We start from the raw sequence: 57,671 nt of genomic DNA on the forward strand, positions 1-57,671 counted from the left end.
ATGGTGACGGTGAAGGTAGCCGAGCATTGCACAGGGTTGGGGTGGCAGGAAAAGCTCGTTTGCCCTGCGCGTTCCGCGACCGAGGTCCACTCGATACCGATGCAGCTATCCACGTCGGCTTGATAGACGGGTATCTCGTGGTTGCGGACGCCGCTGCTGTCGGCGTGGCAGAGGGTCAGGGAAACGTCGTAGTTGATGTCCCACCATGTACTGGGCCATTCCAGCCCCGCAAGAGACCCAATACCCTCGGACCAGACCATCACTGTGGGGGAACCAGGGACATGGAAGTACAGAAAGCGAGGTCCGGCAACACTGGTTAGAACGCCGTTCGGTACATCCTGGGTAACACTGTCCAAGACCAACAATTCATAGTCCTGCCCACCGGCAAGGGACAAGCCCCAGACGGAAATGGTATCGCCGACCTGCACACTCCAATCGTACAGCAGGTACTCGGTTCCGTTGACGAGCTGAAAGACTTGCGCCGTGGCGGTGTCTTCTCTCCACAACTGGTTCCAAGTGTTGAAGCCGTAAGGCCAATCGCCGTATGACAACACTTTGTACGTCGTTCCGTTCACCGTTGAATCGCCGATCACCGAGTGTTTGTAGTCGTGACTGACGAAGATGTGCTGATACAGGTTCCAACTTGCGCCGTCAACCAACATCGGCCGATAGGCCTGTGCATGGGTTGCAACGGCGATGCACCATGCAGCAACCAAGTGAAGCAGGGGAAGTAGGCGACCGCGCATGGGTTTTCTATTGTTTGATGAACCGCGACGACCACGCTGAATCCTTGTCCTGGTAAAGCAGGACGTACATGCCGTTGGCAAGGTCCCGCACATCCAGGTCAATTTCCATTGCGCTGCTTTGCGGAGCGAAGGTGCGTACCACTGCACCGCTATTGTCCAAGATGCTGAACAGGCCCGTTGGCGCTGCCTTGGCCCTGAAGCTGATGAACAACCGGTCGTTCACAGGGTTGGGGTAGAGCAGCACATGAAAGGGCTCTTCCATTTCCGCTACGTTGTCCCACAACTGGCAACCCGGCACCAGGCAACCGAAGCTGTCCACGCGGATCACCCAAAGATCCTGTTCGCCATCGAACACAACCCCGCAAGCCACGAAGCCGCCGTCATCGGCCGGTATCACATCGCGCAGCTCGTGCCAATCGATGAAGAGGCTATCGGTGCTGGGGTGCGTGTACTCGCGCTGCCAAATGCTGTCGCCGTTGGCAGCTATGCGCAAGAGCGTGCCGTGGGGGTAGTTGAGGCCCATGATGGTACCACAGGCGATGAAGCCGCTATCGGGAAGCGCTTTGATACCTGCCAGTTGATTGATGAACCGGATGGGGCCGTACTTCCGGTCCCATAGCAACTGACCGTTGGCATCCAACCGCCTGATGCAGTGCCGCGTGTATTCCGATGCACCCAGCATGTACTCCGTGTAGGTGGTCGCGTACACCACGCCGTTGTCCAGTGTGGCTGCGACTTGCGCAGAGCCATCGTCGTTGGCGGATCCGCGCGCATCGGACCAGAGCACGTTGCCTTGCGGATCGGTTTTGATGACGTAGTCGTCCCGATCGGGGCCCGGCGAGCCGAAGGTCTCACCGCCCAAGTAGATGGATCCATCGGCTGCTACCGCAATGTTGCGGCAACGGTCGTGGGCTGCTCCGCCGTACTCCTGCGACCACAACACGTTACCAGCGGCATCGAGCTTGGCCAAAAAGAACTGGCTGAGTTGACCGGGAGGGACAACCTCACCGACAGCCAGGATGCTACCATCGTTCAGCGCGTGAGCGGCATACCCAATTGATTGCCAGGCCGAGTCCGTGTAAATCCTTGCGGTCCATAGGGAGTCGCGAGCAGCGCTAAACCGCCATACAACATCATGAATGGCCTGTGCGCTATCCAACGCGCCGCAGAACACATACCCACCACCGAGCGTCCGGTCGCTGCTGTTCATCCAGCCGTTGTTGTAGCTGGCACTGTCATTCCCGAAGGAGCGTTCCCCCAGCAACGCACCAGCGGTATCGAAGAGTGTCAGCCCTATCCTGAGCTTGATCGAAACACCGTTCGAGGCGAACTGGAACACCACAAACCCGGTATCTGCCCGCTCCAACGACCACCCTATCTCCGACTGCTCGTGCGCACCGAAATCATTGCGCACGTTGAAGTGTTGCGCAGCCAAGGGCTGCGCAACACTTGCAACACATGCAAGAAGCAGATTACGCATGACGGTTCAGCGCGAAATGGCTACCGTCGTGCTCTTGGCCTTGCCCTGGGCATCCCAAAGCACCACGCGGTAGGTACCCTGCGACCAGTCCTGCACCGATAGTTCGAAGAGCTGTAGACCTGGTTGCAACGGCCGCTCCACGACCACACGGCCTTGGGCATCGTAGATGACCAACCGGCCTGCGGCTTCCGGTGTTCCGCTCAAAGCCGTAATGCGCAGCAGGTCCGAAGCAGGATTGGGGAAGGCATCGAGCATTCCGTCCGCACTGGACCCTTCCTGGCCGTTTAACCTTCGCGGGCTGCGATTGCCGGGCAGGATGATGGGTTCCTCGAACATGCTGCCCAAGTATTGGCCCAAGAGCGAACGCGCCATCATGGCCGCCCGGCCGTTGCCCGCAGCTATCGTTTCCAGTGTACCGCTCTGCGCAGCAACTGTCTGGGCCGCATCCCCGGGGTTCTGCGCAACATCGCGTACCGCTTCCCATACGGTCACTTCATCTGCCGTAAGCTCGGGTTCCGGGTCTTGAAGCATGGCGTCGGCTGCTGCCCAATCCTTCTGGGCTAGCAGTATGGCCACCCTGCTGTTGGCATTGCCCGGCAAGTCGGGGGCCCCAACCACATGCCATACACTATCCAAGGGGTTGCCCACCGTGTCGCGTTCCAAGTAGAGCCGAATGGCGTCGTAGCGTGGGCCTTCCAACGCCAAGCGGTAGCCGCTCAGTTCAGCCTCCAGCATGCTCTTGTTGCTCAAACCACCATTCTGCTGGGCCAGTACCAGGTTCTGGTAATAGGCGCTCACATCGCTGCGCTCGAGGGCTATCTGTACATCAGGGGTTAGCGGATCATTGGCCAGCAACACCTGTGAAATGTGCAAGTCATTCATGGCGGGTTCGCGCTCAATGGCGGCTATCATCACATCATCCGACAAGGCAGGGGAGGCGGCTAAGAGTTGCGTGCGCAGGTCGAAGGAGGTCGTGGACGAATGGCTGATCAGGTCCAGTAGATACTGAGTATTGCCAGCGTTTACCTCACCATCGTAGAGCGCCTTCAGGGCGATGTACTGCTGTTTGATGAGCGCGAACTTCTGCGCCTGTGCCACAGGATCGTGCTCAATGCTCCGATCGGAGGGGCAAGTACTCGTTTCATCATCACCACTGATGAAGAACGAGTTGACCTCGAAAAGAGTGACGAACGTTGGGGTGGAACAAGCTGGCTCGCAGAAGTCATCCACATGGTGGATGTACGTGAAACCACTTGGGGCATCGTTCTCCACGTAGATGTCCGATTCATCTGCCGCTGTGCATTCCGGGTAGAACTGGTTACCCGCTGGCTGGCCTTGGAAAATGTCTCCCTGGAAAGGCGCCACCTCGCCCTGGTCCGTGACGGCTATGTCGAATTCGCACTCGGCATTGCCCCCGTACGTGTTGCACAGGAACTGCAAGCCGTTGAGGATGTTCTCGTCCCGGTTGTCGCGCTGGAGCAAGCTGCCCACCAGCACGCCATCGAAGGTGTTGCGGTAGAACTGGTTGGCACCGATATCGATGTTGCGCGTGGCAATGCCCACGTTGCCTTCGGGGTTCACACCCGAGAACGAGTTCTCCTCCACCTCGAAGCCTTCGCAGCCGAACAGGTAAAGACCGTAGGGTGTGGGGTACAACGGGTCAGTGAAAGGCCATACGCCCGGCCCATCCGTGACATTGAAGGTGTTGCCAGTGACCTCAGCGAAGTTGACGCCCATGAGCGCAATACCACGGTCAGTCTCCGAGAAGGTGTTGCCCCTGATGTAGCACGGATTGATGCCACTGGCATCGCTGGCACGGATGCCGCTCGCCACGTGGACGAAATCGGAGCTGGTCACGGTGAAGCGCGTATCGAACGCACGGATGGCCGTGGGCCCCGGCACGCCATGGTCCAGGTTCTCCTCGCACTGGAAGGTGCAGTTGTTGAACTGCACGCCGCTGACGTCCTCCAACATCACCATGATGTTGTAGGTAAGGTCGGTGGGCCTTTCCGGAGTTACCAGGAAGGTGGTGCTGGAGAAGTAGCTGCGGTTGCTGATCTCGTTGCCGTTCACGACGTTTTCGTACGGCTTCAGTGCCACCATACGGCCGCAGTCGATGAACTGGCTACCGTTCACCGAGCGGATGATGCCGCCTTCGGTGCCGGGTATGTAATTGCCCGAAGCGTCGGTGCGGTAAGCGCGTGCGCCCACTTCGGCATTGCGGATCAGCGCACCGTTGATCAGATCGAGCCTGCCCTGGTTGGTGCTCGGCACTTGGCTCAGGGCGGGGTCGCCCACCACATCCACCCCATGCCACGACTTTCCGCACATGTTGAGCAGCTTGCCGCCGTTGACGACCACCTTGCTGCCGGGTTCTATGGTGAGGCGTGTGCCTGGTGCGAAGTTGACGGTGTTGGTGACGGTAAGGACGGCGCCGTTGGTGACGCGGAGGTTGGTTGCCAAGTTCATGTGTTCGCCCCAGGTCGCAGACGCATCAACGACCAATTCTTTCGAGTTCGACATGGCCAGGTCGCTTTCCCACAGACCCCGTCCGTAGGTGCTTGCCCTGATCTTACCAACGCAGTAGTTGATATCCAGTTCCGTTACTCGCGCGTTGGGCAGGTCAGCGTAGAACGCATCCCATGGACCGCCAATGTCGTTGTAGATATCCTTGAAAAACACACCGGCGTCCATCGCGATGTACACCCCGCCGTCCGTGCCGTGCTGGAACGCGACATCGTTCACAGGCAAATTCGGTAATGAGTTCTGCGGGTCGAGGTTCGACCATTGGTCCCCGCCATCCAAGGACTCGAAAATCTTGAAGTTATCCTCGTAACCCGAAAAAGTCAGCACGATGTGTTTGGGGTCGTTGGGGTCAACATCGAGGCCGGTGATCACTGGCCGTTCGCCAAATCCGGGCTCCGGTAACCCTAGCACTTCTTCGAAGCGCGGGGCTGGGTTCGGATTACAACCCAAGCCATTGTACAGGGGAGGTAGTTCACCCGTGTTCGGATCGTTCTTGCTGCGCCAAAGTCTTGTCGGCGAGCCCAAGGGGCAATCAGGCGCACCCGGATCACCGGGAGCCCTCCAGTTCGTCACGAAATAGATGACTCGGGCGTCGGAGGGAGCAAACGCAGTCCTGACTTTCCCAATGGTTTGGCAGTCACCAATGTGAGATCTACGTCGTCGCACTGCACATGGGAGAGCCGTTCAAGTGGACCGGGATTCAATGTGTTGTTCTTCTCCAGCATGGCATACACCTCCTTTATGCCCACGTAGGATTTGCCGGTACCGGGTATCTCACCCATGGGCGGGATTTCCGAAGGCCCCCATCCCACCTGATAGTTCGTATGAACCGAGAAATCGGCCGTGTGCCGATTCATATGCGCTCGGTTCTGCAACTCAAAGGACCAGCCCACAGTTCCGTCCGGCGTGATGTAATTTGCCGTACCGTCGCCACCTTCAATCTGGCTCCATAAATAGTCGCCGCTGCCGTTTGGCTTCCTGACACTGGTGCCGTTGTCCTGCGTTCCCATCATTACCGTCCCAGCTTCTACTTGGGAGGAGGCATGATGGAATATAGTGCCCGTGACTAGCCCATTGTTCAGCGTGCTCCACTGGCTCGCACCGGTTGTGAGCGCCGTAATCGTCGTCGACTTACTGATACCGCCATCGTGCCCAATCCAAACGGCATCACCTTGTGGGGTGAAGGCGAGTCCGTGACTGTCGGCATGAACGTTGTCGCTATAATCATCCATCATTGCGATTGTTCGCGTGCCATTGTCCAATAGACTTCGATAGATTTTCGCACTACCATAGTAGGCAACTATTTCGCCGTTGTAACTGATGGGACCAACCGCGATCGGCAGCCACGCGTTGGAGCAGTCTTTGTTCGTGTTCTCAACGAGCAACAGGCTATTCCATTGTCCGGTTGTCGCATCGAACTCCGCCGCGAAACTCCGATTCCCGCCTGCGCCTTGTCGCACGAGGAGGGCGTACAGCATTGCCGGCGCGGCCGGCGTTGTGGCCAAGTTGATCCGCGTGGGCTTTGTTACACTGAACTCCGGGGCCGAATCAAAGTCAAGACCGAACCCTGGTCCTGTGATGGCGGACCAAGTACCCAAATCACCGAATGACGTCGATTGGTAAACGTCCTTTCCGGAACAGTATACCGTTGACGGGTCAGAAGGCTTGAACACCAACCCTTTCCAGTGATTCTCGGTTGGCACAGCCAGCACAGACTGCCATTGAACAGAGGCAGCGGGATCCAACGCATTCTGTGTTCTGTATATCCCGTTGGTGGTGGCTACAAGAAGTGTAGAAGGCAAACCAGGCGCCAGCTCAATCGCTGTAATGTTGTTAAGACCGGGATACTGGTTCAGCCAGCCGTTATTCAGGTGCTCCCAAGTAGCACCACCATCCATGGTGCGAAAAACACCGGTTGAAAAGCTCGTGCGCCCATCGGTGTCTCCTGTGCCAACGAAAATGACCTCACCATTCGACGAACTCACTGCAAAATCGGCCACTCCAGCCATAGGGAACGAGGAGTCGCTGAAGGGCTCCCATGTCGCACCAGCATTGGTGCTTCTGAACATACCTCCAAGGGAGGATGCACAATACATGGTTTGGTTCAATGATCCAAACCCAGGGTCGAACCCAATGGAATGCACCTGCCCAGTGCCAGGCGAGTAGCTGCCGTTTCCACCGAGACTGGGCGTGTTAAATGGTCCGAGGGAAGTCCAATTCGACCCCCAGGGGTTGCTTGACTTGGGATGCGCCGGATACCAGTTCAAGTAATCCGTTAACCCATCGGCGGCCTTTTGGAAATCGCCCGATGGATAAAGCCGGGCACCCCAGAACATCATAGCCTTCACATGCTGCGCGTACAAACTTCCTTCCTCCGTGGGGTCCAGCAAATTGTCCGCCTGGCTGATGAAATCCGTGTTCCAATCCCAAAGCGTAGCTCCAACATCCGGAACAGTAGATTGTGCTTGTGCGCACAGAGCTAGGTGTACGCTGCACAACACCGAGAGGCTGTTTCGGAGCAACACTGGAAGCCGAGTCCCGCAAATGTTTTCGTTGTTCGCCTTCATCTGAATCAGGGTTTTGCCTTGGGCTCCAGTTGGCCGGTGGCGCCCTTGCCGGATGAGTTGAGATTGACTAGGGTCGGGAACCCCATTTGATTGCCCTTCATCGTCTCGTGGCTGCACAGTATAAAACAGAGCCGCGGCTACGCCCCCCGGCCATAGCACAAATCGGCACGTTCACAGCGAACCGAGAAATGAGTTGACGCTGATTCGCTTTGCGCATGACTTTTTATTACGGCACAACAAACCAGCGCAAAGCGCCGACCATTTCCAAATCCCGCTTGTCATCATTTTGGAGGATAGGGCGTGATGGCCAACGGTTGGCGAGGTCGGCAAACCAACCTTAGCACCACCTCTTGTCTTTGTTAACAAGGACAACCCGTCGGGCGCATCCTTCTTCTTCCCTGCGTTAAGCCGGTGTGTCCTACATCCCGTCCACCGTGCAGGGCGCTCCGGTTCACTGGCAGGTTGTTGCCGTCGTACCGCCTAGCGGCCCTGTCTCACCAGGGCCCCCGACCGACAGAAGTGTGGGCACTTCCAACAGAAGTGAGATCCCAACCGACAGGAGTGCGGACACTTCCAACGGAAGTGAGTGCCAAGTTGGCGGGATTGAGTTTGGACGGGAATCGGTAGCTGGCTCTACAGGCCTCAGAACACCTCCTTCACAATGGCCCTCACCGCCTCGCTGCGGCCCATGGTGTAGAAGTGCAGGCCGGGCACACCAGCCTTCTTCAGCTCGCGGGCCTGTTGGATGCCCCACTCGATGCCGATGGCCTTCACCTCTTCGTCGTTCTTGCAGCGTTCGAGCGCGTCGGTGTATTCCACGGGCAGGTCGATGTGGAAGGTCTTGGGCAGGAACTTGGTCTGCTTGCGCGTGGTGATGGGCTTGAGGCCGGGCAGGATGGGGACGGTGATGCCGTTGGCGCGGCACTCTTCCACAAAGGCGAAGTACTTGCGGTTGTCGAAGAACATCTGCGTCACCAGGTACTCGGCACCGGCCTCCACCTTCTGCTTCAGGTAGGCCATGTCGGTGCTGCGGTTCAACGCTTCGGGATGCTTCTCGGGGTAGCATGCTGCCCCGATGCACAGGTCCGTGGGCGCGGCTTCTTCCTCCTCTTCATAGAGGTACTTGCCTTTGTTGAGCGCCGTGATCTGGTGGATGAGGTCAACGGCGTGCGCATGACCATCGCGCTCGGGGATGAAGTTCGGCTCGTTCTTCACGGCATCGCCGCGCAGGGCCAGCACATTGTCGATGCCCAGGAAGTTGAGCTCGATGAGCGCGTCTTCCGTGTCTTCCTTGCTGAAGCCGCCGCAGATGAGGTGCGGCACGCTGTCGATATTGTACTTGGCCTTGATCATGGCGCAGATGCCCACGGTGCCGGGGCGCTTGCGCAGGCGGATCTTCTGCAGCAGACCGTGGCCGCGCTCCTTGTAGAGCACCTCCTCGCGGTGGTAGGTGACGTTGATGAAGCTCGGCTTGAACTCCAGCAATGGGTCGATACCTTCGTAGATGCTGGTTATGTCGCGGCCCTTGAGCGGGGGGAGGATCTCGAAGCTGAGCAGGGTGCCTTTGGCGCCGCGCAGGTGGTCAATGACTTTCATCGTGCAACTGCGCACGCCGGGCGCAATGGCGGCGAAGATATCCGCGCTGCCCGCAGGGGATCAGCGGAGCAGCGTCACATGCCCGCTGTACTCGCGGCCATCGGCCAGGCGAAGCACGAAGAAGTAGGTGCCTTCGCTGACATCCTTGGCGTTCCACGTGTTGCGGTAGCTGGAGTTCTCGTACACTACGTTGCCCCAACGGCTGTACACGGTGAGGTTCGCCCCGTTGTAGAACTGGAGCCCGCTGAACTCCAAGTAGTCGTTCTGTCCGTCGCCGTTCGGACTGAAGACGTTGGGTACTTCGATCTCAACGGGCAGCACGGTGTAGATCAGTTCGTAGGTGTCCGTGCAACCATCAGCCGTGGTCACGGTCAGCGTCACGGTATAGTTCCCGGGCAGGTTGTACGTGTTGGTCGGGTTCTGCACACTGCTGTTCCCTCCGTTGCCGAAGTCCCAAGCCCACGACGTGATGTTGCCGCCATTGCCGAGGCTCGTGTCGTCGAAGAGCACGGATGTTCCCGGTGGCACGGGGCCTTGCGGGTCCGGGACGAACCCAGCCGTCGGTGCAGGAGCGCTCAACACGGTGACTGCCGCGCTAGTACCCGTGCAGCCGCTGGCGTCCGTCACCGCAACGGAATAGGTACCCGTGCCCACGGTGATTGTGGGGTCGGTGCTGCCGTTGCTCCAGGTGTAGTTGGTGTAGGGCTGCGTGGTGCTCAGCGTGGTAGGCTCGCCAGCGCAATTGAACAGCACCCCCGTGATGACCGGCTGCGGCGCGGGCGAAGCAACGATGGTAAAGGGCTGGCTGGTGAGCGGGCAACTGCCGACGATCCCGGTAACGGTATAAACACCCGCACCAGCTTGGATGGTCTGGCCTGTGGCTCCGTTGCTCCACAGATAGTCGGTGAAGCCCGGCCCCGCATCCAATGTGGAAACCTCGCCGGAGCAAATGGTGCTATCGCCCGTGATGGCGGGCGGGGCACCGGGGCTTTGCACCACTTCCACCACGATGCTCACGTTGGTGGTGAGGGGAGGGTTGCCGTTGTCGGTGCCGGCATAATCGATGTTGTGGAAGCCGATGTCGGCCACCGTTGGCGTGAAGCCACTGACGACGGTAGCCGTAATGCCGCTGGTGTTGCTCACTTCAGCGTAGCTCGGCAGTGAGATGCAGCTGCTTGTAGCGGTGACCGTCTGACCGGTCTCAGGAGCGATGAAGTCGAGCTGGATCTCCGTGTAGGAGCCTGTGCACACGGTGATGGTGTCGCACAGGAAAGCGCTGCTCGCGATGGGTGCGATGTTGCTGCCGGTGGTGCTGGTACTGAACACGAAATGCTTGAAGTCGAGCCAATCGCAGCCGTCGTTCGCCCCGAAGGGACCATCGTAGGCGGAACCCGGTTGATCGAACGTACCGAACTGGATGTAATCAACTCCATTGCCGAGGTTGGCGCCTACCACCGCAGGTGAGCCACCGAAACCGTTGGTGCCGCCGCTGGCGTCACCAGTGGTCCAATCGATCTCCTTATAGCAGAAGCTCACGTTGTTGCCGGGGCCGAGGATCGGATCCGTGCCGTCGGTGATGATCAACTGGATGAATACTTTCTTATCGGTGTACATGCTGAAGTACCCACAGTCGTCCCAGTTCACGTAGAGAGCGGTCGGTGTCACCTTGTACTTCACCGTTCCGCCGTTGAGGCCCATGCCGTCGTCGCCACGCGTATCAATGTCGGCCCAGTAAGGCGCCACCATGGTGAAGCTGGCCGTGGGGAACCCGGTAGCGGTGAACGTCGCCCAAGGCGCATCGAAGGAGATGTTGCCGTTGTTGTTGATGAAGAGGGTGCTGAAAAGCTGGCCGTACAGGTCGAACTGGAAAGGGATGGTGATCGCAGCGCTCGACCCGTCGTCGTTGGGGGTCATGGCCAGTGTGTATGCCGCATCGGGCTGTATCCAGCAATCGCAAGCCAAGTTCCCTCCGCCTTTCGCAGTGCCTGCGGCCTGCACGGCCGCTTGCTGAACCGGCTCCTTCATCATCGGGCGCGCGTTCGCGGGCAGCGTTCCGTTGCGTTTGCGCAGATCGTACTCTCCGACGGATAATTCAACGGTTTGGGCGATCCCAGGAACCGTGTTCGCCAACAAGGCCATCGCCACTACGCGGCGTATCAACTTCTTCATCGTTCGTTCTCTTTCGGTTCTATGACCGGCTCACTTGATCAACGTCACGTGGCCACGGTACTCCTTCTTTCCGCCTTCGCGTTCCGGCGCGGTCTTCAGCAGCCAAGTGTACAAACCTTGTTGCAGGACCTCCCCACCGTTGCGGTGCTTGCCGTCCCACGCCTGTTGCAGGTCGGTGCTCTGGAAGACGATGCTGCCCCAGCGGTCGAAGACCATCAGGGAGTACTGCTCGGGATCGCTGCCCAGGATACTGGGGAAGAAGAGGTCGTTCACGCCATCGCCGTCGGGTGTGAAGGTGTTCGGCACGAAAACCAGGAGCGGATTGCGGATCTCCACCACGCGGCACACGGTATCCACGCAACCATAGATGTCCTGCACGGCGAGGCACACATCGTAGAGACCACCAAGGTCGTTCGGGAATTCGAAGGCCAGGTCACGTTCATCGCTGGTGCCGAGCAGTTCGTTTGTGCCTTGCTCGGTGATGGTCCATGCCCAAACGACGGCTTGTGGATCATCGTTCTGAAGAGCCACTACGCTCTGTGAGATGGTGGCCGGGTTCGGGTAAGCGGTGAATTCGGCTGAGGGTGGCTGCTCCACCACGATCATGTCCACCAAGGTGAGGTTGCTCACGCAGCCACTGTCGGTGGTCACCGTCAGGCTCACGGTGTAGAGCCCCGGATTGGTGTACGTGTTGAACTCACTTGTGGTGCTGGTTCCCGTGCCGCCGTCGCCGAAGTCCCATGAACAGTTGTCGCTGAGCAGCGGGTCGGTGTTGTTGGTGAACTCCACATCGAGCGGTGCGCAGCCGGCCACGGGCACAGCAGCGAACTGCACATCGGGCAGGGGGTTGATGAGCACATCAACGATGCTCGTATCGCTGAGCGCATTGCACGCTCCAACACCGTAGGCCACGTAGCGATACAGACCTGATGCGTCCGTTGCAGGCAGCAACGTGCCGCTGTGCGCCGCCATGGACGGGGCATGCCATGCGCCGCCGCCGTCCGGTCCGCCGGTGAGCAGGTTGAAGAGCACTGTGTTCGAGCCGTCCTTGCAGATGTCGAACACGGCATCTTCGCCTGCATAGGGAACAGGATCGGCAGTGACGGTGATGACCGCCGACAACGTCGGGCACGGAGCAGTACCCGTCATGGTGTAGGTGTACGAACCCGGTGCGGCGAGCGCGGGATCGATCGGGTTGGTGAAGGCTGCGTTAGCGGGGTCGGTCCAGGCGCCGCCGGCATCGGGCGTACCACCGAGCACCGTGAAGAGATCGACCGCTGGATCGGCCCGACAGAGCGCAAAGGTGTTGTCCGTGCCGGGATCAACAGGCTGGTGGATCGTGATGGAGACGGTGCTGCTTGCACTGGGGCAAGGGTTGATGCCGGTGATCGTGTACGTGTAAGTGCCGGAAGGATCCGTTGAGGGGTCGAGCGTGCCGGTGTGCGCCAGGTTGTTCGGGTCGGTCCATGCGCCGCCTGCATCCGGAGTGCCGCCCAACAAGGTGAAAAGGTCTACAGTGGCGTTGTCCGCACAGTAGGTGCCACTACCGGGGGTGCCCGCATCCGGCAACGTCTGGATGGTCACCGTAACGGTTCCAACGGATGTGCAAGCCGCGCCACCGACATCATACACATAGGCACCACTGACGTCCGTCGCAGGGTCCAGTATCCCGGAGTGGGCATTGCCGTTCGGATCGATCCATGTGCCCCCAGCCGGAGTGCCCGGCGCGAAAAGGGTAAAGAGGTCGATGCCCGGTGATTGATCGCACGTGGTGTAGGAAGCCGGCGCGATCGGCACTGCGGGCGGCATCACCAGAACGTTCATGCTGAGCGTACTGGTCAGCACTGGCAGTCCATTGTCCGTGCCCTCGAAAACGATGACATGGTTCCCCACGTCCGCCATCGTGGGCGTGAACATGGTGGAAATGGCCGCTGAAACACCCGACGTGTTGCTCACGATGGTGTAGTTGCTCAACGTTGTCGCGTACGAATTCGCGGTAGTGATCTGGTTCGGTTCCGGACTGAGGAAGGTGACGTCCAATTGCACGGGGATGCCCACACAGACGATGATGCTGTCGCACGCGCTTTGTCCTGTGATGATCGGCGGAACGTTCGCGGAGGTGATATCCGTGCTGAACTTGAAGTACTGGTTGTCCAGGAAGTCGATGCCGTCGTTCAAGCCAAAGGGGCCATCGTAAGCAGCACCGGCCTGGTCCACACGGGTGAACTGCATGTAATCCACGCCGTTGCCATGGTTGGCGCCTACGTTGGCCGCACTGCCACCGAAGCCGTTCGTGCCACCGCTCGCAGCACCGGTGGTCCATTGCATGTCCTTGTAGCAGAACGAGACATTGGCACCGTTCACCGCGGGATCAGTGCCATCGGTGATGATTATCTGGAACGTGTTCAGCAGGTTCGTTTGCTGGCTGAAGTATCCCACGTTCGTCCAGTTCACGTACATCGCGGTGGGCGTCACCTTGTACTGCACGATGTTGAGGCCGGCACCAGGGCCGCGCAGATCAACATCGGCCCAGAACGGTGCAGCCAACGTTGTTCCCGCGTATGGGAATCCCGATGCCGTGAACGTGCCGAGGTAATTTCCGAAGGAAACGTTGCCGTTGATGTTGATGTACACCGTGTTCCACAACTGCCCGTACATGTCGAAGCTGAACGGCAATGCGATGGGCCCATAACTGCCATCATCTGCATTGTTCCAACCATTCGCGTTCCACTGGGTGTTGTTGTCGATGGTGGTGTAGCTGGCATCGGGTTGAATCCAGCAGTCGCAAACGCCGCCACCGCCTTTTGCAACGGCGGGTGGCGTGGCACGCGTCGGGGCGGTTGCGGGAGCAGCGGTCAATGGCACGCCGTAGGTCGCCGCCTTCCAAGCGTCATAGCTGGCTTGGTCGCGCACGCGCTCCTGCGCGGCGCACTCCATCATCATGGCTGCCACTACCCACGCGGCAAGTATCAAGGTGCTCCGTAGCGTCCGTTGCATGGCAGTGTTCAGTGCGTGTTCAACCGCACCACCGTGCCCTTCGTGATCGTCTTGCCATCGGGCCCGGTGGCTTCGATCGCATAAAAGTAGTAGCCCTCCGGACAAAGCACACCACTGGGGTCTCGACCATCCCAAGGGGTGAGGTCGTTGGAGCGGTACATCAGGCGGTCGCTCGATGCGCTGTAAATGCTCACGCGGATCTCGCTTACACCGGTGGCGCTCACTTCCAAGCGGTCATTCACGCCGTCGTTGTTCGGGGTGAATACGTTGGGAATGAACAAGCTGGCTTCTTCGGTGCGCAGTGCAGGCTCGGAGCTTTGATCGGGTTCAGGCTCTTTCGTGGCCTCAGGCTGACCATGCACTTGAGGGTCGGGCGTTATCGCAGGGGCCGGATTCTCGTCCACCTCTTTCTCTGCGCGCGCCATGATCTCCTGCACCGTGCTGAAGTTCGGTCCTATCTCATGTGTTCTCCCCTCCGCCGGGCGAACGGCCGGTTCATCCTCCGCGCTGCGGTCACTTCCGGAGGTCTCCGGAGAGATGATCGTGAACGTGGTCGCCGCAGTGATGTTCGACAGCTCCGCTGGCAACCCTGATGTGGCCTTCTCTTTTCCAGGGGCTTCAGCATCGGTCCCTTTCGACGATGGATCAATAGGCGGAACCGCATGCTCCTCCTCCTGGTCAGGTGTACCCACAACTACTTCGACCGATGGCTGAACTACAGCCTGCTCTGCGGCCACTGGCTGCTTCTCGGCAACCACGGCCGGTGCATCGTTCGCGCTCATTCCCCACCACAAGCCGCCAACTACCACGGCAGCGGCAATGCCGCCACCTACCCAGGCACCTACGCTCACCGTGCCTGCTACAGCCGGGTGGCTGAGCTGGCTGCTGATGCTGCTCCACACGCCGGGATCCACCGGGGCTTCAGCATCTTTCAACCCATCACGGAACAGTTCCGTGACGGGATCGGTGCCGCTGGCAACGGCCGCTTCGGCCATGCGGGCTTGAATACCCGCCCACAAGCCGGGATCCACCGGAGCTTCCAGGTCGCTCAGGCGCTCGCGCAGGGCGTCGATCAGTTCATCCTTCTGTTTCATCGTGCTCGTATGCTGCAGCAACCGCTTTGGGCAGCTGCTTGCGCAGGTAGGCCCGCGCTTTCATGAATTGGCTTTTGCTTGTGTTCTCGCTCACGCCCAAGTGATCGGCGATCTCCTTGTGCGAGAACCCTTCGATGGCGAACATGTTGAAAACCACCCGGTAGCCCGGGGGAAGGTTCTGCACCAAGGCCATCAGTTCCTGGGTGCTCATGCTGCTCACCACATGCGAGTCTTCGCTGTGCAGGTACTCGGCTTCGGTGAGGTCGATGCTGTGATCGAAGGGCTTGTTCCGGCGCAGGTGGTCCAGGGCGGTGTTCACCATGGTGCGTGCGATCCAGCCGCCCAATGGGCCATCACCACGGTACAGTTCCATTTTCTGGAACACCTTCACGAAGCCATCCTGCAGGATGTCCTTCGCTTGGTCGCGGCTGTGGGCGTATCGGAGGCAAACGGCCATCATCTTCCTGGAGTAAGCCGCGTACAGCGCTTTCTGCGCCACCGGGTCGTTCCGGAGGCATCCCTCAACCATTCGCTCGTCCGTCATGGCTTTCCGGGGTTAATGATGCGATCGCCCCTGCAAAAGTTGCCTGTGGACCGGGGGCCGCTGCTCTACCAAGCTAGGCCGTCGCGACTGCCGTGGCAATTGGGCTACTTTCGCGGCCCCTTTCCGGGGCTATCTCCCTGACCGTCAGCCCCCGATAAATCGGGATGAAACACATGGACCACATCCGCAACTTCTGCATCATCGCCCACATCGACCACGGTAAGAGCACCCTGGCCGACCGCCTGTTGCAGATGACCGGCACCATTGCCGACCGGGACATGACCAACCAGGCCCTGGACGACATGGACCTGGAGCGTGAGCGGGGCATCACCATCAAGAGCAAGGCCATCCAGATGGACTATTCCCTGAACGGGAAGAAGTACGTCCTCAACCTCATTGATACGCCCGGCCACGTTGACTTCAGCTACGAGGTGAGCCGCAGCATCGCCGCCTGCGAGGGTGCGTTGCTCATCGTGGATGCCACCCAGGGCATACAAGCGCAGACCATCAGCAACCTCTACCTCGCGCTGGAGCACGACCTCACGATCATCCCCGTGCTGAACAAGATGGACCTGCCTTCGGCCAACCCCGAAGAAGTGAAGGACCAGATCGTGGACCTCATCGGCTGCAAGCACGAGGACATCCTTCCCGCTAGCGGCAAGACCGGTTTCGGCGTGGACAAAGTGCTGGAAGCCGTGGTGGAGCGTGTTCCGTCGCCGAAGGGTGATGCCAAGGCGCCGCTGCAAGCGCTCATCTTCGACAGTGTCTTCAATTCCTTCCGCGGCATCATCGCCTACTTCCGCGTGATGAACGGAACCATCCGCAAGGGCGACAAGGTGAAGTTCTTCAACACCGGTGTCTCCTACGCGGCGGACGAGGTGGGCATCCTGAAGATGGACCTGCGCGCACGCGACGAAGTGCTGGCGGGCGATGTGGGCTACATCATCAGCGGCATCAAGACAGCGAGCGAGGTGAAGGTGGGCGATACCATCACGCACCAGGAGCGTCCCTGCTTGGAGGCGATCAAAGGTTTCGAGGACGTGAAGCCCATGGTGTGGGCCGGCATCTTCCCCGTGGACACCGACGACTACGAGGAGCTGCGCGATGCCATGGAGAAGCTGAAGCTCAATGATGCCAGCTTGACCTGGACACCAGAGAGCAGCGCCGCACTGGGTTTCGGTTTCCGTTGCGGCTTCCTCGGCCTCCTGCACATGGAGATCATCCAGGAGCGGCTTGAGCGTGAGTTCAGTATGACGGTGATCACCACCGTCCCCAACGTGGGCTACACCGTTACCAAGACCAACGGCGACGTGCTGGACGTGCACAACCCGAGCGAGCTGCCCGAGGTGATGCACATCGAGAAGATCGAGGAGCCGTACATCAAAGCCCAGGTCATCACCAAGGCCGAATACACCGGCCCGATCATGAATTTGTGCATCGACAAGCGCGGGATGTTGATCGGGCAGAACTACCTCACCACCGACCGCGTGGAACTGACCTTCGAGCTGCCGCTGGGCGAAGTGGTGTTCGACTTCTTCGACAAGTTGAAGAGCATCAGCCGTGGGTATGCTTCGTTCGACTACCACCCGATCGGGTTCAAGGAAAGCGACCTCATCAAGCTCGACATCCTGCTGAACGGCGAACAAGTGGACGCCCTGAGCGCGCTCATCCACCGCGACCATGCGCATGAACTCGGCAAGAAGATGTGCGCCAAGTTGAAGGAACTGCTCCCGCGCCAACAGTTCGATATCCCCATCCAAGCGGCCATCGGCGCCAAGATCGTGGCGCGCGAAACGGTGAAGGCCCTGCGCAAGGACGTTACCGCCAAGTGCTACGGCGGCGACATCAGCCGCAAGCGCAAGCTCCTGGAGAAGCAGAAGGAGGGCAAGAAGCGCATGCGCTCGGTGGGATCGGTCGAGATCCCGCAGCAGGCGTTCCTGGCGGTGCTGAAGTTGGATTGAAGGCAGTTGGACGGAGCGCGCTCACTGTAGCGTCCCGGTCACCACGTATTCCACGCGGCGGTTCACTGCATGCTCTTCCTCCGAGCATTGCACCCCTGCCACACAGTGGTTCACAAGGCGGGTGATCCCATAGCCCTTTGCGACGATGCGTTCCCGCTGAACGCCCTTGCTGCGGAGGAACTCCAGGATGACGTCGGCGCGTCTCTGCGTCAACTTCAGTTCGGCGGCCGCATCACCGCGCGCATCGCTATGCACGCCCACCTCCACGATCAGGGCCGGGTTCACGTTCAGCCGATCGGCCAATTGCTCCAATTCCGCTTTGGCGCGTGGGTCGAGCGTGGCAGTGCCTTGCGCCCATCGCTGGTGCTTCAGCACAATGGGCACCCCCGCTGCGATCGGCTCGAACTCCAGCGCATGCGCTTCGTTCAGGTCAATGATGCCCTGCTTCACGCTCTTGGTGCTCACGGGCACGCTCATGCGCCAGAAGCCTTGCTTCTCGATCAGCACTTCGTACTCTTCGTTCGGTGTAAGACGGAAGTCGAACTCGCCGCCGTCGCCTGTGAGATCTGTTTCGGTCTGCAAGGTTTCGATGTTCACCAGGCTCACGCTCATGCCCTGCACGAACCCGAGCTTGTCGGCATAGCGGGCCACACCGCGCAACCAGATGCCGCCCTCGGGCACCATGTGGATGTCCCGCGCCACGATCTGCTGTTCGTCGATGCGCTCGGTGCTCAAATGCGCCTCGCCATCGTAACGGCCCTTCATACGGGCCTTCAGGATGTACTCCTTGTCCTTCTGCACCGTGAAGGAATACTTGCCGCTTGCGTCGGTGGTGGTGCTCTCCAGCACGTTGCCGTCCTTGTCGTGCAACAGCACTTCCACATCGATCACGGGTGATTCGTTCTCATCGTCGAACACCACGCCCGTGCACAGGTAACGATCCTCCAGTGGGCGCTTCAGGACGAAGGAGTAGATGTCGTCGTCGCCTGCACCGCCGGGCCGGTTGCTGCTGAAAAAGCCGCGCGTACTACTGCCATCAATGATGAAGGAGAAGTCGTCCTTGGGGCCATTGACCGGGGCCCCGACGTTCACGGCGACATTGAACCGGCCATCGCTTCCCGGTTTGGCTTGGAAAACGTCCAAGCCGCCCAAGCCGGGGTGGCCATTACTGCTGAACCAAAGCACGCCATCCTTGCCAATGAACGGGAAGGCCTCATTGTAGGGTGTGTTGATCCCCGGTCCCAGGTTCTCGGGCTCACCCCAGGTACCTCCCATGTCGCGGCACATGTATATGTCGGTGCCACCGTTCCCGCCCGGCATATCGCTCACGAAGTAGATCCGCTTGCCGTCCGGCGAAAGCGCCGGGTGGCCAACGGAACATTCCGGGTTGTTGTAGAGGAATTGTTCGGTGGTGGCCCACTCACCGTTGCGCCATTGTGCCTTGTAAATGGCCAATCGACTTATGCCGTTGGCGCTCTTGGCGCTCTTGCCCTTGAAGAGGTTGTTGCGGGTGAACCACATCGTGCTCACATCCTTGCTCACCACGGCGGGGCCATCGTGCAGTTTGCTGTTCACCGAACCTTCCACCGCGTTCACGCTCAGGAGGTCGCCCGCTTCCGTGCGGGTGGCCATGTACAGGTCGAGGAAGGGCTGCGCGTTCCAAGCAGCGGAGCGCTGCAGCCCCACACGCTTGTCGCGGGCACTTGCGAAGATCACGCGGTCGTCATCGAGCCAGGTCGTGCCGAAGTCACTGTAAGCGGTGTTGGTGCTCACGGGCTTCACCTCCCAGCGGTCGGCATCGAGCATGAACTTCCGGGCAAAGTCCTGGATGTTGCTGCGCCGCGGGGCCCCCTCGCGCATGGTCATCGCCAAGTAGCGGTCCATCCACTCCTCGGCCTCCTTGTACTTGCCGTTGCCTTTCAGCGCTTGGGCATAGTTGTACAGGTCCTGCGGCTCGCGGTTCAGGAACTTCACGGTGATCGCGTACCACTTCTCGGCCTCTTCCGTGTTGCCCAGCTTCATATAGCACTCGGCCAGGCGCTTGGTCACATGCTCGTTCACAGCGCCTTTGTCAGCGGCGATCCCGTAGTGCTCGATGGCTTCAGCGAAGGCCATCTCCTTGAAGAACTTGTCGCCGATGCGGATCCGTGCATCCGCGCTTCCTTGGGCAGCTGCCGCATGCTGCATGACCAACAGCACCGCAACGGGTGCGAGGAACTTGCGGGTGGCGCGCTTCACCATCATCTCAGAAGTAACGTGGGGTGATGGTGCGGCCTTTGGCGTAGCGGAAATCGTAGCTGATCATCAGCTCGTGCGTACCACTGTTGTAGGCGCCCAGGGCGGAGGTTGTGAGGTCGAAGGCATAGCCCATGCGCAGTTGCTGCGTGAGCAGGTATTGGGCCATGAGCCCGAACGAGTCGCCTAGGCGGTACATGGCACCGAACCACACGCGCTCGCGCAGCAGGAAGTTGGCGTTCACATCGAACGAAAGAGGAGCACCTTCCACGGCGCGTGCCATGATGCTCGGCTTGAACTTCAGCTCCGTGCCGAGGTCGAGCACGGCACCGGCCACCACGAAATAGTGGCGTGCTTCGCTCGCGGTGGTCACCACTTGTGCGGCGGTAGTGTTCAGTTCATTGGTTAACAGCTTGGGCGCGCTCAGGCCTACATATGCGCGCGGCGTGTGCCAGTAGATGCCGAACCCGAAGTTGGGCAGGAACTGACCACCAAGGTTCTGGTTGCTGGGGTCGTTCTCCACGGTGCTGAGCCCGGCGAGCTCGGCTTGGAACAGGTTCCCGCCACCCTTCAGGCCGAACGCCAACCGCGACTTAGCTCCGGTACGGATGCGGTAGGCCAGATCGATGTACGCACCGGTTTGTGAAACCGGTCCGGCCTTGTCGTTGATGACACTGAAACCGATGGCCAGGCTCTGCTTCCCCAGCGGAGCATGCACCGCGAGTGTCTGCGTGCTCGGGGCACCGTTGAACCCGGTCCATTGATGGCGCGAGAGCACCATCGCCGTCAGCACATCGCCACTGCCCGCGTAGCCCGGGTTGAACGCCAACGTGTTGAACATGTACTGGCTGAAGAGCGGGTCCTGTTGGGCGGATGCCGTGTTCAACGCACAGCCCGCAGCGAGCAACATACCGCACACGAACGCCTTCGAACGTGGCACTGTCGGGGTTGCGCGCATCCTCATCGGTTCAAGTAGACAAAACCCCGCAGCGCTTCCGCACCGGGTGTGAGTTCAAGGATGTAGTAGTAGGTGCCTGCCGGCAAGTCGCCCGGTATCGCGGCGCTGTTGCTGGTGCCGTCCCAAACAATGTTGTCATTGTCGTAGCCGGTGGCCTGGTACACTTCGTTGCCCCACCGGTTGAAGATGACGATGGTGTTGCGCGGGAATCCTTCAATGCCCGGTATGGTGAACTGTTCATTGATGTCGTCGCCATTGGGCGAGAACGACTCCGGTACGAAAACATCGTCTTGGTATTCGCACGGTGAGCCACCACTGATGGACTTCGCGCCGCAACCGAACTGGTCATCGACCGTGATGGCGTAATCCGCACTGTTGATGATAGGCGCACTGGTGAAAACGTATGGCGGACCTGCACTTATGGTTCCTTCCACGCCCTCGACCACGTAGCTGGCCGGATCACCGTTGGTGATGGTGAAGCTGACCGTGTACGTCCGTTCCTCCTCGTTGCACTCCGTCACTACACTGATCACCTCAACGCCATCGACAACGGTGACCTTCACAGTGGCGTTATCGCTACCGCAGGCTTCCACATCGACCGTGTAGAGGAAATCGTATTCGCCGGGCACAACCCCTGTTGCATCGAAGGTTCCTCCGCTCAAGCCGCCGGTGTTGTCCACGTCATTCCACGTTCCGCCGATCTGCGGCGTGCCGTTGAGCCCAGCGAAGAGGATCAAAGCTGTCGCGCTATCGCATGTGAGCAACTGGCCGTTGGTGCCAGCGTCGGGCAGTTGGTTCACCACGATGGTGAGCGTTGCGCTGCTGTCCGCGCAAGGCGCAGTGCCTGCGATGGTGTAGGTATAGTCACCGGCCGGGTCCACCGCGGGGTTGAAGTTGCCATTGCTGTTGCCACCACCGGGTGCTGTCCAAACCCCACCGTTCATCGGTGAGCCGGCGAGGAGATCGGCCATCGCGAACACGGCGCCCGTCGTGCACACCACGATGCTGCTATCACCGCCGGGATCAGGGAAACCGGAGGTCGGGGAAATGTGCACCAACGTGGAAACATCACCGCACGCTGTACTGGTCACCGTGTAGGAGAAGGGATAAGGCCCGCCAGGGGGCAGTTCGCTCACGTTCACCTGGCTGCCGGTCAGCGTCCCCGTACCGAAGACATCGGCCCAAACACCGCCGGCATCGGGATCGCCGGTGAGCGTCGGGAACAGGTCGAAGGCTGTAAGCCCGCCACACACGGTGAGCGTGTCACCGACCCCGGGATTGGCGCCGATGACGACGTTCACGAAGACGTAGTTCGTGTCCGGGGCGCAGATCCCGGCAGATGGCACCACGTAACGGAACACGTACTGTCCGAGCGCCACTTGGGTTGCATTGAAGCAGTTGCCGCTAATCGCACCGGTCGCGCTGAGGTCTTCCCAAACGCCGGTCGCATCAGGGGTTCCGAGGAGCGCGTCCAGCAGGTCCACGCAGATCTCGCTCTGACAGGCGTCCACGGTTGCGTCATCGCCGGCATCGGGTGCGCTGGTGTTCTGCACGAACACGGTTGCCGTGTCATTGACGCACGGCGCCGAACCGATCGTGACATAGGTGTAAGTGCCTGTGGTGTCCACCGCTGGATCGAAGGTGGCCGAATGCGATAAGCCGTCCGGACCGAACCATTGGCCACCGCTGTTCGGGTTACCGGTGAGGACGGTGACCAATGAGAACGGCGCAGCGTTCGTGCATGTGTTCGTTGAACCGTTGCTTCCTGAATTGGGAGCTTGGTTCTCCGTCACCGTAACGGTGCTCACGGCTGGTGCGCACGGAACCTGACCGGTCACGGTGTACACATAGATGCCCGGGGCATCGATCGCAGGGTTGTACACGCCGCTGTGCGGCACGCTGCCCGGGCCCAGCCAAGAGCCACCAGCATCCTCGCCGACAAGCACCGTGGTCAACGCGAAGGGAGCGGCATCATCGCAAACGGTAATGCTGCCCGGAGCACCTGCATTGGGCGCGGTACTGATGCCCACGGTGGTGGTGGACGTGTCCGCAACACAACCACCTACGGCAGGAACCACATAGATCCACTCTCCGGCAGGGTCCACGGCAGGATCCAATGAAGGAGCATGCGGGACCAGCGATGGTGTGTACCACTGGCCGTTGCCATCAGCACCGGGGCCCAGACCTTGGTTGAGGTTGTATGAACCACCGCTGCCGCACAATTGAACAGCATCATCGTTGCCTGCGTTGGGCCCATCCACCACCGTAACGGTCAAGTCAGCACTATCGGCCGCGCACAACGAGCCGAGACCCAACCGGTAGCGGAAGGCATATGTGCCTTGTCCGGCCTGCACGGCGTTGAACACTCCGTTGATGAGCGCACCGGTGTTGTCCAGGTCCAGCCATACGCCGCCTGCTTGCGGATTGCCGTTCAGCAGAGCTATCAGGTTCACGTTCGTTTCGCTGTCACACACATCGGCTGTGCTGTTGTTCCCAGCGTTCAGGGCGTTCACGATCTCAACGGTCACTACCGAAACATCATCCGCACAAGGCCCTGCACCGGCCACGGTGTAGGTGAACTGATAATTGCCAGGCGCTATTCCTGAAGCATCGAAGACCCCATTGTTCAATTGCCCGGTATTGTCGTCATCGGTCCAGGCGCCTCCCAGCTGTGGCGTTCCGCCGAGGCCGCTGAAGAGGTCGATGCTCGGATCATCCACACAGGCGGTCAGCGCCCCGTCGGCACCAGCGTTGGCGGCAGGTATCTCGGTCACCTGCACGCTAGCCTGGGCCGTACCGCAAGGGAAGACACCGTTCACCGTGTAGGTGTATGTTCCGGCAGGTGTGGTCCCTGGAATGAACAGGCCGTTAGTACCGCCCGACCAAGTGCCGCCCTGCATCGGTGTTCCGGCCAACCGATCGATGAGCAGGAAAGCCGGTTCATTGCTGCACACGAGCACCGCGCTGCTGATGCCGGCATTGGGCGCGGTGTTCTCAATGATCGTCAGCGTGCTTTGATCATCCGGGCACGGGGTGGAGCCGTCGATGAAGTACGTGTACGCACCGGCCGGTGATACGCCCGGCTGGTAAGTCCCGCTGGCACCACCACCACCTGGTGCGGTCCATGCCCCACCGTTGTCCGGATCGCCAATGAGCTCGTCGGTCATCTGGAAAGCCGGTTCGTCGCTGCAGATGGTGATCGTGTTGTCGGTGCCCGCATCCGGAGCGGCGTACTGGATGATGGTAACCGTAGCCTGTGCGGCAGCACAAGGCGCAAGACCAGTCACCGTGTACATGTACACTCCGGGCTCAGCGTTCGGCCCGGGGATGTAGATGCCGGGGTTCACGTCGCTGCTCGGGTCGGTCCAGGTGCCGCCACTGGTCGGGGTTCCGTTCAAGAGACCGAACAGCACGAACGGGGCGCCGTTGTCGCAGATGGTGGTGTCGTTGTTGATACCGGCGTTGGGGGCCGGGTTGATCGTAACAGTGACGATGCTCACATCCGCGGTGCACGGGGCCAGCCCAGGTACAGTATAGGTATAGACCCCACTGGGATTGCTGCCCGGCAGAAGGATGCCGCTGTGCGGGGTCCCGCCGGGGCGTGTCCATGTCCCCCCTCCCTGTTCACCGGTCAACACGGTGAGCAGGTTCACCGAACCACTGGTACTGCACACCGTGAGCGTGCCGTCCTGTCCTGCGTTCGGAGCAGGGTTCACGTTCACCGTCACGGTACTGGTCGCCGCTGCACAAGGTTGCGCGCCGGTCAACGTGTAGGTATAAGTGCCCGGGGTGCTTGAGCCCGGGATGAACAACCCGTTGAAGTTGCCTCCGCCGGGCGCGGTCCACGTGCCCCCTGGTTGTTCGCCTGTAATAAGATCGGTGAGCAGGAACGACTGCTGGTCGCTGCAAATGACCGTGCTGCTGCCGATGCCCGCGTTCGGCGCTGTGTTCAATTCCACGTCGATGGTGCTCACATCCGCCGAGCACGGCGTTTGGCCCGGCACCGTGTAGGTGTAGGTGCCAGCAGGGTTCTGGCTCGGCACGAAAGTCCCACTGAAGGCGCCGCCTCCCGGTGCGGTCCATGTGCCGTTCGCATCCGGTGTTCCTCCCAGTGAGTCGAACAGGTTCACACTACCACCATTGCTGCACACGGTTACAGCGTTGGAGCCACCGGCATCGGATGCCTCGTTCTCGAAGATCTCCAGGGTACTCTGATCGCTACCGCACGGGGCCAGGCCCGGAACGGTGTATGTGTAAACGCCGGGATCGTGGATCGAAGGGTCATAGATCCCGCTGAAAGCACCACCGCCCGGTGCTGTCCATGTTCCGCCGAGCTGCGCGTTGCCGCCGAGCAGGCTCACCATTACGAAGGGCGATGCGCTGCTGCACGTGGTGTAGCTGGCATCGTTCCCGGCGAAGGGTGCATTGCTGATGGTGATGGTTAGGGTCGTGGAGACGTTGCCGCATGGCGCAGTACCGGGAACGGTGTAGGTATAGGCTCCCTGTGCGCTCACCCCTGGAACGAACGTGTTGCCGACGGACGACCCGCCCGGCCCCACCCACGTGCCGTTCGTGGCGGGAGACCCGTTGAGCGAATCGCGCATGCTGAAGGGCGCGGCATTGCTGCAGATGGTGATGGCATTGCTCTGCCCGGCGTTCGGAGCGGCCGTCTCCGATACAAGTACGGTAGCCTGGTCGGCCTGGCATGGCGGTGAGCCTTGCAGGGTGTAGGTGTAGGTGCCTGAGACATTGACGGCCGGGTCGTAGATGCCGTTCATGTTGCCCCCCGGGCCGTTCCACGCCCCACCGGCACCCGGCGAATTGCCAAGGAGGTTGAAGAGCGATTGCGGTGCACTGTTGCTACAAATGCTCAAAGCGCCGTTCGTTCCGGCGTTTGGCCCCAACGTGACGTTCACTGTTACGGTGCTGCTGTCGGCCGGGCAGGTAGCGGACCCCACCAACTTGTACCGGAATTGGAACGTTCCTGCCCCGTTGATCGACGCGTTGAAGAAGCCACCATTGAGCGCTGGAGTACCGCTCAATTGGGTCCACGTTCCACCTGGTTGTGCCACGCCGCTCAATGCATCGAAGAGATCGACCGCCGCCTCTGTACTACAAGCGTTATCCACCCCGTCATTGCCCGCGTTCAACTGTTGGACCACGGTCACCTCAATGTCCGCATGATCATCAGGGCACATGCCCGCTCCCGCCACCTCGTAACGGAAATCGTAGTTGCCCGGGCTCAGCGCTCCGGTGTTGAGCACACTGCCCGAAAGCTGGTTGGTGTTGTCGAGATCTACCCAAGTTCCCCCGGCGTCGTATGCACCAACAATAGCGGTAAAGAGATCCACGAAGGTGACGTCCTCACACACCGTGATATCACCGTCACCGCCGGCATTCGGCGCCGTCTGTACGTTCATCGTCACCGTGGCGGTTGCGCTGGTGCACGGCGCCGTGCCGGCAACCGTGTACACGTAGGCGCCCGCCGGATCGGTGCCCGGTACGAACGTGCCGTTGTGCGCACCTCCCGGTCCGCTCCACGTGCCACCAGGTTGCGGGTTGCCGTTCAGTTCCTGGAAGAGGTTCACCGGTGGCATGTTGCTGCACACCGTGCGCGAATCGTTGCTCCCTGCGTTGGGCGCTTGCACCTGTGTCACCGTCACCGTGGCGAAATCGTTGGCGCACGGCGCGGTCCCGGTCACGGTGTATGTATAAATGCCCGGAACGCTCGTGCCCGGCGTGTAGTTGCCGCTCGCAACGATCTGGTTGTTCGGGTTCCGCCATGCTCCTCCTGGTTGTGGGCCACCGCCCAAGTGAGCGATCAGCGGGAAAGCTGCGGCATTGCTGCACACGGTCACTGCACCGTTCGTTCCGGGGTTGGGCGGTTGCACCACGTTCACCGTCGCGAAGGCCGTGTCATTGTCGCACGGCGCAAGCCCAATCACCACGTAACGGTATTGGCCTGCGGTGCTGGTCCCAGGAACGAAGGTGCCGTTGCTCGCACCACCACCGGGGGCGGTCCATGTTCCGTTCCCGTTCGGGCCGTTGCCAAGCACGCTCAACAAACTGAACGAAGACCCGGTGCTGCAAACGGTAATGGTGCCGTCCGTACCGGCACGAGGTGCCTGGTTCTCGGTCACCGTCACAGTGGCTTGCGCGTCGGCGCAAGGCCCCGTGCCCTCCACGGTGTACGTGTAAACACCGGCCGGGTGGTTAACGTTCGCGGGGTCGTAGCTGCCCGAAGGGTGGTTGGTGCCGTTGGGCCGAACCCAACTACCTCCTGTTTGTGCATTGGGCCCCAGCAGTGGCAGCAACGGCGTTACGCCATCATCGCTGCAAACCGTGAGAGTTGCGCTCGCGCCTGCATTCGGCGTGGCAGTCACGTTCACGGTCACTGTCGCTTGGTCATTGGCGCACGGGGCCACGCCAGGTACGGTGTACGTGTACAGACCGGCCGCATCAATGGACGGGTCGAACGTGCTGCCATGCGGTACAGCACCGGGTCCGGTCCATGTACCGTTGTTGTCAGGGTCTCCGGTGAGTGCGTCGAACAGGCTGAAGGCTGCGCCGTTGCTGCACACGTTCACGGTTGCATTGCCCCCAGCGTCGGGGGCGGTGCTTACGCTAACGGTCACCGAGGCACTGGCGGGAGCACACGGGGCGGTTCCGTTGACCGTGTACGTATACACGCCGGGCAGCATCGTGGCCGGATTGAAATTGCCAGTGGTGGCGCTTGGCCCGCTCCATGATCCACCTGCCTGCGGACTGCCTGAAAGCGTATTGAACAAACTGAAGGTCGCGTCGTTGCTGCACTTACTGATGCTCACGTTGCCGCCCGCGTTCGGAGCTTGGTTCACGGTAACGGTCACCGTGCTCACCGCAGCCGCACATGGTGCTTGGCCTGGCACCGTGTAGGTGTATGCACCACCCACGTGCACCCCGGGGTTGAACGTGCCGCCGAACGCAGTGCCGCCCGGGGCGGTCCATGTTCCATTGACGTCAGGAGTACCGCCCAGTTCATCGATCAATGCGAACTGGGCATCCGTGCTGCAAACCGTCACAGTACCGTTGGTGCCCGCGCTCGGTGCTTGGCGAACAGTGATCGTCAGCGTTGCGGTGGCATTGGCACAGGGCCCTGAACCTGTGACCGTGTATGTCCACGCACCAGCCGGGTCCGAAGCTGGATTGAAATTCTGTCCCACATGCGCCGTTCCGTTCGGACGCGTCCATGTGCCGCCGGTCTGGGGATTGCCGCCGAGTTGCAAGCGCATATTGAAGGCGGCACCGTTGCTGCAAACCGTAATGCTCGCGTTGGTTCCTGCATTCGGAGCGGCCGTTTCCGAAACGGTTACCGTTGCCGTGGCATTGGGGCATGGCGGCAAGCCTACGACCGTGTACGTATAAACACCCGGGGTGCTCGTGCCAGGAGTGTAAGTGCCGCTGACCGCTCCCCCGCCCGGACCGGTCCAGGTGCCCGTGTTGTTCGGGCTACCTCCCAGCAGCCCGAACAATGCGAAAGGCAGTTCGTTGCTGCACACGCTCACCGAGCCGTTCGTTCCCGCGCTCACCGCTTGGTTCTCCCCCACCGTTACCGTGGCGCTGGCATCGGCACATGCCGTCCCTCCGTCCACGGTGTAGGTGAACACACCGGGTCCGTCCAAAGCGGGGTTGTAGGTTCCGCTGTGTGCGCCGCCTCCGGGAGCAGTCCAGGATCCACCCGCATCCGGGGTGCCTCCAAGAAGATTGAAAAGGCTGAAGCTCGCACTTGAGCTGCAAACCGTGGTCGAGCCATTCGAGCCCGCCTCCGGTGCGGTGTTGATGGAGGCGTTCCAGCCTGCGGCGGCGAACAATCCATCACTGGTCCAGTGGAAGGTGAGACAGCCGCCGGGGTTCGTGGCTGTAATGGTTTGTCCGGTGAGAGAAACAAGCCCGTTGCCGGTAGCCAAGACCGGGGCGCCGGTGGTGGCCCCGTCATGGATGACCAACTGGTCGAAGATGCCCAACAGTTGTACGTTCCAGGAGATGAACGTTACGGAACTGGGCAACCCGCTGTTCGGTCCACCGCTGGGACAAAGAGTGGTGGTGTAGTCCTCGTTGTTCGAGTAATCACCACCGCTTCCACCACTGTCATAGAGGTTCCCTGAGCACGAGCTGATCGATGGCCCATCACTGATCAAAAAGGTCTGGGCGTCGGCCTGCGCCACCAGAACAACCGCCCCAACAGCGGCAAAGGCGGTTCGCAGGAAGGACGGACAGCCCGGCATCATTGGGTTAGCGACGTTATCAACAGCTTGTTGAAAAGGGGCGCCAAGATAGAGAGACCGCTGGCGGGCGAGGGTAGACGGCAGTCAGCCCTTCAGCGTGGCCCGACGGAAGTCCGATCCGTATCGACATACTGCGTTGGACCGGTGTCGGACCGATCGGTCACCCGTTCATCGGACGACACAGATAATAGGTGCTCGTATCACCCCGGCCTTCTTTGTTCAGCACAGCTGCGCGTTGTTTGAAGCGTCGTAGTTCGCGTTCCGTGAACCGGAGCCTCCCGTCACCCAGCCGTAATCCCTTCAGGTAGGTCTCGCTCCCGGTGAACTGGAACTCCGACGAGTCGTTGATTGCGGCTACCCACGCCAGATCGGCTGCCTCGACCAGCCTTCTCATGCTGCGGTCGGTATGTAGAAAGAAGTGGCGTGGAGCATCCAGTTGCACCCAATTGGTGCCATAATGCTCCCATGCCCATGAGCCGGCCACCGGTATCCGGATCATAGCATGGCCACCCGGCGCAAGCAACTCCCTTATCCGCTTCAGTGTGGCCAATGGATCGGGCATGTGTTCGAACGCATGGTTCAACATCACGAGGTCGAAAGGACCTGTGATGCCCTGCACATCGGTTCTGCGAATGATGCATCCCGGAGCGAATGCGATGTCCGCAGCGATGAAGGGATCGGCCCCGGTCAAATGGCGGAAGCCATACCGGTGAAGGTCGCGCAGCAAGGAACCATTGCCGCAGCCGATGTCCAAGATCCGCGCATTCCAGCGCCAGGCATCGCTCCGCATCCAAGCGAACGCACCAGTGCGCCCAACAACCCAACGACCGAGCAGCCCACGACCGGTCATGCGATAGTTGATCGCGCGCCGGGCCACCGCATCCTTTATTGCCGATACTGGCCCGGTGGAGTGACCCGGGTTGAAGCTGTAATAGTCCTTGGGGTAATAGCGCCCGAGGTCCGAAGGCGGATCGAGCAGTTGAAGGCATCCGCAAGCGCCGCACTCCAAGTAGTGGAAACGCCCACCGAAGCCCAGCATGCGCTCGGTCGCTTCGTGCACACGGTTGCCGTCGGCATTGCCGCAAATGGAACAGGGCTGCATTCGGAAAAAGTGACGCAAGCAACCACCGTAGCGTCCGCCCGGCCGGGCACGATGGCACGAACGGTCAACAGCTCGGTGCTGAACGGAAGTAGAGGCGCTTAGTTTCGGGGCATGCGTGCATTGGTGGTTCCGCTGGCATTGATGGGCACGCACGGCTTTGCCCAGCCATGGCAGCAGCTTGCCGATTTTCCCGGGACGACAAGAGACGATGCGGCGGCGTTTGTCGTCGGTCAGGTCGCGTATGTGGGTTCAGGCCTCGGTGTTGGCTGGGTGCTTGAGAGTGATTGGTACTCCTACTCGTACAATACTGAACAATGGCAGCCCATAGCTGCGCTGCCCGCGTCACCGAGGCAATACGCAACTGGATTCAGCTTGGGCGACACGGGCTACGTGTTCGGTGGTTTGGATACTGCCGGAGCAGTGAATGAACTTTGGGCGTTCATACCAAGCCTCAACACATGGGAGCAACGTGCATCGTTGCCTGGATCCGGGCGTTATGCATGCACCTCCCCCCTTGCAGGCTACATAGCGTGCGGCATCAGGGACGATGGAACAACGACCAATGAGCTATGGCACTATGATGCGGCCCTTGACCAATGGACACAGAAGGCTACCCTGCCTGGTATACCGCGGCACAGAGCAGCAGGTGCTGGGGTTCTTTTCGGGACAGAATACGGTTATGTCCTAGGTGGAGCGGACAGTCTTTGGACACCCTTGGCGGATTGTTGGCAATACGACCCCGGGCTTGATGCTTGGTCGCCGATACAGGACCTGCCGGAAGCGAGGTACGGTGGAGCGGCATTCTGGGGGGGCTTGTCCGGGGGCTTGCAGTACATGTTCGGCGTTACCAATGGCGGCGTCTTCCGCAATTTCGGGTTCCACTTCAATGGGAACGCATGGAGCCCCAGTGATCCATTTCCTTGGACGCGCAAAGGTCTCGTCGCGGTCAGTGGAGCAGGGCAGCTTGCTGGTGGTGGCTACCTGCTGGAGTTCTTCGGCACTGGCATAGACAGCACACTGACCAGGAGGGGTGATTGGTGGGGCCTTGCTTGGGAAGAAGGTGTTGAAGAGGGCTCGTTTGGAATGTTGAGCATCCATCCGAATCCAAGCCATGGTGTTGTGCGCATCGCACTGCTCAACAACCAAGAAGTACAACTTACTGTGCGCGATGCCCGTGGTGCCGTCGTCCGCATTGACCAGACCTTCGGACCAACAACCATTGACATGAGCGACCAACCTCCGGGGCTCTATACCGTGGAAGCGCTCGGCGAGGGCTTTCGCGCAAGAGCCCGCTGGGTCAAACTCTAATCCACCGCGTTCCTTAGCTTGGCAACGATCAACCCAACAACCTCTGACCATGGACCGCCGCAAATTCATCCTCGACAGTTGCCGCGCTTGTGCTGCTTTGGCCGCTGTGCCCGCTATCGCTTCACTTGAAAGCTGCGGAGGAAGCAAAAGCGTTTCGTACGAACCAGCGGCGGGTAGTCGCACCATCGATATCCCGCTCACCCAGTTCGGCGGTGCCGCGTTCACAGTGATCAAGAGCAAAGCCGTTGGCGACGATCTGATCATTGCCAAACAGCCCGATGGTAGCTACAAAGCGCTGGTGAAGCGCTGTACACACAAGGGTGGCCCGGTGAACGTGGACGGCACCGATCTGAAGTGCAGCTGGCACGGTAGCCGCTTCAGCATGAGCGGCACGGTTGTGACCGGTCCGGCGAGCACGCCGCTGAAGACCTACCCTGCACGCCTGGAGGGCGATGTGGTGAAGGTGGACCTTGGTTGAGTTTCCCCCGCAACGGCGCAACGAACGCAGCGCCAAGCTCGCCACGACTGAACGTGACGGAACCGTTGCGTTCGTTGCGCCGTTGCGGTTGGTCTCGCCCTCCCGCCACGGTAACTACTTTCGGCCGCTCCAAAAGAGCATGGCCCGCGTTCAACTGCACGATAAGTTCTTCGAGCCCTTCATCAGCGAGGCCGAGGTGAACGCCGCCGTGGACAAGCTGGCGGTTGAGATCGCCGCGAAGTACAAGGACAAGCGCCCGCTCTTTTTGGGCGTGCTCAACGGGGCTTTCTTCTTCGCTGCTGAACTGATGAAGCGCCTCGACATCGAGTGCGAGATCAGCTTCGTGAAAGTGGCCAGCTACCATGGCACCAGCAGCAGCGGAACGGTGACGCAACTGATCGGCCTCACCGAACGGGTGGAAGGCCGCCACGTTGTCGTTCTTGAGGACATCGTCGATACCGGCGGCACGGTGGAGCACATCATGCGGTCGCTGAGCGAGCACCATCCGGCCAGCATCAGCGTTGCGGCCCTGCTCTTCAAGCCGGACGCCTACAAGAAGAACATCGCCATTGAGCACGTGGCCCTGCGGATACCCAACGCGTTCGTGGTGGGCAGTGGCCTCGACCACGATGGACTTGGCCGCAACCTGCGCGGCATTCATCGCATAACGGAACCGTGATGAGCAAGAAACTGAACATCGTCCTTTTCGGTCCGCCCGGCGCGGGGAAGGGAACGCAGAGCACCTTCCTGATCGAGCGATACGGCTTGGTTCATCTCAGCACGGGCGATCTCTTGCGCGCCGAGATCGCGGCTGAAACAGAGCTGGGACTGCGCGCGCAGGGCATCATGAGCCAGGGTGAACTGGTGAGCGACGACATCGTCATCGGCATGATCCGCAACAAGATCGACGCGAACGGCGACGCCAAGGGCTTCATCTTCGACGGCTTCCCGCGCACCAAAGCGCAGGCGGAAGCGCTGGATGCGCTGCTTGAACCCAACGGCAATCCCATCACGATGATGCTCGCCTTGGAAGTGCCCGAGGCAGAACTCGTGAAGCGGTTGATCGGTCGCGGTGCCACCAGTGGCCGCGCGGACGACAAGGACGAGAGCGTGATCCGCAACCGGATCCGCGAGTACGAAAGCAAGACCGCACCCCTGAAGGACTACTACACCGCGCAAGGCAAATTCAAAGGCATTGACGGACTTGGGTCTGTGGAAGAGATCACTCAACGCCTAGTGAAAGCGATCGGCTGATACGAACATGTGACCATGTTGCCATGCGACCATGAGCACATGACCACATGGACACATGAGCACATGGAATGAGCGGCGAAGCCAACTTCATAGACCACATCCGGGTGATGTGCCGCAGCGGAAAGGGCGGAGCGGGCAGCAAGCACATGCGCCGCGAGAAGTACATGCCCAAGGGTGGGCCCGATGGTGGTGACGGCGGTCGCGGTGGCCACGTGATCATGCGCGGCAACAACCAATTGTGGACATTGCTGCACCTGCGCTACACGAAGCACGCGATCGCGGAGGACGGCCAAGGCGGCATGAGCAACCAAGCCAGCGGCCGCCAAGGGAAGGACACCATCATTGAAGTCCCGCTGGGCACCGTGGCAAAGGATGCCGACACGAACGAGATCGTCTGTGAAGTGACCGAGCACGGACAGGAGCATATCCTGTTGCCCGGCGGGCGTGGCGGTCAAGGCAATCAGCATTTCAAGACAGCCACACGACAAGCACCGCGCTTTGCCCAACCCGGTGAACCAGGCCAGGAGAAATGGATGGCGCTGGAGTTGAAGGTGCTCGCCGATGTGGGACTTGTCGGTTTCCCCAACGCAGGCAAGAGCACCTTGCTCAGTGTGGTCAGTGCGGCCAAGCCCAAGATCGCCGACTACGCCTTCACCACGTTGGTGCCCAACCTCGGCATCGTCGCCGCGCGCAATGGCAAGAGCTTCGTCATGGCCGATATACCCGGCATCATTGAAGGTGCCAGCGAGGGCAAGGGGCTTGGCCTGCGTTTCCTCCGCCACATCGAACGCAACAGCGCGTTGCTCTTCATGGTGCCTGCCGATACGAAGGACATCAAGAAGGACTACAATGTCCTGCTGAACGAACTGAAGGAATACAGTCCCGAACTGTTGCACAAAGACCGGCTGCTGGCCATCACCAAGTGCGACATGCTCGACGAAGAACTGACGACCGCATTGCGGAAGGAAGTGCGCAAGCAGTTGCCCAAGGTCGAAACGGTGTTCATCAGCAGTGTTACCGGCAAAGGCATCGACGACCTGAAGGACAGGCTCTGGGACCAACTGCAAGGGTGAATGCAATTGGACCGCAAGGGCGCGACGACGCAACGGCTACGCAACGCAAGAGGAACGGACAAGAGGGCATATGCTGGAAACCCTTTCACGGCTCGATCGTGATCTTTTCCTCGCACTGAACGGCGGCGCCTATCCATGGCTCGACCCGTTGATGCGCGCGGGGAGCAACATGCTGGTATGGTTCCCGCTGTACGCCTTCTTCCTGTTCCTCCTTCAACGTCGCTGGGGCTGGAATGGGCTCGGCATCGGTACGGTTTGCATAGCACTGATGATACTGGCCGCCGACACCGGCAGTGTGGTGCTGTTCAAGAACACCGTACAACGCTTGCGTCCTTGTCATGCAGCCGACTTGTCAGGGCTCATTCATATGGCCGGCACAGAATGCGGCGGTCGCTTCGGGTTCATCAGCAGCCACGCCACCAACCACTTTGCCATCGCCGTGTTCGTAGCGGGTGTCCTTCAGCGTGTTCCGCGCTGGGCAACACCTGTCCTGCTCATTTGGGCAGCTTACGTGAGCTACAGTCGCATCTACCTCGGCGCGCACTATCCCGGCGACGTGTTGGTGGGTGCACTGTACGGCTCACTCATCGGCTTCGTCTTCTTCCGCATCTTTCGCTGGGCGCACGGGCGCTACGCGGAATGAACAACTGGTTGGCCATCTTCATCGGCGGCGGCGCGGGAAGTCTGGCGCGCTATGCGATGTCGTTGCTCGTTGGGCGTTGGTTCGCTGGTGCCGCTTTCCCATGGGCTACACTGTTGAGCAACGTGTTGGCCACGCTCATCATCGGTTTGTTGGTGTGGCGTTGGCAGGTGAACGCTGAAGGCAAAGAGATGTGGTGGGCCTTATTGGCGGTTGGGTTCTGCGGTGGCTTCAGCACGTTCAGTGCGTTCAGTTTGGAAACGATCCAGCTCATGCGCGAAGGCCTTGCGTTCGTGGCTTGGCTCAATGTCATCGTCTCGGTATCCGCCTGCATGCTCATTCTCCACCTCATCGCCAAGGCATCATGAAAAGCGCATCCTTCCTTGCCACCTTTTCCTTCTTTCTCTCCTTCACCCTCCCCGCGCAACAACCCTCCTGGCAACACCCGCCCAAGCTGGTGGTGGGCATCGTGGTGGACCAGATGCGCACCGACTACATCTACCGCTACTGGGACAACTTCGGTGATGGCGGCTTCAAGCGCTTGATCGGCGACGGTGCGTTCCTGAGGGATGCGCACTACAACTACATGCCCACCGTAACAGGTCCGGGCCATGCCAGCATCTACACCGGCACCACGCCGAGCCACCACGGCATTGTGGCCAACGACCGGTATGACCGCACCACGCGCAAGACGATCTACTGCACCATGGACATGGATGCCAACGCCGTGGGCACCGCACCCGGCAACGCGCACCGCAGTCCCGTTCAATTGCTCAGCACAACCTTGGCCGACGAGCTCGAACGCCGCACCGAACGCCGCAGCAAGACCATCGGCGTGGCACTGAAGGACCGCAGCAGCATACTGCCCATCGGTCGCACGGGCGATGCTGCCTATTGGATGTACGGAACCGAAGGCAGTTTCATCACCAGCACGTGGTACATGAAGCAGTTACCGCAATGGGTCATCGACTTCAACGGGAAGAAACCCGCCGAGCAATACCTCGCGCAGACATGGTCGCTCGCACTGCCGGTGGAACGCTACCATCAAGTGCTGCCCGACGACAACCCGTACGAGATACCGCTTTACCGTGGCGTTCGTCCTTCATTACCGCTGAACCTTGATTCATTGCGCAAAGCCGGCGCGGGCCTCGACCTCATCAGCTACACGCCATGGGGCAACACCATCACCACGGACATGGCCCTGGCTGCGCTCAAGGGTGAGCAGATGGGCGCCGATGCCATCACCGATCTGCTAGCCATCAGTTACAGCAGCACCGACATCCTGGGCCACCGCATGGGGCCGCGTGCGGTGGAAGTGGAAGACATGTACATCCGGCTGGACCGCGAACTGAAGCGGCTGCTTGATGAGCTGGACAAGTCAGTGGGTGCAGGGCAGTACACCGTGTTCCTCACCGCCGACCATGGCGCGGTGGACGTGCCGCAGTACTTGAAGGACCTGAGGGGTAGTGCTGGGTATGTGGATCAAACGCAATTGGCCGATAGCCTCAACTACTGGTACCGCTCGAACGAAGATTCCTTGGCCGTATGGGAAGGTCAGGTCTTCGTGGTCAAGCGCGCCATCCCCCTTCAGCACACACTGACCGGGGCTTACATCCAACAGGACCGAATGATGGTCGGTCAGCTGATGAAAGACCCGGGCGTCTATCGTGCGTGGACCTCCTCTGACCTACGAACGGCAGCTCCTGACGGCGACGACCTGACCACCTGGGTCCGCAACGGCTTCATGCCGCAGCGCTCAGGCGATGTCCTCTTCGTCATGCGGCCGGGCCACTTCGAATTGGAAGAATGGAGCAATGGCCACGGCACCACGCACGGGAGCCCGTGGACCTACGACACGCATGTGCCCATTCTGTTCTATGGTGCAGGCGTGCAACATACAGAAGTGCTGCGCCGCACGCACATCACGGACATCGTGCCCACCATCAGTGCCATTGTGGGCATGAGCCTTACGGATGCGTGCACGGGACGTGTGGTGGATGAAGTGGTGAAGTGAGCGCCACGGACGCGCTAGCCGTGCGAGCGCGTTACAAACGCGCTCGGGCAAGGAGCGTGTTGAATAGCGCTCGGACCGGGGTTATCCCCCGAAGCCTGTTCGCACTTGTTCCGGCGTTCGGCACCTTCAGCTCGGGCACCACGGCACCTTCGGCCCATGGTGCGCGGCCTTCATGACGTTTCTCCGGTGCCGTTCGAGCTATGGCGCGAGGATGGCGTGCTGCGCGTGGTGCTTTGCAGGTTCATGCGCATCGGCACTCCCGAAGTGAAGGAGCTGGTGCGCATGCTGGGTTCGCTCGATGAGCACGGTGTGCAGCCCGTGGTGGTGGAATGCGAAGAACACGTTCGCTTCACTGCCGATGCCCGCGTGCTGCTCTCGCGGTGTACCATGGGGAATGGCCGCCCGGTGGCCTTCGTGGGCAACGACCGCCGCGATCTTGATACCGCCGAGCTTTTCGCGCACTACTTGGAGCCGCCGTTCCCCTTCCGCTCGTTCGGCTGCGTGGGCGACGCTCTCGACTGGTCGGCCCGGTGGGAACGAGCACCCCGCATGCGGGTCGTGCACGCGTGTTGATAACGCGGTGAGCATCGTGCCGACCGTTCGTCCAACGCGCCGCTGCCCGTCCCGGTAAGTTCGTGCATTCATCGCTGCGCCGTGCATCGCACCTTCCCGCTCCTCTTCCTGCTCGCCTTCGCGTGCACGGCAAATGCGCAGTTGGAACTCGTTGGCGAGAGCGATGCCACCACAGTGCGCGTTCGTGGTGTCGAGCACCAAGGCACCATGGACGGTCCCTACTTCCAAGCCACATGGCGCTTCAGTGATGAAGGGACCGACTTCGACCTGCTGCCCACCACGGAGCCGGACGGCAGCTTGGAAGCGCGCTTCCAAGCCGTAGTGATCGAGGCGCTCGGTGCCTACCTGGACCATCGCGTACACTTCGGAAAGCAGGGAGTATCGGCCGACAAGGATGCCGCGGCACTGATCACCGACATGAACACGATCGTTCGCGCTGCTGCCATGCCCTTCGACGATGCAGGAGCGTTCGAAGGATTCTCCATGGAAGCGCAGGACCAGTTGGCGCGCCTGGTGAAGATCGATTGGGCGAACGCGCGTACCGGCATCGAAGGCGGCAAGGAACAGGACAAGTACTTGGCCATTTATTACTACGTGCGCGAACAACGCAAAGAGCTTGAGCGTCTTCTGCGCGCAGACCTCGGATCAATGACCGACGTTGTGGTGTGGGGCGAGAAGGCCGAGCTCCCCGACCTGCCGCCCAGCATGCCCACGGTTTGCGGGGCAGTGTTCGACAACCAGGAGTTCCTCTGTGCGCTCGACCTCAGCGCCAGCACCGACATGCTCGGCTTGCCCGATGCCGTGCTTGAGCAGCGCACTGTGGAAGCCATGCGCACCAACGCCGCCAACCGTACCACGACCCCCACCGATGATGCGCCCAAGTTGCGCAAGCGGGATCGGTGGTTGAAGGCCGAGCTCGACGCCATCAACCAGCGCATTGATCGCATGGACCAGAGCAAAGAGTTGTGGGCCGTGCGCGACCGGCTGGACGATGTTGAGGGCCAGATCCAGGACCTGCGAATGGAAGTGCGCGAACTGAAGGACGACAAGAGGGCATCCGATAATCCGCTGGCCAACCTGAGCACGCTCACCGGGCGCAACATCACCGTACGCTTCGCACAAGCAAGTTCCGAGATCGATGCCGACTATCGCGTGATCCTGAACGAAGTGTTCGAGCAACTGGCCCGCTCACCGCAGGACCGTGTGCTCATTACCGGCTACACCGATCGCACCGGCAACGCGGCGGTGAACCTGGACCTGAGCGAGCGACGCGCCAAAGCCGTGCGCAACTACCTCATTGCACGGGGCGTTAGTGCCGAGCGGTTACTGGTGAACTACTACGGCGATAGCCGCAGCGATGGTCGCAACCCCGACGAACGGCGGGTGGAGATCGAATGGTTGCAATGAAGCTCAGTGCTTCACCGGCTTGATCATCCGGAACAGCACATCGAAGGTGGTACCGCCCGAACTGCTCACTTTCAGATTGCCATCGAGCTGGAAGGCCAGGGCGTCCACCACTTCCAGACCGAGCTTGCCGGTGCCTTCTTGTGGTCTTGCCTCCCAGCCCTGGCCGTTGTCCTTTACCACCAGACGGTACAAGTCGCCATCCACTTGGCGCACCTGCACTTCGATGTGCCCGCCTGTCGCGAAGGGGAACGCGTGCTGATAGCAGTTGCCGACCAATTCGTTCAGGATCACGCCCAGTTCGATGGCGGTGTCGGCGTCCGCCTTTATGCCATTGGTGTCGATGGCACAACTTACTGTGGTTCCACTGGTATCGGTGGTTGCCGCAATGTGGTCCACCAGACCGGCGAAGAAGCTGTTGAGGTCGATGCCGCGCAGGTCCTGCAAGCCGTAAAGCTTGTGGTGCACAATGGCCATGTTGTCGATCCGGCGGACACCACGCAGGAACTCATCCTTCACGGGCCCATCCTCCAGTTTCCGCAGTTGCAGGTTCAACAGGCTCGTTACCACTTGCAGGTTGTTCTTCACCCTGTGGTGAACCTCGCGGTTCAGCACCTCTCGTTCGCCAATGGCCTTGGCCAGTCGTTGGCGTTGGCTTCTGCTGCGTTCTTGTTGCTGGCGGTGCTCCGTGCTTTCTCTACGACGACGTGAATAGGCAGCGACCATCAACGCCGAGAGGAAGGCCATGAACCCGGCCTCGGCGATAAGGAGGTAGCGCGCTTCCCGGGTGTTCTCACCGTAAGGCTCCAAAGGAGCAGCAACGCCCACCTGCAATTCGGAATTACCCAGAACATAGGGGCGGATGCAAGCCAAGATGGGCTCGTTGCCCGCCGTGGACCAGAGCTGGGGCGGACGACGCTTGGCCTCCCACTCCAACAAGGCCGCCTCTACTTGTGGAGCACCCTGCACAGGAGCCAGACGGTGTCCATCTGCACCCAGCACGAACAGCCAAGGCCCGCTGATGTCCTCTTTGGGCATGAGTTGTTGGCGCGGGTCATGGAACGCAATGTCCATGGCCAGTACGCTCACGCCATTGCGCCCTCCGCGCAGGGCAAGACTTGCCGTAAAGCCCAACGAGCCGGCACCGGGCAACGGGTAGGGCTGCGTCCAGCTGACCTCGTTGGATGCGTCGTTCACCGCGTTGCCGAACCAAGGCAGCGAACGCACATCGTTCCAGTCGGCATCCCATCGGCGCAAGGTGTCCGGCGGTGCGCTTCCTTTCAATGCCCATTGCAGGAAGGTGCTATCGTGGCCGCGCATCTCGGTGACAAGCAAAGCCGTATCCAGGTTCGTGATGGCGAAATGGTCACCAGCATCGTTGGCGAGGCGCACTGCACGCACGGTGTTGTTCCTGCGCAGGTAGGGCACCAGCGGACGCAGCAGGCGCTGCGTGGTGAACGAACCGGTATCGGCAGCGCTAAACCACGTTCCGTACTCGCGCAGGTCATCGAGCACCTTGCCGTAATGGGCATCCATGGCGCCTTCCAAGCGGTCCAATCGCGCTTGTGCATGCATCAGGGTGCGCTCCCGGCGGTCGTCGCGCAGATGGACATATTGGTAGTAGAGCAGCGCCCAGCCTGCCGCAACGACGATCGCGAGCGACAGGTCGAGCCAGAAGCCCCGGTCTTCCCTCGGGCCCGGGATGTGACCGATGATCGGTTCCTTGCTCATCGCCGTGTTGAACGTTCGGCCAGTGACTCCAGCGCATTGATGGTCCGCGCGATCGCGTTGTCATCAACGTCGAGGTGGGTGACCATGCGCACCATGCCGGGTCCGAACTGAACGGCCAGCACACTGCGTTCGCGCAGATGCCCCAGCACATGCTGCACATCGTGCCCGCGTTGCAAGGTGAAGACGACAATGTTCGTTTCCACGGGCATCAAATGATGTACATAGGGCATGTGCAAGAGCGTTGCTTCCAGCCTTTTGGCCCTCAGATGATCCTCCGGAAGGCGATCCACATGGTTCATCAAGGCATGCAATGCACCGGCTGCAATGATGCCTGCCTGGCGCATGCCACCACCGAACCGCTTGCGCACGCGTCGCGCTTCGCCGATGAAGTCCTTGGACCCGACCAGCACCGAGCCAACGGGTGCGCCCAAGCTCTTGCTCATGCAGATACTGATGCTATGGCAGGTGGCGCCCCAATCAGCCGCCGATCCTCCGGTAACCGCCAAGGCATTGAAAATGCGCGCACCGTCCATGTGCAGCGCAAGGCCGCGCTCATCGCACGATCGCCTGATGCGCTGTGCCTCGCGGAGGTCCCATACGGCACCCCCACCACGGTTGGCGGTGTTCTCGATGCTCACCAATCGGGTGCGCGCCTGGTGCACATCGGCCGCGTTGCCGATGGCGGTGGCCACATCCTCCGCCGTGAAGCGCCCGCGGTCAGTGGGAACGAAGCGCACGCTGCAGCCGCTGTTGGCCATCGTGCCACCGCCTTCGTACCGGTAGATGTGCGCGCCTTCATCGCAGATCACCTCATCGCCGGGACGGGTGTGCGCGTTGATCGCGATCTGGTTGGTCTGGGTGCCACTGCTGCAGAACAGGCCGGCCTCCATGCCGAAGAGCGCGGCCGTGCGCTCCTCCAAAGCGATCACCGTGGGGTCTTCACCGAAAACATCGTCGCCCACTTCGGCCTGCGCCATGGCCGCCCGCATGGCGGCTGTGGGTTTGGTAACGGTATCGCTGCGCAGGTCGATCACGTGGGCAAGATAGAAGCCTCATTTGCGCATGGCGACGAGCAGGCCGTCCCGAAGGGGCACCATCACCGGCGAAACCCTTGCATCGCTCCTCACTTTACGGGCGTAGGCCACAAGGCCTGCCGTCTCGGGCGTCCATGTGCTCTCATCGTCCAGCACCTTGCCGTCCCAAAGCACGTTGTCCGCAATGATCAGCCCGCCGGGGCGTACACGGTCCACCAACAGGTCGAAGTAGCTGCAGTAGTTGTGCTTGTCGGCGTCGATGAAGACAAGGTCGAAGGTGCCTTCGATGGTGGGGATGATATCGAGGGCTTCACCGGTGTAGGCCGTGATGCGATCCTGCATGCCGGCCATGCGGATATAGCGTTGCACCATGGGAGCCAGTTGACCGTTGTGGTCGATGGTGTGCACCATGCCGCCGGGCCGCAGGGCCTCGGCGAAGCACATCGCGCTGTAACTGGTGTACGTGCCGATATCCAATACCTTCTTCGGTTGCACCAAGCTGCTCAATAGACTCAGGAAGCGCCCTTGCAGGTGACCACTGAGCATGACAGGCATGCGCACTTTGGCTCGGGTCTCTCCGGCCAGCTCCTTCAGGTGCGGCGGTTCAGCGGAGGAGTACTGTTCACAGTAGGCTTCGAGTTCGGGGGAGATGAAGTGCATGATGATCCGCGACCTGCAAGGATGAGCGTCGATCGCCCGGCAAAGGTCTGCACCCGCTGCACACCGAACGCGGCTCGTGGCCCTTGATACACATGCGATGGTTCGTGGCAACGGCAAGGAACGCCCCTTCGCCCCCACCCCCGGCTATCTTCGCCCGCCACCATAGAAAGGAAGGAAGAGAGCCATGGGATGCGAGAGCTGCAGCAACGGGAAGGACGGTAAACCGGCCGGGTGCAAGAGCAACGGCTATTGCAGCAACAGTGGTTGCAACAAGCTGGACGTGTTCGATTGGCTGGCCGGGGTTCCCTTGGCAGCCGGGCAACAAGTGTTCGACGCCGTGGAAGTGCGTTTCAAGAACACACGCAAAGGTTACTTCCGCGTTCCGCCGGGCATGGGCACCCAGCCCGGCGACCTCGTCACCGTGGAGGCCAGCCCCGGCCACGACGTTGGCATGGTGAGCTTGACCGGCGAACTGGTGCGCATGCAAATGAGGCGCAAGGGCGTGGAGGCCGACACCTTCCAACTGAAAAAAGTCCTGCGCAAAAGCACGCAGGAGGATGTTGACCGGTGGCACGCTGCCCGCAGCCGCGAGGAGGAGACCATGTTCGCCAGCCGACACCTGACCCAGGAGGCGCGCTTGGACATGAAAGTGACCGACGTGGAGTACCAAGGCGACGGCCAAAAAGCCACCATCTATTACACCAGTGAGGACCGCGTGGACTTCCGCGACCTGTTGCGCACCATGGGCCACAAGTTCGGCGTGCGCATCGAACTGAAACAGATCGGGACGCGCCAGGAGGCGGGGCGCATTGGTGGCATCGGCAGCTGTGGCCGTGAACTGTGCTGCAGCACGTGGCTCACCGACTTCCGCAGCGTTACCACCAGCGCCGCGCGCTATCAGCAGCTTGCATTGAACCAGGCGAAGCTTGCGGGGCAGTGCGGCAAATTGAAGTGCTGCCTCAACTATGAACTTGACATGTACCTGGAGGCCGTGAAAAGCTACCCCAGCCAGAACGCCAAGCTGAAAACACAGCAAGGCACCGGCTACCACATGAAGACCGACATCTTCCAAGGCAAGATGTGGTACCTGATCAAGAGCCCGGGTACAACGCCGGCCATGGTCGGCTTGAAAGTGGAAAAGGTGCGCGAGATCCTCGACCAGAACAAACAAGGCATCGAACCCTTCGTGCCCTTGGAACAGGTGGACGAGGCACCGAAGAAGAAGGAGGAAAAGACCCATGACTACGAGAACGTGGTGGGCCAGGACGACCTGACGAGGTTCGACAAGCGGATGAAGGAAGGGCGCAGGAAGAAGAAAGGAAAGGGGCCTAAACAGGGACAGGGACAACAGCAAGTGCAGGGGCAACGCCCACCGCAACGGGGACCGAAGGAAGGCCGCCCCCAAACGCCGCGCGGTGAAGGTCAGCCTGGCCAGCAGGCCCAAGGACAACGGCCCGAGGGCGAACGGCGCGAAGGTGGCCGGAACCGGAACCGCAACCGGCGGCGTGGAGATCGACCACAAGGCGGCGACAGACCGGCATCACCCCCACCCACGCAAGGCGCTTGATGCGACCAACGATCATCGGCGGCGTTGGTCTTCTGTTGCTCGCGGGCTGCACCGATGGACTGTTGCACAGCGAAACGCGGCCCGTGCCCGATGGTGCTTGGCAAGAAGCCTGGCAGCCGGAGTTCAACTTCGACGTGAACGACACCGTGGGCCAGTACGATACGTACATCGACATCCGCCACACGGGCGACTATCCATACAGCAATCTCATTCTCTTCGTAACGCTGAAGCGGCCCAATGGTCATGCGGTGCTCGACACGGTGGAAATACCGCTCGCCGATGCCACCGGCCGCTGGCTGGGAAAGGGCCTCGGTTTCATCCGCAGCGAAGGAGCCGAAGCGCATGTGCTCTACAAGTACAACAATAGGTTCCCACAGTCCGGCCGTTATGGTGTGGTGCTGGAGCAGGCCATGCGAGTGGATCCGCTGCAAGGCGTCATTGATGTGGGCGTGAGCATCGAACAGCACAAAGAACTCGGGCAATGAGCAACACCCCCCCGAAGAAGAGGAAGTGGCTGCTCCTGTGGTGGCTGGCGGTGCTATCGCCGGTCATCTTCCTGGTGCTCATGCTAACGGCCGCGGCCTTCAGCAACCTGCCCGGCACGGACGACCTCGACAACCCGCGCAGCGACCTGGCCACTGCCGTGCTGTTCAGCGACGGAAGCGTCATGGGCCAGTACTACAAGGAGAACCGCATCCCGGTAAAGTACGGCCGCATCAGTCCGCATGTGGTGCACGCCCTGGTAGCCACGGAGGACGAACGCTTCTACGAACACAGCGGCATCGACCTGCGTGGCACCGCGCGCGCTGCCGTTTACATGGGCCGAAAGGGCGGTGCCAGCACCATAACACAGCAATTGGCCAAACTGCTCTTCACCAAAGAGAGGAGCGAAAGCAAGGTGAAGCGCGTTTTCCAGAAGTTCCAGGAGTGGATCATCAGCGCGCAGCTCGAGCGCCGGTACACCAAGGAGGAGATCATCGCACTGTACTTGAACCGCTTCGACTGGATCAACCAGGCCGTCGGCATCAACAGTGCAGCCCGGGTTTACTTCAATACCACGCCGGACAGTTTGAAGATCGAAGAGGCCGCCGTGCTGGTGGGCATGCTGAAGAACCCCGCTCTGTTCAACCCGGTGCGCAGGCCCGACACCGTGGAGCACCGGCGCATGGTGGTACTGGCGCAGATGGTGAAGAACGGCTTCCTCACCGATCAGCAATACGACTCGTTGCGGGCGCTCCCTCTTGGGCTCAGCTTCCAACGCATCGACCATACCGAGGGTCCGGCGCCATACTTCCGTGAGATCATGCGCGCTCAACTGCAAACGCTCTTCAACGAGAAGGACCCGGAGACCGGCGAATACAAACTCCACAAGAGCGACGGCAGCAAGTACGACATCTACACGGACGGACTGACCGTGTACACCACCCTCGACAGCCGCATGCAGCGGTATGCGGAATGGGGCATGCGCGAGCATTTGGGCAAAGAACTGCAGGCACAATTCTTCAAGGACATCGGCAAGAAGAAGAACCGGCCGTTCGACTTCCGGGTGAGCCAGGAGGAGATCGATGCCATCATGGCGACGGCCATGAAACGCAGCGATCGCTACCGGACGCTCGTCGGGAAGCGCTGCGGGAACTGCGATCGCCCGGCTGCATACATCGTGGAAGCCGAAAAAGACGGCGCCACCCATTTCCATTGCGATCCGGAGAAAGGCGGTTGCGATACATGGTGGCCCGTCGTTGAAGAGAGCAGCATCCCGAAGATCTTCGAGACACCCACCAAGATGCGCGTGTTCAGCTGGCGTGGTGAGATCGACACCACCATGAGCCCCAACGACAGCATCCGCTGGTACAAGAGCCACTTGCAGAGCGGGCTGTTGAGCCTCGATCCGCGTACCGGTTTCGTGAAGGCATGGGTGGGCGGGCCTGACTTCAAGCACTTCCAATACGACCACGTGCGCCAGGCCAAGCGCCAGGTCGGATCAACCTTCAAACCGTTCGTTTACGCCACCGCCATGCGCGAAGGCCTTGACCCGTGCTTCCAGTTGCCCAACCAGAAAGTGTGCTTCGACATGCCACCCGGCCAGCCCGACTGGTGCCCGGAAAACAGCGACGCCAAGTACGGCGGTATGATCACGCTGAAGTACGCGCTGGCACAGTCCATCAACACGGCCACCGCCTGGCTGATGAAACAGTACGGCCCTGAACCGGTGACCGTGCTCGCCAACCACATGGGCGTTCACAGCAAGCTCGATCCCGTGCCGAGCCTCTGCCTGGGCGTTGCCGATGTGACCCTGGAAGAGATGACGAGCTCGTTCGCGGCCTTCGCCAACGAAGGAGTGCACATCGAACCCATCACGTTCACCCGGATCGCCGACAAGAACGGTAACGCGATCTACGACGTAACGCCCAAGACGAATGAAGCGTTGGATGCCCGCACGTCGTACATCATGCTCGACATGCTGAAGGGCGTTGTGGACCGCGGCTCGGGCATGCGGCTGCGGATGGGCTGGGGCAACCGCGCCAAGTACGGCAATATCAAGTACCCCACAGCGGGCAAGACCGGCACCACGCAGAACAACAGCGATGGCTGGTTCATCGGGATCACCCCCGATCTCGTGACCGGTGTATGGACAGGCGGAGAGGATCGCAGCGTGCGGTTCGCGCGCACGGATCTAGGACAAGGGGCCAATATGGCCCTCCCGATATATGGCTACTTCATGAACAAGGTGTACGCCGATAGCACCATCACCATCAGCCGTGGAGATTTCGACAAACCGCCCGGTGACCTGGGCGTTGAACTGGACTGTGTCGGCGGAAAGGACGACCCGAAGGACTTCGGTGGTACCGAGGGAGGACCGGTCTGGGATTGAAACCCGCCCGTCCCAGTGGCCGATGGGACTTGTCACGATGCCGGCATATTAGCGGTATGCCCGCCGCATCGTTCCAACGCTTCGCCTCGCACGAGGAAGCCTTGGCCTTGATGGACCAATTCCGCGAAGCCGGGATACCGTCCACCATGCGGGCCAACGCCGCCGTGATGGGCGGGATGATCCTGGGACAGGCACCAACGGAGCATCATGTGCTCATCGATAGCTCCGACTTTCCGAGGGCGCACGCCCTGCTCGATGCCGAGGCGCGGTCCATGCTGACGTCGGTCGGTACTGACCATCCGTTGCATTCGTTCACCAATGAAGAGCTGATGGAGGTGTTGGCCAGGCCCCATGAATGGACGGCATTGGACGTGCGCCTTGCACAGCACCTGCTCACCGAGCGAGGCCTGCCCATCAGCGAAGGAGTGATCGATGACCTGTACGCGCGATCGATCGCTCGGATGAGCGAACATGATCGTGCAGGCACTTCGCTCATCGTGATCGGAAGTATCATCTTGATCGCACTTCCAAGCTTGGCCTACAGCCGATCATTGATCCCGATGCTCACCATCAGCTTGATGCTGATGAGCCTCTTGTGGTACATCGCACGGTCGCGCAAGACCATCGCCGATGGCTCGGTGATGATGCGTTACAATGGGCGTGATCGCATTGCTGCGATGTTGATGATGGTGGTGTGCGCCGTCTCACTGCTGATCGCGTTGTGGCGCATCGCCATGCAGTAGAAACGCGGCTTCACGGAAACGAAGAGCCTTCGAAAAGCCGCTGTGGCAGCCGTTTTCCGGAGGTATGGAAACGCGAAAGGGGCCCGACTCGTCGGACCCCTTCGCCGTAAGGTGGTGTACCTTACTTCTTCTTCTTAGCGGCCGCCTTCTTCTTGGGGGCTGCTTTCTTGGCGGCCTTCTTAGGGGCGGCCTTCTTCGCTGCTTTCTTTGCCATTGTGTGAAAGGGTTTGAGACAAACGTATCGTTGTCGGGGACTTGTTACGTGATCATCACCAAGAATGTTCCAACGATGGTTTGTTGATATCGTCACAAGCCGATCACGGATCGATCATCGTGCAGTGGATCGATCGGCATGATGCAAGGAACAAGATCGATCGCCGATCATCATCGGTCGTGATCCGACATCAAGCAATGATCGATGCACCGATCAACGACATGCGACGCGCATGGTCCGGATCTCAAGCATGGCCACTATTGTGGGCAGCGCGCGCAGGTGGTCCTCCTATCTTGGCGACGTTGCACATGAACAAGAAGGCGATCATCGTTCTGTCCGTTCTCGGAGCGGTAGCAGCTTGCACGAACGATCCGGATGAACTCTTGGCGCCCTCCGGTCCCGGCGGCTCCGTGGACATCGACCTTGGAGCTCTGCCCTACGATAGTCTCAGCTCCTACGGTTTCTTCACCGGCAACCTGCAGGACCTTCAACCGGCCCCGAGCGTCCTCCCCTACTCCCCCATCACCCCGCTCTTCAGTGACTATGCGCACAAGAGCCGGTTCGTTTGGATGCCGCCCGGCAGCAAAGCACAGTACGTGAGCGAAGATGTCCCGCTCGACTTCCCGGACGGAACGGTGCTGATCAAGAACTTCTGGTTCGAGCGCGTGCAACCTACGGACGTGAAACGCGTGCTGGAGACACGCATGCTCTTCAAGCGCAACGGCGAGTGGGAGTTCGCCAACTACAAGTGGAACGCGGCGCAGACCGAAGCGGTGCTCGACCTGTTCGGTTCGTTCGCACCGTTGCAATGGCTGGACGACGATGATCAACCGCACGACGTCGTGTACAGGATACCGAGCGATGCCGAGTGCTTGGTCTGCCACAAGCAGAACGACATCCCCGAACCGATCGGGCCCAAGCCACGCAACTTGAACGGCAACTTCCAATATGCCGATGGCACCATGAACCAGTTGCAGCGGTGGATCCAAGCCGGATACCTGGAGGACAACCTGCCCGGCAATGTTGGCGCCGTCACCGACTGGAAGGACCCGAACGCCAACCTGAACGATCGCGTGCGTGCGTACGTGGACATGAACTGCGCGCATTGCCACAGCGACGGAAAGCACTGCGATTACCGGCCCATGCGCTTCGCGTGGCAGGAAACGACGGACCCCATCAACCTTGGCGAGTGCGTGATCCCAGACCAGGAGGTGCTGCCGCAGCTCACCCACATCGTGGCACGTGGCGACACGGCCGCGAGCATGCTCTACTACCGCATCAGCTCCACGGACGAAACCCTGCGCATGCCGCTGCTCGGCCGTACCGTGGTGCACGAAGAAGCCCGACAGCTCTTCGCCGATTGGATCAACTCCCTTTCACCCTCTTGCAACTGAACCCGATGAAGACCATGAGAACGACGATCACGCTTAGTGCACTGGTACTTGCTACTGCGGCCATCGGGCAGAACACCTGCCTCACGGCGCTTCCCGTCGGCGCCGGCACGCACATCGTCACGGCGGTGAACGGAACGCAGATCCCGATACCCCTCTGTGCGAACACCGGCAGCGGTGCCACCGCTGCCGAATGGTACACCTACACACCAACGGCCGATCACTACGTCACCATCAATACGGACCTTGCGGTGAACGCCGGTGACGACACCCGGTTGCACATCTACCAAGGCGTGTGCGGCAACCTGACCTGCATCATCGGATCGGACTACAATGGATGGAGCCAACTGGCAGCGGCCAGCTTCAACGCCCAGCAAGGCATCACATACATCTTCGCGTTCGACAACCTTTGGAGCAGCACGGGGTTCACGTTCGAGCTCATCGAGGGCCCTCCGGTGCCGCAAACGGTATCCTTCAGTACGCAGGCCTTCTCTGCAGCCAGCCCCTTCTGCGTAGTGGACATGAACAACGACCAGTTGGACGATGTGGTCTCCGCGTACCAGAACAGTGTGGTCATCAAGCACCAGCAGGCCGGTGGTTCGTTCACCACCACAACCATTCCAACAACATCGGCCGACCACCCTGCGAGTTGGAGCATCGCCGCCGGCGACATCGACAAGAACGGCCAGAACGACCTGCTGTACGGCGGTGGCAACGGTGCCACGTTCATGAAGGCCAATGCCAACGGCACCCAGTTCACCGAGGTCAGTTTCCCCAACTACATCTTCTGCCAGCGCACCAACTTCGTCGACATCAACAGCGATGGTCATCTGGACGCCTTCGTGTGCCATGATGTGGATGCCAACGTGCGCTTCATGAACGATGGGTCGGGCAACCTCACCTTCAACCAAGGCGGCCTCGGACAGTCCTGCGGCAATTACGGGTCGATATGGACCGACCATGACAACGATGGGGATGTGGACCTCTTCATAGCCAAGTGCGGCTGCGACCCTATCGACATGCTGCACAGGAACAACGGCAACGGCACCTTCACGGAGATCGCCAACAGCCAGAACCTCGCCGGGTCGCAACAGAGCTGGAGCAGTGCGTGGGGCGACTTCGACAATGACGGAGATATGGACGTGATGATCGGAGCGAGCTCCTTCAGCAACGGTGGCCACATGCTGATGCGCAACGACGGCACCGTGTTCACCGACGTCACTGCCGGGAGCGGTTTCGACGTTTTCACCGGAACGGGCATCGAGCACACCACGCACGATTTCGACAACGACGGTCTTCTGGACATCCTATGCGCCAACAGCACCGTGATGGTCAATCTCGGCAACATGGTGTTCGGACCGAACGTGACGAACGTGACCGAAGGCGCCATCGGCGACCTCAACAACGATGGTTACCTGGACGTGCTGGGATGGGGCGGTGCGCACATGAACAATGGCGGCCCCAACCATTGGCTGCGTGTGAACACCGTGGGCACCGTGAGCAATGGCAATGGCATCGGGGCGCGTGTGTACTGCACCACCTCGACGGGCACACAGATGCGCGACGTGAAAAGCGGCGATGGCTTCGCTTACATGAGCAGTTTGATGACCCACTTCGGACTGGGGCAGGAAACCCAGATCGACGAAGTGGTGGTGCGCTGGCCCAGTGGCATCATCAATGTGGTGGACAACCCACCGGCGGACGGTACCATCACCATTGTGGAGGACCCGCTCACGAGCATCGTTGAGCCGCTCCGCGAACTGCGCTTGAACGTATGGCCGAACCCGGCAACCGACGTACTCCAAGTGCGCGGCACCGTGTGCGCGCCCGGCGCTCGTGCCCGCATCCTTGATGCCACAGGCAAGCAATTGTCCAACGAACGCTTGGCGGGTTCCGTGATCGACGTGTCGCGCTTCGCTGCCGGCATGTACATCCTGGAAGTCTCTTCGGAGGCCGGAACGGCCACGGCCACCTTCAGCAAGTGAGCGGGATCATCCATCTTCGACGCCACCACCAGACCATCACTCCAACATGAGGAATACGCTACTTCTTTCTGCCTTGTCCGTAGCACTGACCGCGAGCGCGCAGAACACCTGCCTCACGGCATTGCCCGTGACAGCGGGCAACACATACACCGTTACCGGTTTCGATGGCCTGCAGATACCCATACCCGTTTGCGCGAGCGGTGGCACAGGGGCGGTGCACGGGGAGTGGTATACCTACACCGCGCCAGCGGACTACAACCTGACGGTAAGCACGGACTTCACCCAGAACGCCGGCATTGACACCCGGTTCCATGTGTACACGGGCGTGTGCGGCAATCTCACCTGCATCGGTGGCGATGATGACAGCGGGTCCGGCAACCTCTCCATCGACCAGTTCAATGTGTCGCAGGGCACCACGTACATCATTGCCTTCGATGACCGTTTCGACACTTCAGGGTTCGTGTTCAGCCTTAGCGAATTCCCCTCGGTGAGCTCGCCGGTGCAGTTCAGTTCGCAGACCATTGCCGTTACGGGCAGTGCGTACACCGTGGTGGACATGAACGATGACCAGCTCGACGACATCGTGGCCACCAAGGTGAACAACGTGCAAGTGCACTATCAGCAGCAAGGTGGTGGCTTCACCATCACCAACATCGCAACCGACAGCGTGGTGTACACCGCCACATGGAGCATCGCTGCCGGCGATCTCGACGATAATGGCCAGGTTGACCTGATGTACGGCAACGGATCGGGTGTATCCATTCTGATGGCCAACACCAACGGCACCGGCTTCACCGAAGTGGTCAGCCCGCAGTATGTCTTCAGCCAACGCGGCAACATGGTTGACATCAACAACGATGGCAACCTGGACGCGTTCATGTGCCACGACGTGGAACCCAACGTTTACTTCCTCAGCGACGGTCAGGGGGGCTTCAACTTCGTGCAGGGTGGCTTGGGCGACACGCCCAACGGCGGCAACTACGGCAGCATCTGGATCGATTACGACAACGACCACGACATCGACCTGTTCATTGCCAAATGCCGCGGCGGCAACAACCCCGCGGCCATCGATCAACTGCACCGCAACGATGGCAACGGCGTGTTCACCGAAGTGGCCGCTTCGCTGGACCTTGCCGCAGGCTACCACCAGAGCTGGAGCAGCGCATGGGCCGACTACGACAACGACGGCGACATGGACGTGGTGGTGGGCGCAAGCTCGTTCACCGGTGGTGGGCACCGCGTGATGCGCAACGACGGCACCATCTTCACGGATGTGGCGGCAGGAAGCGGCTGGGACCTTTTCCAAGGGACCGGTATCGAGCACGTGGCTCACGACTTCAACAATGATGGTTGGGTCGATGTGCTCACCGCCAGCAGCACCGTGATGGTCAACAACGGCGACATGACCTTCACACCGATCGTTGCCGGGGCGAGCACGGGTGCGGTTGGCGACCTGAACAACGACGGATACCTGGACGTGCATGTCGGCACAACATCGTTCATCAACGATGGCGGCACGAACAATTACATCCGCGTCCATACGGTCGGCACCGTCAGCAATCTCGATGGCATCGGTGCACGTGTGCAGATCACCACGCCACTGGGCACGCAGATCCGCGATGTGAAGAGCGGTGATGGCTTCAAGTACATGAGCAGCTTGCTCACGCACTTCGGACTTGGCGCTGACACCCAAGTGGACGAACTGACCATCTACTGGCCCAGCGGGATCGTGAACACCTGGAACAGCATTCCCGCCAACACCACCTTCACGGCCGTGGAAGACGCCATTACCGATGTGAGCGAGAGCAAGGTGCCCCTCACGCTATCCATAGCCCCTGTACCCACCACGGATGAACTCGTGATCAATACCAACGCCGACTGGATGAACGCCCCCGTGAGCGTGGTGGACATCAACGGCCGCACGGTGCTGAACATGGCCCTGAAAGTGAACCGGGTGGACGTGCGAGACCTTGCCCCAGGCGTTTATGTGGTGCGGATGCTCCTTGAAGGGAACGAGGTGCAACGCCGGTTCGTGAAGGAGTGAATCCCGCCCCTATTGTTGGACAAGGCCCCGGTACCGGGGCCTTGTCCGTTCCTGGCCCGTCGTGATCGAGGCCCCTGGGTTGCTTGTGCGGTGCACAACTATTCTGCTTGCATACCGCCCACCGGTTCCGGTAGTTTCGGTATCCCTGGTCCCTTCCGATGTTCCCTTCCATGCCTTTCGTTCGGGTTGTTGCCCTCTTGCTGCTGGCCATGGCCTGGTGGGGAGCACATTCGTGCGTGGCCCAGGAAGCTGAAGGCGATCTCGTGTACAAGTTCACGGTGTCCGGAACGCAGGACCCGGTCGCCGCGAAACCTGCGCAAGCGGCATTGATGGCGCACGGCGATGCGCACTTCTGCTACTTCATCGACGAGGCTGATGTCTTCGCCTTGGTGATGTCATCACCGATCACGCGGCAGGAGATCGCCGCTCGTCTTTCATCAGCCGGATACACGCTCTTGGGCCCCGTGCTTGTATCGGACGGCACCGTGCTACAGGCGCCGGACCCAATGCCCAGCGATGAATGAAAACGCTGGCCCATAGCGTCGCCACGTTGGCCCTCCTCGGGAGCCTTGCGGCCAGGGGGCAGGGCGACCTCTGCACGGGTGCCACCGTAGTGGCCTGCGGTGGTTCCTACGCCGGCAACACCACGGCTTTCACCGCGGACGTGGCACCCTTCTGCAACACCACGGATGGCACCGGTGGCGGTGCCTGGTACCGGTTCACCGGCACGGGGAACCCTGTCATCGCTTCGCTGTGCGGCAGCGGCTACGACACCAAGATCCGTGTGTACACCGGCACGTGCGCGGCCCTGGTCTGCACCATCGGCAACGATGACTTCTGCGGCCTGCAATCGCAGGTGACGTGGACCTCGGTGCTGGGCACCACGTACTACATCCTCGTGCACGGCTTCGGCGCTGCCGCCGGCGCATACACGCTCAACATCACCTGCCCGCCACCGCCCGTTCCGCTCTGCTACACGCAAACAGCGGTGCCTTACGCCGCCGACCCCTACGCGGGCACATTGGTCACCCTCACCGACGATGTGCACAGCCCGGTGGTCAACATCGGTTTCACGTTCTGCTACAACGGCACCAACTACACCCAGTGCGTCATTGCGTCGAACAACTACATCACCTTCAACCTGGCCAATGCCGGCCTGTTCTCGCCTTGGGTAACAGGGGCCATCCCCAACGCCACACCAACGCAACCGCACAACGCCGTGCTCGATCCCTGGCAGGACATCAACCCCGGTGTTGGTGGGGCGGTGCGCTACCAGACGCTGGGAACGGCACCCTTTCGGCGATTCGTGGTGAGCTACAACAACGTGCCGATGTTCTCGTGCACCACGCAGTTGTACACCAGCCAGATCGTGCTCTACGAAAGCACTAATTGCATCGAGTCGCTGATCCTCAGTAAACCGGTGTGCGCCACGTGGAACAACGGCAACGCGGTCCAGGGCCTGCAGAACAACGGTGGCACCTCGGCCACTGTGGTGGCAGGGCGCAACAACACGCAGTGGACGGCCGCCAGCGAAGGGCGCTTCTTCTCACCTGCTTGCGTGCCTTGCTCAACGGCTTTCACCGCGCAGTGCCAGGTGGTGCCGCTGCCCATTGAACTGGCACACTTCGCAGGGCGCAACGTGGGCAGTTACAACCTGCTGGAGTGGACCACCGCCAGCGAGCGCAACACCGATCACTTCATCGTGGAACGCAGTGCCGATGGCGAGCTCTTCGTGCCAGTGCTGCTGGTTGATGCCGCCGGTAACAGCAGCAATACCCTCCACTACACCGCCAAGGACCCCGACCCGCGGCCTGGCCTCAACATCTACCGCCTGCGCGCCGTGGAAAACGACGCCAGTGAATCGTTGAGCCACGCCGTTACCGTGCACCACGACCCGGGATCCAGGATGGGCCTTCATCCCAATCCATCATCCGGAAGGGTCTTCGTCTCCTTGCCCGACCACGTGCGGGTGCCCTGCCAACTGGTCCTGCGCGACGTGTCCGGTCGTGCGGTGGCCTCTGCTCTGGCGGACGGCCATGTTACCGGATTGGACCTGGCGCGGGTGCAGGGCGGTACGTATTTGATCGAAGCGACCGGCACAGGGCTGTCAGCGACGCTGATCGTGGAGTAAGGAGAGGCTACCTTCGCAGCCCACGCCGGTAGGATCAGGGATGGCTCAACCAACTTCCCTCCGGAACTTCGGGCGTGGGCCCATCCGGTGAGCGACGCCATCAAGCACGAATGCGGTCTGGCCTTCATCCGCCTCCGCAAACCCCTCCACTACTACCACCAGAAGTACGGCACGGCCTTCACCGGCATCAACAAGCTGTTCCTCCTCATGGAGAAGCAGCACAACCGTGGCCAGGACGGCGCAGGTGTGGCCACCATCAAGCTCGATCCGGCGCCCGGCGACAATTTCATCGACCGGCAGCGCAGCACCGACCGCCAAGCCATCCAGAAGATCTTCGGTGGGATCCAAAAAGGTATCCAACAGGCCATCGACCGAGATGCGGCGATCGCCAATGATGCCGACCGCTTGAAGAAAGAGGTGCCTTTCCTCGGCGAAGTGCTGCTGGGGCACCTGCGTTACGCGACCTATGGTGGCGACAGTTTGGAGAACTGCCACCCTCGCCGCCGCCTGAGCAATTGGATCACTCGCAACCTCGTGTTGGCGGGCAACTTCAACATGACCAACGTGGACGAGCTCTTCGCGCTGCTCGTGAGCATCGGCCAGCACCCCAAGGAGCACAGCGACACCATGACCGTGCTGGAGAAGATCGGGCACTACCTGGACGTGGAGAACGACCGCCTGCGGCAGATCCACCATGGAGTAGGCCACAGCGACCGTGACATCACCGCGCTCATCGCGGAGCAAATGGACGTGGCCAACATCCTGCGCATGAGCGCGCAGGATTTCGATGGTGGATACGCGTTCGCCGGCCTGTTGGGCCACGGCGATGCGTTCGTGCTGCGCGATCCTGCCGGCATACGCCCGTGCTTCTGGTACGCCGATGATGAATTCGTGGTCGCCGCAAGCGAACGTCCCGCCATCCAGACCGCCTTCAGCGTCAAGACGGACCAGGTGCAGGAACTTCGGCCGGGCCATGCGCTCATCGTCCGCAAGAACGGATCGTTCAGCGAAGAGCAGGTGCGCGAACCGGTGGAGAAACGGGCGTGCAGCTTCGAGCGCATCTATTTCAGCCGGGGCAGCGATCGCGACGTGTACCGCGAGCGCATTGCACTGGGCCGCAACGTGGTGCCCACCATCATGGAGGCCGTGGACCACGACCTGCAGAACACCGTCTTCAGTTTCATCCCCAACACCGCCGAAGTGGCGTGCTATGGCATGCTGAAGGGTGTGGAGGATGAACTGAACAAGACCAAGGAACGGCTGATCACCGGGCTCGGGCCGAACCCCGCACCGGGCAAACTGCGGGAGATCCTCTCCATGCGCCCAAGGCTGGAGAAGGTGGCCATCAAAGATGCCAAGCTGCGTACGTTCATCACTGCAGACAACGCACGGGACGAGCTTGTGGCGCACGTGTACGACATCACCTATGGCAGCGTGCGCCCAGGCGTGGACAACCTGGTGGTGATCGATGACAGCATCGTGCGGGGCACAACACTGAAGCAGAGCATCCTGCGCATGCTCGATAGGCTGGAGCCGAAGCGCATCGTGGTGGTGAGCAGCGCCCCTCAGATCCGCTACCCCGACTGCTACGGCATCGACATGGCCAAGCTCGGCGACCTCGTCGCGTTCCAAGCAACCATCGCCTTGTTGCGCGAGACGAAGCAGGACAACATCATCGAGGATGTGTACGACCGGGCGTGCGCCAATGTGGCCAAACCGCTCCCGGTGCCCGGTGCACCGTACGGGCCATCGGGCCCTGCACCATGGATCGATAATGCGGTGAAGGACATCTACGCGCCGTTCACCGACGAGCAGATCAGTGCCAAGATCACCGAACTCCTCACGCCCAAAGGCCTCGGCTCGGAAGTGCGCATCGTTTACCAGGGCATCGACGGCCTGCGCGCCGCATGCCCACAGCATACAGGCGATTGGTATTTCACGGGCAACTACCCGACACCGGGCGGCAGCCGCGTCGTGAACCGTGCTTTCATCAACTGGAAGGAGGGTAAGAACGTGAGGGCGTACTGATGCATGTGCTCATGTGCGGCATGTGCACATGGACCCATGTCACATGGCCACATGAATACGCTTCTTCTTCCTCAGCTTCTTCAACTGTTTCGTTGTGCCGTTGATGCGGCCGGTGCCGTGCACCACGATGCGCGATGAGCCATCGACCTTGAGCTTCGCCGCGCTGTGGAGGTCGAGCAGGCAATCGTTGGCGATGTGCAGCTCGCTGCCGTTCACCAGTTCAAGCGTTGCAGTATTCCCGATGTAGGCTTTGCTGCCTTCCTCCATCACCAGCCGTGTTGACGCACT

At 60.7% G+C, this 57,671-nt stretch carries 38 protein-coding genes (2 of these 38 only partly in view); 21 read left to right on the top strand and 17 right to left on the bottom strand.

The annotated features are described in order from the left end of the window. From IPJ76_05970 to IPJ76_06010, 9 genes are all read right to left on the bottom strand, one after another. Positions 1 to 746, bottom strand: the 5' portion of a protein-coding gene (locus IPJ76_05970) for a T9SS type A sorting domain-containing protein (protein ID QQR87767.1). The gene continues 187 nt to the left of window position 1, outside the view; only the first 746 of its 933 coding nucleotides appear in the window; it begins with the start codon at positions 744 to 746; its stop codon lies beyond the left edge, outside the window. A gap of 7 nt (positions 747 to 753) precedes the next feature. Continuing rightward, positions 754 to 2,226, bottom strand: a complete 1,473-nt coding sequence (locus tag IPJ76_05975) for a T9SS type A sorting domain-containing protein (GenBank protein ID QQR87768.1) — start codon at positions 2,224 to 2,226, stop codon at positions 754 to 756. Between the two features lie 6 nt (positions 2,227 to 2,232). Further along, positions 2,233 to 5,325 (bottom strand): right-handed parallel beta-helix repeat-containing protein, encoded by a 3,093-nt coding sequence (locus tag IPJ76_05980; protein QQR87769.1) that lies wholly within the window; start codon positions 5,323 to 5,325, stop codon positions 2,233 to 2,235. Continuing rightward, complete coding sequence (locus IPJ76_05985) at positions 5,322 to 7,319, bottom strand: hypothetical protein (protein ID QQR87770.1); 1,998 nt, start codon at positions 7,317 to 7,319, stop codon at positions 5,322 to 5,324. The genes IPJ76_05980 and IPJ76_05985 overlap by 4 nt, the downstream gene beginning before the upstream one ends. A 642-nt stretch (positions 7,320 to 7,961) precedes the next feature. Beyond that, on the bottom strand, positions 7,962 to 8,915 hold the full coding sequence (gene metF, locus IPJ76_05990) for a methylenetetrahydrofolate reductase [NAD(P)H] (protein ID QQR87771.1): 954 nt from the start codon (positions 8,913 to 8,915) through the stop codon (positions 7,962 to 7,964). 60 nt (positions 8,916 to 8,975) lie between these two features. Then, positions 8,976 to 11,084, bottom strand: coding sequence for a gliding motility-associated C-terminal domain-containing protein (locus IPJ76_05995; protein ID QQR87772.1), 2,109 nt, complete (start codon positions 11,082 to 11,084; stop codon positions 8,976 to 8,978). Positions 11,085 to 11,114: 30 nt separating this feature from the next. Beyond that, complete coding sequence (locus IPJ76_06000) at positions 11,115 to 14,081, bottom strand: gliding motility-associated C-terminal domain-containing protein (protein ID QQR87773.1); 2,967 nt, start codon at positions 14,079 to 14,081, stop codon at positions 11,115 to 11,117. An 8-nt stretch (positions 14,082 to 14,089) separates the two neighbouring features. Further along, positions 14,090 to 15,175 carry a gliding motility-associated C-terminal domain-containing protein gene (locus IPJ76_06005; GenBank protein QQR87774.1) on the bottom strand — a complete coding sequence of 362 codons (1,086 nt, stop codon included), beginning with the start codon at positions 15,173 to 15,175 and terminating at the stop codon, positions 14,090 to 14,092. Beyond that, positions 15,159 to 15,719, bottom strand: a complete 561-nt coding sequence (locus tag IPJ76_06010; GenBank protein QQR87775.1) for a sigma-70 family RNA polymerase sigma factor — start codon at positions 15,717 to 15,719, stop codon at positions 15,159 to 15,161. The genes IPJ76_06005 and IPJ76_06010 overlap by 17 nt, the downstream gene beginning before the upstream one ends. 173 nt (positions 15,720 to 15,892) lie before the next feature. Between IPJ76_06010 and lepA the strand changes: the two genes are divergently transcribed. Beyond that, the gene (gene lepA, locus IPJ76_06015; protein ID QQR87776.1) at positions 15,893 to 17,680 is read left to right on the top strand and encodes an elongation factor 4; all 1,788 of its coding nucleotides are present in this window, start codon (positions 15,893 to 15,895) and stop codon (positions 17,678 to 17,680) included. 21 nt (positions 17,681 to 17,701) lie between these two features. Here lepA and IPJ76_06020 read toward each other — a convergent pair whose 3' ends face one another. The 4 genes from IPJ76_06020 to IPJ76_06035 all read right to left on the bottom strand — a co-directional run bounded on the left by IPJ76_06020 (position 17,702) and on the right by IPJ76_06035 (position 30,239). Then, on the bottom strand, positions 17,702 to 19,924 hold the full coding sequence (locus IPJ76_06020; GenBank protein ID QQR87777.1) for an OmpA family protein: 2,223 nt from the start codon (positions 19,922 to 19,924) through the stop codon (positions 17,702 to 17,704). Position 19,925: 1 nt separating this feature from the next. Next, the gene (locus tag IPJ76_06025; protein ID QQR87778.1) at positions 19,926 to 20,879 is read right to left on the bottom strand and encodes a type IX secretion system membrane protein PorP/SprF; all 954 of its coding nucleotides are present in this window, start codon (positions 20,877 to 20,879) and stop codon (positions 19,926 to 19,928) included. Further along, entirely contained in the window at positions 20,876 to 29,140 is an 8,265-nt protein-coding gene (locus tag IPJ76_06030; protein ID QQR87779.1) for a gliding motility-associated C-terminal domain-containing protein, read from the bottom strand. The genes IPJ76_06025 and IPJ76_06030 overlap by 4 nt, the downstream gene beginning before the upstream one ends. Positions 29,141 to 29,297: 157 nt before the next feature. Further along, positions 29,298 to 30,239 (bottom strand): class I SAM-dependent methyltransferase, encoded by a 942-nt coding sequence (locus IPJ76_06035; GenBank protein ID QQR87780.1) that lies wholly within the window; start codon positions 30,237 to 30,239, stop codon positions 29,298 to 29,300. Positions 30,240 to 30,350: 111 nt separating this feature from the next. Between IPJ76_06035 and IPJ76_06040 the strand changes: the two genes are divergently transcribed. The 10 genes from IPJ76_06040 (at position 30,351) to IPJ76_06085 (ending at position 38,986) form a co-directional block, all read left to right on the top strand. Continuing rightward, the gene (locus IPJ76_06040) at positions 30,351 to 31,547 is read left to right on the top strand and encodes a T9SS type A sorting domain-containing protein (GenBank protein QQR87781.1); all 1,197 of its coding nucleotides are present in this window, start codon (positions 30,351 to 30,353) and stop codon (positions 31,545 to 31,547) included. Between the two features lie 49 nt (positions 31,548 to 31,596). Continuing rightward, complete coding sequence (locus IPJ76_06045) at positions 31,597 to 32,025, top strand: Rieske (2Fe-2S) protein (protein QQR87782.1); 429 nt, start codon at positions 31,597 to 31,599, stop codon at positions 32,023 to 32,025. Between the two features lie 139 nt (positions 32,026 to 32,164). Continuing rightward, on the top strand, positions 32,165 to 32,704 hold the full coding sequence (locus IPJ76_06050) for a hypoxanthine phosphoribosyltransferase (protein QQR87783.1): 540 nt from the start codon (positions 32,165 to 32,167) through the stop codon (positions 32,702 to 32,704). After that, positions 32,704 to 33,279: an adenylate kinase gene (locus IPJ76_06055; GenBank protein ID QQR87784.1), complete on the top strand. Its 576-nt coding sequence runs from the start codon at positions 32,704 to 32,706 to the stop codon at positions 33,277 to 33,279. Before IPJ76_06050 ends, IPJ76_06055 begins: the two co-directional genes overlap by 1 nt. A gap of 68 nt (positions 33,280 to 33,347) precedes the next feature. Then, complete coding sequence (gene obgE, locus IPJ76_06060) at positions 33,348 to 34,352, top strand: GTPase ObgE (GenBank protein QQR87785.1); 1,005 nt, start codon at positions 33,348 to 33,350, stop codon at positions 34,350 to 34,352. A 70-nt stretch (positions 34,353 to 34,422) separates the two neighbouring features. After that, complete coding sequence (locus IPJ76_06065; protein ID QQR87786.1) at positions 34,423 to 34,995, top strand: phosphatase PAP2 family protein; 573 nt, start codon at positions 34,423 to 34,425, stop codon at positions 34,993 to 34,995. Then, complete coding sequence (gene crcB, locus IPJ76_06070; GenBank protein ID QQR87787.1) at positions 34,992 to 35,360, top strand: fluoride efflux transporter CrcB; 369 nt, start codon at positions 34,992 to 34,994, stop codon at positions 35,358 to 35,360. The genes IPJ76_06065 and crcB overlap by 4 nt, the downstream gene beginning before the upstream one ends. Then, complete coding sequence (locus IPJ76_06075) at positions 35,357 to 37,006, top strand: alkaline phosphatase family protein (protein ID QQR87788.1); 1,650 nt, start codon at positions 35,357 to 35,359, stop codon at positions 37,004 to 37,006. Before crcB ends, IPJ76_06075 begins: the two co-directional genes overlap by 4 nt. Positions 37,007 to 37,162: 156 nt before the next feature. After that, positions 37,163 to 37,579, top strand: a complete 417-nt coding sequence (locus IPJ76_06080) for a hypothetical protein (GenBank protein ID QQR87789.1) — start codon at positions 37,163 to 37,165, stop codon at positions 37,577 to 37,579. Positions 37,580 to 37,660: 81 nt separating this feature from the next. Further along, positions 37,661 to 38,986: an OmpA family protein gene (locus IPJ76_06085; GenBank protein ID QQR87790.1), complete on the top strand. Its 1,326-nt coding sequence runs from the start codon at positions 37,661 to 37,663 to the stop codon at positions 38,984 to 38,986. A gap of 3 nt (positions 38,987 to 38,989) precedes the next feature. On the opposite strand, the gene IPJ76_06090 is transcribed toward IPJ76_06085, so the two are convergent. The 3 genes from IPJ76_06090 to IPJ76_06100 are packed head-to-tail and all read right to left on the bottom strand — an operon-like array spanning position 38,990 to position 42,408. After that, positions 38,990 to 40,714, bottom strand: coding sequence for a sensor histidine kinase (locus tag IPJ76_06090; GenBank protein QQR87791.1), 1,725 nt, complete (start codon positions 40,712 to 40,714; stop codon positions 38,990 to 38,992). Further along, positions 40,711 to 41,748 (bottom strand): threonine aldolase, encoded by a 1,038-nt coding sequence (locus tag IPJ76_06095; GenBank protein QQR87792.1) that lies wholly within the window; start codon positions 41,746 to 41,748, stop codon positions 40,711 to 40,713. Before IPJ76_06095 ends, IPJ76_06090 begins: the two co-directional genes overlap by 4 nt. Positions 41,749 to 41,766: 18 nt before the next feature. Then, entirely contained in the window at positions 41,767 to 42,408 is a 642-nt protein-coding gene (locus tag IPJ76_06100; protein ID QQR87793.1) for an O-methyltransferase, read from the bottom strand. Between the two features lie 184 nt (positions 42,409 to 42,592). Between IPJ76_06100 and IPJ76_06105 the strand changes: the two genes are divergently transcribed. The 10 genes from IPJ76_06105 (at position 42,593) to IPJ76_06150 (ending at position 57,383) form a co-directional block, all read left to right on the top strand. After that, complete coding sequence (locus IPJ76_06105) at positions 42,593 to 43,975, top strand: hypothetical protein (protein QQR87794.1); 1,383 nt, start codon at positions 42,593 to 42,595, stop codon at positions 43,973 to 43,975. Then, positions 43,975 to 44,460 (top strand): gliding motility lipoprotein GldH, encoded by a 486-nt coding sequence (locus tag IPJ76_06110; protein QQR87795.1) that lies wholly within the window; start codon positions 43,975 to 43,977, stop codon positions 44,458 to 44,460. Before IPJ76_06105 ends, IPJ76_06110 begins: the two co-directional genes overlap by 1 nt. Then, the gene (locus IPJ76_06115; protein QQR87796.1) at positions 44,457 to 46,847 is read left to right on the top strand and encodes a transglycosylase domain-containing protein; all 2,391 of its coding nucleotides are present in this window, start codon (positions 44,457 to 44,459) and stop codon (positions 46,845 to 46,847) included. Before IPJ76_06110 ends, IPJ76_06115 begins: the two co-directional genes overlap by 4 nt. 56 nt (positions 46,848 to 46,903) lie before the next feature. Then, positions 46,904 to 47,590 carry a hypothetical protein gene (locus IPJ76_06120; protein ID QQR87797.1) on the top strand — a complete coding sequence of 229 codons (687 nt, stop codon included), beginning with the start codon at positions 46,904 to 46,906 and terminating at the stop codon, positions 47,588 to 47,590. Between the two features lie 522 nt (positions 47,591 to 48,112). After that, entirely contained in the window at positions 48,113 to 49,198 is a 1,086-nt protein-coding gene (locus tag IPJ76_06125; GenBank protein ID QQR87798.1) for a hypothetical protein, read from the top strand. Between the two features lie 14 nt (positions 49,199 to 49,212). After that, positions 49,213 to 51,180: a VCBS repeat-containing protein gene (locus IPJ76_06130; GenBank protein QQR87799.1), complete on the top strand. Its 1,968-nt coding sequence runs from the start codon at positions 49,213 to 49,215 to the stop codon at positions 51,178 to 51,180. 46 nt (positions 51,181 to 51,226) lie between these two features. Next, positions 51,227 to 53,224 carry a VCBS repeat-containing protein gene (locus IPJ76_06135; protein ID QQR87800.1) on the top strand — a complete coding sequence of 666 codons (1,998 nt, stop codon included), beginning with the start codon at positions 51,227 to 51,229 and terminating at the stop codon, positions 53,222 to 53,224. Positions 53,225 to 53,394: 170 nt separating this feature from the next. Further along, positions 53,395 to 53,748 (top strand): hypothetical protein, encoded by a 354-nt coding sequence (locus IPJ76_06140; protein ID QQR87801.1) that lies wholly within the window; start codon positions 53,395 to 53,397, stop codon positions 53,746 to 53,748. Beyond that, positions 53,745 to 55,355 carry a hypothetical protein gene (locus IPJ76_06145; GenBank protein QQR87802.1) on the top strand — a complete coding sequence of 537 codons (1,611 nt, stop codon included), beginning with the start codon at positions 53,745 to 53,747 and terminating at the stop codon, positions 55,353 to 55,355. The genes IPJ76_06140 and IPJ76_06145 overlap by 4 nt, the downstream gene beginning before the upstream one ends. A gap of 87 nt (positions 55,356 to 55,442) precedes the next feature. Further along, on the top strand, positions 55,443 to 57,383 hold the full coding sequence (locus tag IPJ76_06150) for a class II glutamine amidotransferase (GenBank protein ID QQR87803.1): 1,941 nt from the start codon (positions 55,443 to 55,445) through the stop codon (positions 57,381 to 57,383). Positions 57,384 to 57,422: 39 nt separating this feature from the next. On the opposite strand, the gene IPJ76_06155 is transcribed toward IPJ76_06150, so the two are convergent. Beyond that, on the bottom strand, positions 57,423 to 57,671 hold the final stretch of the coding sequence (locus tag IPJ76_06155; GenBank protein ID QQR87804.1) for a hypothetical protein. It continues 1,872 nt past the right edge of the window; 249 of the gene's 2,121 nt are visible here — the last part of the coding sequence; its start codon lies beyond the right edge, outside the window — the gene reads right to left on this strand; its stop codon occupies positions 57,423 to 57,425.

This window comes from Flavobacteriales bacterium, assembly GCA_016699575.1.
Classification (GTDB): Bacteria; Bacteroidota; Bacteroidia; order Flavobacteriales_F; family PHOS-HE28; genus PHOS-HE28.

Bases quoted from the DNA above. Each gene is read 5' to 3' on its own strand.
- IPJ76_06110 (QQR87795.1), top strand. From the start codon at position 43,975: ATGCGACCAACGATCATCGGCGGCGTTGGTCTTCTGTTGCTCGCGGGC.
- IPJ76_06120 (QQR87797.1), top strand. From the start codon at position 46,904: ATGCCCGCCGCATCGTTCCAACGCTTCGCCTCGCACGAGGAAGCCTTG.
- IPJ76_06050 (QQR87783.1), top strand. From the start codon at position 32,165: ATGGCCCGCGTTCAACTGCACGATAAGTTCTTCGAGCCCTTCATCAGC.
- IPJ76_06140 (QQR87801.1), top strand. From the start codon at position 53,395: ATGCCTTTCGTTCGGGTTGTTGCCCTCTTGCTGCTGGCCATGGCCTGG.
- crcB (QQR87787.1), top strand. From the start codon at position 34,992: ATGAACAACTGGTTGGCCATCTTCATCGGCGGCGGCGCGGGAAGTCTG.
- IPJ76_06000 (QQR87773.1), bottom strand. From the start codon at position 14,081: ATGCAACGGACGCTACGGAGCACCTTGATACTTGCCGCGTGGGTAGTG.
- IPJ76_06115 (QQR87796.1), top strand. From the start codon at position 44,457: ATGAGCAACACCCCCCCGAAGAAGAGGAAGTGGCTGCTCCTGTGGTGG.
- lepA (QQR87776.1), top strand. From the start codon at position 15,893: ATGGACCACATCCGCAACTTCTGCATCATCGCCCACATCGACCACGGT.
- IPJ76_06145 (QQR87802.1), top strand. From the start codon at position 53,745: ATGAAAACGCTGGCCCATAGCGTCGCCACGTTGGCCCTCCTCGGGAGC.
- IPJ76_06055 (QQR87784.1), top strand. From the start codon at position 32,704: ATGAGCAAGAAACTGAACATCGTCCTTTTCGGTCCGCCCGGCGCGGGG.
- IPJ76_06125 (QQR87798.1), top strand. From the start codon at position 48,113: ATGAACAAGAAGGCGATCATCGTTCTGTCCGTTCTCGGAGCGGTAGCA.
- IPJ76_06130 (QQR87799.1), top strand. From the start codon at position 49,213: ATGAGAACGACGATCACGCTTAGTGCACTGGTACTTGCTACTGCGGCC.
- IPJ76_06065 (QQR87786.1), top strand. From the start codon at position 34,423: ATGCTGGAAACCCTTTCACGGCTCGATCGTGATCTTTTCCTCGCACTG.
- metF (QQR87771.1), bottom strand. From the start codon at position 8,915: ATGAAAGTCATTGACCACCTGCGCGGCGCCAAAGGCACCCTGCTCAGC.
- IPJ76_06100 (QQR87793.1), bottom strand. From the start codon at position 42,408: ATGCACTTCATCTCCCCCGAACTCGAAGCCTACTGTGAACAGTACTCC.
- IPJ76_06030 (QQR87779.1), bottom strand. From the start codon at position 29,140: ATGATGCCGGGCTGTCCGTCCTTCCTGCGAACCGCCTTTGCCGCTGTT.
- IPJ76_06005 (QQR87774.1), bottom strand. From the start codon at position 15,175: ATGAAACAGAAGGATGAACTGATCGACGCCCTGCGCGAGCGCCTGAGC.
- IPJ76_06135 (QQR87800.1), top strand. From the start codon at position 51,227: ATGAGGAATACGCTACTTCTTTCTGCCTTGTCCGTAGCACTGACCGCG.
- IPJ76_06020 (QQR87777.1), bottom strand. From the start codon at position 19,924: ATGATGGTGAAGCGCGCCACCCGCAAGTTCCTCGCACCCGTTGCGGTG.
- IPJ76_06010 (QQR87775.1), bottom strand. From the start codon at position 15,719: ATGACGGACGAGCGAATGGTTGAGGGATGCCTCCGGAACGACCCGGTG.
- IPJ76_06035 (QQR87780.1), bottom strand. From the start codon at position 30,239: ATGCAGCCCTGTTCCATTTGCGGCAATGCCGACGGCAACCGTGTGCAC.
- IPJ76_06040 (QQR87781.1), top strand. From the start codon at position 30,351: ATGCGTGCATTGGTGGTTCCGCTGGCATTGATGGGCACGCACGGCTTT.
- IPJ76_06105 (QQR87794.1), top strand. From the start codon at position 42,593: ATGGGATGCGAGAGCTGCAGCAACGGGAAGGACGGTAAACCGGCCGGG.
- IPJ76_05995 (QQR87772.1), bottom strand. From the start codon at position 11,084: ATGAAGAAGTTGATACGCCGCGTAGTGGCGATGGCCTTGTTGGCGAAC.
- obgE (QQR87785.1), top strand. From the start codon at position 33,348: ATGAGCGGCGAAGCCAACTTCATAGACCACATCCGGGTGATGTGCCGC.
- IPJ76_06025 (QQR87778.1), bottom strand. From the start codon at position 20,879: ATGAGGATGCGCGCAACCCCGACAGTGCCACGTTCGAAGGCGTTCGTG.
- IPJ76_06080 (QQR87789.1), top strand. From the start codon at position 37,163: ATGGTGCGCGGCCTTCATGACGTTTCTCCGGTGCCGTTCGAGCTATGG.
- IPJ76_06045 (QQR87782.1), top strand. From the start codon at position 31,597: ATGGACCGCCGCAAATTCATCCTCGACAGTTGCCGCGCTTGTGCTGCT.
- IPJ76_05975 (QQR87768.1), bottom strand. From the start codon at position 2,226: ATGCGTAATCTGCTTCTTGCATGTGTTGCAAGTGTTGCGCAGCCCTTG.
- IPJ76_05985 (QQR87770.1), bottom strand. From the start codon at position 7,319: ATGAAGGCGAACAACGAAAACATTTGCGGGACTCGGCTTCCAGTGTTG.
- IPJ76_06090 (QQR87791.1), bottom strand. From the start codon at position 40,714: ATGAGCAAGGAACCGATCATCGGTCACATCCCGGGCCCGAGGGAAGAC.
- IPJ76_06075 (QQR87788.1), top strand. From the start codon at position 35,357: ATGAAAAGCGCATCCTTCCTTGCCACCTTTTCCTTCTTTCTCTCCTTC.